Origin of the sequence: Stutzerimonas urumqiensis (genome assembly GCF_003640395.1) — a bacterium.
Taxonomy (GTDB): domain Bacteria; phylum Pseudomonadota; class Gammaproteobacteria; order Pseudomonadales; family Pseudomonadaceae; genus Stutzerimonas; species Stutzerimonas urumqiensis.
In genome coordinates, this window is the sequence record NZ_RBZQ01000005.1 from 282,134 (window position 1) to 338,916 (window position 56,783).

Annotated in this window: 51 protein-coding genes (2 of these 51 running past the window's edge); 23 read left to right on the plus strand and 28 right to left on the minus strand. The window is 67.9% G+C overall.

From position 1 onward, the window contains the following. The 3 genes in view from D7325_RS12110 to D7325_RS12120 are tightly spaced (at most 46 nt apart) and all read right to left on the minus strand, a layout consistent with a single transcriptional unit that may run on beyond the window. Window positions 1-123 carry the 5' end (the start) of a hypothetical protein gene (locus D7325_RS12110; protein ID WP_120995985.1) on the minus strand. The gene continues 264 nt to the left of window position 1, outside the view, so only the first 123 of its 387 coding nucleotides appear in the window; the start codon lies at window positions 121-123; its stop codon lies off the left edge, out of view. 44 nt (window positions 124-167) lie between these two features. Continuing rightward, window positions 168-386, minus strand: coding sequence for a hypothetical protein (locus D7325_RS12115; RefSeq protein WP_120995987.1), 219 nt, complete (start codon window positions 384-386; stop codon window positions 168-170). Between the two features lie 46 nt (window positions 387-432). After that, on the minus strand, window positions 433-1,026 hold the full coding sequence (locus tag D7325_RS12120) for a type III secretion protein (RefSeq protein WP_120995989.1): 594 nt from the start codon (window positions 1,024-1,026) through the stop codon (window positions 433-435). A 249-nt stretch (window positions 1,027-1,275) separates the two neighbouring features. Between D7325_RS12120 and D7325_RS12125 the strand changes: the two genes are divergently transcribed. Beyond that, window positions 1,276-2,064: a tetratricopeptide repeat protein gene (locus D7325_RS12125; protein WP_162988041.1), complete on the plus strand. Its 789-nt coding sequence runs from the start codon at window positions 1,276-1,278 to the stop codon at window positions 2,062-2,064. 33 nt (window positions 2,065-2,097) lie between these two features. On the opposite strand, the gene D7325_RS12130 is transcribed toward D7325_RS12125, so the two are convergent. From D7325_RS12130 to D7325_RS19090, 7 genes are all read right to left on the minus strand, one after another. Next, complete coding sequence (locus tag D7325_RS12130) at window positions 2,098-2,496, minus strand: hypothetical protein (RefSeq protein WP_120995993.1); 399 nt, start codon at window positions 2,494-2,496, stop codon at window positions 2,098-2,100. Then, the gene (locus D7325_RS12135) at window positions 2,486-3,796 is read right to left on the minus strand and encodes a type II and III secretion system protein family protein (protein WP_120996146.1); all 1,311 of its coding nucleotides are present in this window, start codon (window positions 3,794-3,796) and stop codon (window positions 2,486-2,488) included. The genes D7325_RS12130 and D7325_RS12135 overlap by 11 nt, the downstream gene beginning before the upstream one ends. Window positions 3,797-3,834: 38 nt before the next feature. Further along, window positions 3,835-5,967: a type III secretion system export apparatus subunit SctV gene (gene sctV, locus D7325_RS12140; protein ID WP_120995995.1), complete on the minus strand. Its 2,133-nt coding sequence runs from the start codon at window positions 5,965-5,967 to the stop codon at window positions 3,835-3,837. Further along, the gene (locus D7325_RS12145; RefSeq protein ID WP_120995997.1) at window positions 5,964-6,293 is read right to left on the minus strand and encodes a type III secretion protein; all 330 of its coding nucleotides are present in this window, start codon (window positions 6,291-6,293) and stop codon (window positions 5,964-5,966) included. Before D7325_RS12145 ends, sctV begins: the two co-directional genes overlap by 4 nt. After that, window positions 6,290-6,673 carry a hypothetical protein gene (locus D7325_RS12150; RefSeq protein ID WP_120995999.1) on the minus strand — a complete coding sequence of 128 codons (384 nt, stop codon included), beginning with the start codon at window positions 6,671-6,673 and terminating at the stop codon, window positions 6,290-6,292. Before D7325_RS12150 ends, D7325_RS12145 begins: the two co-directional genes overlap by 4 nt. A gap of 25 nt (window positions 6,674-6,698) precedes the next feature. Then, on the minus strand, window positions 6,699-7,589 hold the full coding sequence (locus D7325_RS12155; RefSeq protein WP_120996001.1) for a SctD/MshK family protein: 891 nt from the start codon (window positions 7,587-7,589) through the stop codon (window positions 6,699-6,701). A 109-nt stretch (window positions 7,590-7,698) separates the two neighbouring features. Further along, window positions 7,699-7,860: a hypothetical protein gene (locus D7325_RS19090; protein ID WP_162988042.1), complete on the minus strand. Its 162-nt coding sequence runs from the start codon at window positions 7,858-7,860 to the stop codon at window positions 7,699-7,701. Window positions 7,861-8,127: 267 nt separating this feature from the next. Between D7325_RS19090 and chrA the strand changes: the two genes are divergently transcribed. The 5 genes from chrA (at window position 8,128) to D7325_RS12180 (ending at window position 12,390) form a co-directional block, all read left to right on the plus strand. Further along, window positions 8,128-9,348, plus strand: a complete 1,221-nt coding sequence (chrA, locus tag D7325_RS12160; RefSeq protein WP_120996003.1) for a chromate efflux transporter — start codon at window positions 8,128-8,130, stop codon at window positions 9,346-9,348. An 80-nt stretch (window positions 9,349-9,428) separates the two neighbouring features. Continuing rightward, window positions 9,429-9,653 (plus strand): hypothetical protein, encoded by a 225-nt coding sequence (locus tag D7325_RS12165; RefSeq protein ID WP_120996005.1) that lies wholly within the window; start codon window positions 9,429-9,431, stop codon window positions 9,651-9,653. 128 nt (window positions 9,654-9,781) lie between these two features. Next, on the plus strand, window positions 9,782-10,852 hold the full coding sequence (locus D7325_RS12170; protein ID WP_120996007.1) for a zinc-binding metallopeptidase family protein: 1,071 nt from the start codon (window positions 9,782-9,784) through the stop codon (window positions 10,850-10,852). Window positions 10,853-11,041: 189 nt separating this feature from the next. After that, window positions 11,042-11,779, plus strand: a complete 738-nt coding sequence (locus D7325_RS12175) for an SDR family oxidoreductase (protein WP_120996009.1) — start codon at window positions 11,042-11,044, stop codon at window positions 11,777-11,779. Window positions 11,780-11,880: 101 nt separating this feature from the next. Beyond that, window positions 11,881-12,390: a nuclear transport factor 2 family protein gene (locus D7325_RS12180; protein WP_120996011.1), complete on the plus strand. Its 510-nt coding sequence runs from the start codon at window positions 11,881-11,883 to the stop codon at window positions 12,388-12,390. Window positions 12,391-12,526: 136 nt separating this feature from the next. Here D7325_RS12180 and rlmE read toward each other — a convergent pair whose 3' ends face one another. Beyond that, entirely contained in the window at window positions 12,527-13,147 is a 621-nt protein-coding gene (gene rlmE / locus D7325_RS12185) for a 23S rRNA (uridine(2552)-2'-O)-methyltransferase RlmE (RefSeq protein WP_120996013.1), read from the minus strand. 257 nt (window positions 13,148-13,404) lie between these two features. Between rlmE and D7325_RS12190 the strand changes: the two genes are divergently transcribed. Further along, window positions 13,405-15,045: an NAD(P)/FAD-dependent oxidoreductase gene (locus D7325_RS12190; protein ID WP_120996015.1), complete on the plus strand. Its 1,641-nt coding sequence runs from the start codon at window positions 13,405-13,407 to the stop codon at window positions 15,043-15,045. Then, a complete protein-coding gene (locus D7325_RS12195; RefSeq protein WP_120996017.1) occupies window positions 15,045-15,791 on the plus strand; it encodes a TrmH family RNA methyltransferase in 747 nt (248 codons plus the stop codon). Before D7325_RS12190 ends, D7325_RS12195 begins: the two co-directional genes overlap by 1 nt. A gap of 155 nt (window positions 15,792-15,946) precedes the next feature. Here the strand turns inward: D7325_RS12195 and D7325_RS12200 are convergent, their stop codons facing one another. The 10 genes from D7325_RS12200 to D7325_RS12245 all read right to left on the minus strand — a co-directional run bounded on the left by D7325_RS12200 (window position 15,947) and on the right by D7325_RS12245 (window position 25,973). Next, the gene (locus D7325_RS12200; RefSeq protein ID WP_120996019.1) at window positions 15,947-16,960 is read right to left on the minus strand and encodes a TerC family protein; all 1,014 of its coding nucleotides are present in this window, start codon (window positions 16,958-16,960) and stop codon (window positions 15,947-15,949) included. Between the two features lie 188 nt (window positions 16,961-17,148). After that, entirely contained in the window at window positions 17,149-18,078 is a 930-nt protein-coding gene (locus tag D7325_RS12205) for a 2-hydroxyacid dehydrogenase (RefSeq protein ID WP_120996021.1), read from the minus strand. 242 nt (window positions 18,079-18,320) lie between these two features. Then, window positions 18,321-19,091, minus strand: coding sequence for a class II aldolase/adducin family protein (locus D7325_RS12210; protein WP_120996023.1), 771 nt, complete (start codon window positions 19,089-19,091; stop codon window positions 18,321-18,323). Window positions 19,092-19,132: 41 nt separating this feature from the next. Further along, window positions 19,133-20,821: a long-chain fatty acid--CoA ligase gene (locus tag D7325_RS12215; protein ID WP_120996025.1), complete on the minus strand. Its 1,689-nt coding sequence runs from the start codon at window positions 20,819-20,821 to the stop codon at window positions 19,133-19,135. 12 nt (window positions 20,822-20,833) lie between these two features. Further along, window positions 20,834-21,616, minus strand: coding sequence for a 5'/3'-nucleotidase SurE (surE, locus tag D7325_RS12220; protein ID WP_120996027.1), 783 nt, complete (start codon window positions 21,614-21,616; stop codon window positions 20,834-20,836). After that, complete coding sequence (locus D7325_RS12225; RefSeq protein ID WP_120996029.1) at window positions 21,613-22,680, minus strand: phosphotransferase; 1,068 nt, start codon at window positions 22,678-22,680, stop codon at window positions 21,613-21,615. The genes surE and D7325_RS12225 overlap by 4 nt, the downstream gene beginning before the upstream one ends. A gap of 10 nt (window positions 22,681-22,690) precedes the next feature. Continuing rightward, window positions 22,691-23,458, minus strand: a complete 768-nt coding sequence (locus D7325_RS12230; protein WP_120996031.1) for an SDR family NAD(P)-dependent oxidoreductase — start codon at window positions 23,456-23,458, stop codon at window positions 22,691-22,693. Between the two features lie 33 nt (window positions 23,459-23,491). After that, window positions 23,492-24,697 (minus strand): acyl-CoA dehydrogenase family protein, encoded by a 1,206-nt coding sequence (locus tag D7325_RS12235; protein ID WP_120996033.1) that lies wholly within the window; start codon window positions 24,695-24,697, stop codon window positions 23,492-23,494. An 11-nt stretch (window positions 24,698-24,708) separates the two neighbouring features. Next, on the minus strand, window positions 24,709-25,179 hold the full coding sequence (locus tag D7325_RS12240) for a PaaI family thioesterase (RefSeq protein ID WP_120996035.1): 471 nt from the start codon (window positions 25,177-25,179) through the stop codon (window positions 24,709-24,711). Window positions 25,180-25,187: 8 nt separating this feature from the next. Further along, the gene (locus D7325_RS12245; RefSeq protein WP_120996037.1) at window positions 25,188-25,973 is read right to left on the minus strand and encodes an SDR family NAD(P)-dependent oxidoreductase; all 786 of its coding nucleotides are present in this window, start codon (window positions 25,971-25,973) and stop codon (window positions 25,188-25,190) included. A gap of 382 nt (window positions 25,974-26,355) precedes the next feature. On the opposite strand from D7325_RS12245, the gene dctP reads away from it, so the two are divergent. The 11 genes from dctP to wrbA all read left to right on the plus strand — a co-directional run bounded on the left by dctP (window position 26,356) and on the right by wrbA (window position 38,842). Continuing rightward, window positions 26,356-27,396 carry a TRAP transporter substrate-binding protein DctP gene (gene dctP / locus D7325_RS12250; protein ID WP_120996039.1) on the plus strand — a complete coding sequence of 347 codons (1,041 nt, stop codon included), beginning with the start codon at window positions 26,356-26,358 and terminating at the stop codon, window positions 27,394-27,396. Between the two features lie 73 nt (window positions 27,397-27,469). Next, a complete protein-coding gene (locus D7325_RS12255) occupies window positions 27,470-28,009 on the plus strand; it encodes a TRAP transporter small permease subunit (protein WP_120996041.1) in 540 nt (179 codons plus the stop codon). Further along, on the plus strand, window positions 28,006-29,316 hold the full coding sequence (locus D7325_RS12260; protein ID WP_120996043.1) for a TRAP transporter large permease: 1,311 nt from the start codon (window positions 28,006-28,008) through the stop codon (window positions 29,314-29,316). Before D7325_RS12255 ends, D7325_RS12260 begins: the two co-directional genes overlap by 4 nt. Window positions 29,317-29,358: 42 nt before the next feature. After that, window positions 29,359-30,129: an enoyl-CoA hydratase/isomerase family protein gene (locus tag D7325_RS12265; protein WP_120996045.1), complete on the plus strand. Its 771-nt coding sequence runs from the start codon at window positions 29,359-29,361 to the stop codon at window positions 30,127-30,129. A 138-nt stretch (window positions 30,130-30,267) separates the two neighbouring features. Then, on the plus strand, window positions 30,268-31,431 hold the full coding sequence (locus tag D7325_RS12270; RefSeq protein ID WP_120996047.1) for an isovaleryl-CoA dehydrogenase: 1,164 nt from the start codon (window positions 30,268-30,270) through the stop codon (window positions 31,429-31,431). 147 nt (window positions 31,432-31,578) lie between these two features. Further along, window positions 31,579-33,186 carry a carboxyl transferase domain-containing protein gene (locus D7325_RS12275; RefSeq protein WP_120996049.1) on the plus strand — a complete coding sequence of 536 codons (1,608 nt, stop codon included), beginning with the start codon at window positions 31,579-31,581 and terminating at the stop codon, window positions 33,184-33,186. A 162-nt stretch (window positions 33,187-33,348) separates the two neighbouring features. After that, window positions 33,349-34,149: a gamma-carboxygeranoyl-CoA hydratase gene (locus D7325_RS12280; RefSeq protein WP_120996051.1), complete on the plus strand. Its 801-nt coding sequence runs from the start codon at window positions 33,349-33,351 to the stop codon at window positions 34,147-34,149. A 226-nt stretch (window positions 34,150-34,375) separates the two neighbouring features. Next, window positions 34,376-36,442, plus strand: a complete 2,067-nt coding sequence (locus D7325_RS12285; RefSeq protein WP_120996053.1) for an acetyl/propionyl/methylcrotonyl-CoA carboxylase subunit alpha — start codon at window positions 34,376-34,378, stop codon at window positions 36,440-36,442. Window positions 36,443-36,690: 248 nt separating this feature from the next. Continuing rightward, a complete protein-coding gene (locus D7325_RS12290) occupies window positions 36,691-37,611 on the plus strand; it encodes a hydroxymethylglutaryl-CoA lyase (RefSeq protein ID WP_120996055.1) in 921 nt (306 codons plus the stop codon). 88 nt (window positions 37,612-37,699) lie between these two features. Then, complete coding sequence (locus D7325_RS12295; protein ID WP_120996057.1) at window positions 37,700-38,128, plus strand: MerR family transcriptional regulator; 429 nt, start codon at window positions 37,700-37,702, stop codon at window positions 38,126-38,128. Window positions 38,129-38,242: 114 nt separating this feature from the next. After that, window positions 38,243-38,842, plus strand: coding sequence for an NAD(P)H:quinone oxidoreductase (wrbA, locus tag D7325_RS12300; RefSeq protein ID WP_120996059.1), 600 nt, complete (start codon window positions 38,243-38,245; stop codon window positions 38,840-38,842). A 66-nt stretch (window positions 38,843-38,908) separates the two neighbouring features. Here wrbA and D7325_RS12305 read toward each other — a convergent pair whose 3' ends face one another. The 4 genes from D7325_RS12305 to D7325_RS12320 all read right to left on the minus strand — a co-directional run bounded on the left by D7325_RS12305 (window position 38,909) and on the right by D7325_RS12320 (window position 43,264). Beyond that, entirely contained in the window at window positions 38,909-40,147 is a 1,239-nt protein-coding gene (locus tag D7325_RS12305; RefSeq protein WP_120996061.1) for a nucleoside permease, read from the minus strand. A gap of 53 nt (window positions 40,148-40,200) precedes the next feature. Further along, window positions 40,201-41,283 (minus strand): sugar phosphate isomerase/epimerase family protein, encoded by a 1,083-nt coding sequence (locus D7325_RS12310; protein ID WP_120996063.1) that lies wholly within the window; start codon window positions 41,281-41,283, stop codon window positions 40,201-40,203. A gap of 21 nt (window positions 41,284-41,304) precedes the next feature. After that, on the minus strand, window positions 41,305-42,486 hold the full coding sequence (locus D7325_RS12315) for a Gfo/Idh/MocA family protein (RefSeq protein ID WP_120996065.1): 1,182 nt from the start codon (window positions 42,484-42,486) through the stop codon (window positions 41,305-41,307). A gap of 181 nt (window positions 42,487-42,667) precedes the next feature. Then, window positions 42,668-43,264: an NAD(P)H-dependent oxidoreductase gene (locus tag D7325_RS12320; RefSeq protein WP_120996067.1), complete on the minus strand. Its 597-nt coding sequence runs from the start codon at window positions 43,262-43,264 to the stop codon at window positions 42,668-42,670. A 118-nt stretch (window positions 43,265-43,382) separates the two neighbouring features. Between D7325_RS12320 and D7325_RS12325 the strand changes: the two genes are divergently transcribed. Then, window positions 43,383-44,414: a LacI family DNA-binding transcriptional regulator gene (locus D7325_RS12325; protein ID WP_120996069.1), complete on the plus strand. Its 1,032-nt coding sequence runs from the start codon at window positions 43,383-43,385 to the stop codon at window positions 44,412-44,414. Here the strand turns inward: D7325_RS12325 and D7325_RS12330 are convergent. The 3 genes from D7325_RS12330 to pap form a co-directional block, all read right to left on the minus strand. Further along, a complete protein-coding gene (locus D7325_RS12330; protein ID WP_120996071.1) occupies window positions 44,388-45,269 on the minus strand; it encodes an EamA family transporter in 882 nt (293 codons plus the stop codon). The two genes, D7325_RS12325 and D7325_RS12330, sit on opposite strands and share 27 nt — an antisense overlap. Before the next feature lie 2,117 nt (window positions 45,270-47,386). Next, on the minus strand, window positions 47,387-48,571 hold the full coding sequence (locus tag D7325_RS12345; RefSeq protein ID WP_120996075.1) for a thiolase family protein: 1,185 nt from the start codon (window positions 48,569-48,571) through the stop codon (window positions 47,387-47,389). A gap of 105 nt (window positions 48,572-48,676) precedes the next feature. After that, window positions 48,677-50,161: a polyphosphate:AMP phosphotransferase gene (gene pap / locus D7325_RS12350; RefSeq protein ID WP_120996077.1), complete on the minus strand. Its 1,485-nt coding sequence runs from the start codon at window positions 50,159-50,161 to the stop codon at window positions 48,677-48,679. A gap of 76 nt (window positions 50,162-50,237) precedes the next feature. Between pap and mnmC the strand changes: the two genes are divergently transcribed. The 3 genes from mnmC to D7325_RS12365 form a co-directional block, all read left to right on the plus strand. Beyond that, window positions 50,238-52,241 carry a bifunctional tRNA (5-methylaminomethyl-2-thiouridine)(34)-methyltransferase MnmC2/FAD-dependent 5-carboxymethylaminomethyl-2-thiouridine(34) oxidoreductase MnmC1 gene (gene mnmC / locus D7325_RS12355; protein WP_120996079.1) on the plus strand — a complete coding sequence of 668 codons (2,004 nt, stop codon included), beginning with the start codon at window positions 50,238-50,240 and terminating at the stop codon, window positions 52,239-52,241. Window positions 52,242-52,331: 90 nt separating this feature from the next. Continuing rightward, entirely contained in the window at window positions 52,332-56,462 is a 4,131-nt protein-coding gene (locus D7325_RS12360) for a CheR family methyltransferase (protein WP_120996081.1), read from the plus strand. Then, a protein-coding gene (locus tag D7325_RS12365) for a sulfite exporter TauE/SafE family protein (RefSeq protein WP_120996083.1) crosses the window boundary here: on the plus strand, window positions 56,462-56,783 show its 5' portion. 431 nt of this gene lie beyond the right edge of the window; only the first 322 of its 753 coding nucleotides appear in the window; the start codon lies at window positions 56,462-56,464; the stop codon falls past the right edge of the window. Before D7325_RS12360 ends, D7325_RS12365 begins: the two co-directional genes overlap by 1 nt.

Consider the following 56,783-nt stretch of genomic DNA (forward strand, 5'->3'; position numbering starts at 1 on the left):
CAGTTGCGCGGGGCTGGCTCCCTGCCCCGCGACTTGGGCCTGACCGGCCAGGTGCTCGAACAGGTTCTGCGACGCCAGCTCCGGGCCGGACGGCAGGGTGGCGGTGGAAATCGTCGGCGTCATGGTGCCCCTCGTGCGCTGCGGTCAGTCCAGGTGGGTGCGGACGGTCACTCGTCCGACATGGCTTCGTTGAGGATCTCGGTGGCGCGCGGCATGAGGATCATCTGCCCGCCGATCTGGATGGCGCCGACGATCAGCATCTCGTTGAAGTCGGCCTCCGACAGCTCGTTCTGCGCGTTCTCGATGGCCTCGTCGAAGGTCCGCTCATTGGCGGCGGCGCTGGAGCCGCCGGTGACGACGCTGGTGTCTACGGGATTGATGGACATGCAAAGGTCTCCTGCGTGGATGTGCCGGATGGCACGGGCGTCGGTGTCAGCTGCGGTCGCTGGCCACCTCGGTGTCGGCGCCGCCGCGAAACACGCGCACGCCGAGGCTGGGTGCAGCGCCGCCGCGCGGGCGCAGGCTGTCGAGGCGGCGTTGCACGTGGCCGATGTAGCCGGGCGGGCCGGAGACGGCGAGCAGGGCCTGGCGTGCGTCCAGCCGGGCGGCGATGCCCGCGCCCGGGCCGAGCGAGTCGAGCAGCCGATCGAGGGCTTGAGCGTCGTAGCGGCGGACATCGAAGCTGCGGGTGGCGACGTCCCTGGCGGCGTCGACCACCACGGCGTCGCCGTCGAGGTACCAGGACAGGCCGGCGGCGGCGGCCACGCGATCGAGAAAGGCGCGCGCATCGGCGGCCTGGATGTCGCCACGCACGCGGCCACGCACCTGATCGGAAAGGATGACGGGCACGCCGAGGTTGCGGCCGAACTCGCCGAGCACGCCGCGCACGTCCTGATCGAGCACGCGGTAGCGGTAGGGCTCGGCAAACCAGTCCGGGCTGGCGAGCGCAGGCAGCGGCAGGCCGATCGCCAGCGCGAGGCACGCGCATCGGCATAGGGCGCAGAGGTCCGGGCGAAGCAGGTTCATGTTCGTTCCATGCGGCTAGCGGCCGGACCTGGGCCCGGCATTCACACTGTCCTGTATGGCGCGACTGCACGACCGCATTCCAGCGACCGAACGCGGGAACCGCCGTGACGGTTCCTGGCAATGGCCCGAGTATCGCCAAGGCAGATGACGTTCAGGTTGCAGCGCGGCGTGTCGTCGCCAGGCGGATGTCACGGCGCTGTCATGCGGCTCTGGCCCAATCGTGCGCTGCACCCGATGCAGGAGATGTCCGTGCCCGAGTTCGCCCCGCTGCGCCTGTCCGCCACCCTCCTCTGCCTGACCCTGACCGCCTGCGCCAGCCAGTCGACCGCGCCCCTCGGCGACCATGACCGGCTCATGGCGCTGGCCGAGCAGGTACGCCGCGGCGGCGACCCGGCCTCCGCGGCCGCGCTGTACGAACGCGCCGTGCAGCAGGGCGACGACAGCCCGGACCTGCTGCGCGCGCTGGGCGAAACCCGGCTCGCGGCCGGCGATGCGGCGGGTGCCGCCGAGGCGTTTCGCGACCTGTTGCGGCAGGACGACGAAGACCCGCAGGCGCTGCTCGGGCTGGGGACCGCAGAGTTGCAGCTCGGCCGCTTCGACCGCGCCGTCCGGACGCTTGAGCAGGCCGCGCCGGCACTGGGTACCGCGCAGGCCTACAACCGGCTCGGCACGGCGCAGGTGCTGGCCGGTCGCTTCGGCGACGCCCAGGCGGCCTATGGCACGGCGATCGACCAGGCGCCGGGCGATCTCGACATTCGCAGCAACCTGGCGCTGGCACTGGCGTTGAACGACCAGGCCGACGAGGCACAGCGAGCGATCGCCGCGGTCGCGCGCTCGCCGCTGGCCGAGCCGCACCATCTGCGCCAGCAGATGCTGGTCCTGACCCTGATCGGCGACGAAGCCGGCGCGGCGCAGGCATTGGCCGGGCTGCCCGAGCAGGATCGTCTGGCCCTGCTCGCCGAAGCCCGTTCGATTCGCCAGCTCGACGATCCGGCCGCGCGCGCGCGGGCCATCGGGCTGCTGACCGGCGCCCGCTGAGCCGCCTGCGATCAGCCAGCGGCGCGCTCGGGGTCAGGGCACGCCGGCCGTGCCGGTCTGCGCTTCCAGCCGGCGCTGGCGTTCCTGCCCGGCCTCGGCATCGCCACGCAGGTAGCGCTCGGCGGCCTGCGCCACCGGCGCGGCGAAGGCAGCGCCGGTCTGCCGGCCGTGACGCAAGTCGGCCGGGTGCTCGACCATTCGCTGCAGGTTCAGCGCGTTGGCACAGCCGGGCGGTAGGCGCTCGGGTTCGGCGTCCTCCACCGCGAGCGCCAGGCAGGCATCGGGAAAGGGTCGCGCCTGGTCGCGCAGGTCGCTGCTGAAATCCGCCGAGTAGCGCGGCGAATCCAGCTCGGTGGCGCATCCCGACACGAGCGCGGCCAGCCCCAGCCAGGCGACGATCGGCAGCAGCGCCCGGTGCGTATCAATCGACATGGAATCCGAACTCCGTACGACGGGTGAGGCCCTGGCCGCCGGCCAGTTGCCAGGCAGGATTGGCGCTGGCCGGATCGAGCGGCGTGGCCAGCTCGCGCTCGCCGCTCGGCTCGACCAGGTAAGGCGTGATGAGGATCACCAGCTCCGTCTCGCTCTGCTGGAACCGCTTGGAGCGGAACAGCGCGCCGAGCACCGGCAGGTCGCCGAGCAGCGGCAGGCGATCCATGTCCTGCGTGTTGTCGCGCTGGAACAGCCCGGCGATGGCGAAGGTCTGGCCGCTACCGACTTCCACCTGCGTATCGGCGCGGCGGATGCGGAAGGTCGGCACCGTCAGGCCGGCGATTTCCACCGTGCTGCTGCCCGACAGGCTGCTGACCTCGGGCCGCACGCGCAGGCCGATGCGATCGCCGGGCAGAAGCGTGGGGGTGAACGTCAGCGACACGCCGTAGGGCTTGTACTCGATGCCGACCAGCTCGTTGCCGACCGGCACCGGCACGGGGATCTCGCCGCCCGCGAGGAAGCTCGCGGTCTGGCCGGTCATGGCGGTGATGTTCGGCTCGGCGAGGATTTCCAGCAGGCCGTTGCTCTGCAACGCATCGAGCAGCACGTCGACGCTGCCGCTGCCGGAGCTGAAGCCGCCGCCGATGAGGTTGGTCGCGCCTTCGGCCGCGGCGCCCGCCAGCGGTCCACCGGTGACGAGACCGAAGGTGAAGTTGCCGGCATTGACCAGCGCGTTCCAGTTCACGCCGTAGCTGAGCAGCTGCTGCCGCGAGACTTCGGCGAAGCGCACGCGGATGTTCACCTGCGGCGCGCCTTCGTAGGTCGCGAGGTTCAAGGCGGGCTGGCCCTCGGCAGCCTGGCTGTCGAGCGTGCCCTGGACGGCGAGCGCCGACGCCACCGAGTCGGTGCTGCCGCTGGCCAGGGCACGCCGGCCAGCCAGATCGACCCTGACCGTGCCGGCCTCGGGCCGCACCTCGAGGCGAACGCGCCCGCGGTCCTGCTGTTCGGCGCCGAGCGCGATCAGGTCCGTCGCGCCTAGCGACTTGGCATAGACGTAGGCGACTCCGTCGGAGACGACCCGCACGTCCGCGATCGCAGGATCAGCGACGAACAAGGATTCCACACGGCCCGGAAAGCGCAGCACCCGCCCTTCCCCCGGCGCCAGCCCGATGCGCTGGTCGCTGCCGGGATCGAGCGTGACCGGCCGTGCCTGCGCGGCGAGCGGCAGCAGGCCGGCCAGCAGGCAGAAACAGGTGACCAGCCACAGGCCGTGGCGAATCACACGGCTGCCGTTATCCATCGAAGGGTCGTGCATGAGCGCTCCTTGCAAAGGGTGAATCAGGATGCCGCGGCCGTGGCGGTACGCTCCGGCAGCGGCTTGTAGCCGCGCGGCAGCTCCACCGGCGCCAGCGGCTGGACGGAAAATTCGCGGGTCAGGTCCTGGTAGCTGAGCACCGCCACGTCGAGGCCGTGCCGCACCAGCAGCTGCCGCAGGTAGCGGCGGATGTCCGGCGAGGTCATCACCACCGGTTCGAGGCTGCCGGAGAGCCCGTCCAGGTGGCCTTGCAGCTGGGACAAGACACCGCGCGACAGGCTTTCGGGCAGCACCTGACGGTCGCTCCGGCGCAGGATCTGTCTGATGGCTTCTTCCAGCGGACGGGTCAGCGTGTAGGCGGCGATCACCCGATTGCCATCGGCGTATCGGTGGCAGATGTGGCGCGCCAGCGCGGCGCGCACATGCTCGCTGAGCACATGGATTTCCAGGTCGCGCCCGCCCCATTCGACCAGCGCTTCGAGCAGCACCCGCAGGTTGCGCAGGCTGATGCCTTCGTCCAGCAGTCGGCGCAGCACTTCGGAAGTGCGCTGCAGCGACACGGCGCGCTGGGCCTCCTTCACCAGTTCGGGATAGTCGGCCTCCATCCGCGCCAGCAGCTGCCGGGTCTCCTGGATGCCGACGAACTCGGCGGCATAGCGCCGCAAGGTCTGCGCGAGGTAGTCGCCGAGCGCCTCGTCGAGGCTGCGGAAGGCGACGCCCGCCTCGGTCATCGCGCCACGCGCCGCGGCATCCGCCCACAGCGCTTCGCGGCGACCCGCCAGGGGCGGCAGGCGCAGCGGTTCGACGTCGGCCAGGGCCAGGGTGATCTCGTCGTCGAGGATCTGCAGGCCGCCGGGCACCACGCTCGTCTCGGCGACCGGCACGCCGTCGACATCGACACCGACCCGCCCCTCGCCCGCACGCGGATCGCACCGGACGCCGACCCGCGGCAGTTCGATGCCCAACTCCTCCATCACCCGCTCGCGGGCCTGCTCGGCCTGCGCCCGCACGGTCGCGAGCGGCATGCCCTGCTCGACCGTCGGCCCCAGCCACAGGGTGACGCGGCAGGCGGTGTCGCCGAGTTCCAGCGGCGTGGGCCCGCCCGGTTCGAGCGCGACCGGCGCGGTGTCGCTGGCCAACCCCGCCGCGGGTGTCGAATCGGCCAGCACCGGCTCCGGCCGTTCGCGCCGCACCTGCCGATAGGCGCAGCCGCCAAGCAGCACCGACAGCACGAGGAACACCGGCGCCGGAAAACTCGGCACGAAGGCGACCGCCAGCAGGATCGCCGACGTCAGCCCGAGCGCCTTGGGGTTGGCGCCCATCTGCCCGACGATTTCGCTGCCCAGGTCGCGCTCGTCGTCGGATGCCACCCGCGTCACGACCGTGCCGGCCGCCACGGCGATCAGCAGCGCCGGTATCTGCGCAATCAGGCCGTCGCCCACGGTCAGCAGCGAATAGGTATGCAGCGCCTCGCCGAAGGGCATGCCGCGGTCGAGCATGCCGATGGCCCAGCCGCCGAACAGGTTGACGCAGAGGATGACCAGCCCGGCGATGGCATCGCCCTTGACGAACTTCATCGCGCCGTCCATCGCGCCGTACAGCTGGCTTTCCCGCTCGAGCCGCGAGCGGCGCAGACGGGCTTCCTGCTGGTCGATGTCGCCGTTGCGCAGGTCGTTGTCGATGCTCATCTGCTTGCCCGGCATCGCATCGAGCGTGAAACGGGCCGCGACTTCGGCGACGCGCTCCGAGCCCTTGGTGATCACCAGAAACTGCGCCACGGTGATGATCAGGAAGACCACCAGGCCGATCACCACCTCGCCGGCGATGACGAACTCGCCGAACGCCTGGACGATCTCGCCGGCATCCCCTTCGAGCAGGATCAGCCGCGTGGTGGTGATCGACAGCGCCAGGCGAAACAGCGTGCTCAGCAGGATCACCGGCGGCAGGGCCGAGAAGTCGACCGAACGCGACAGGTAGAACGCCACCACCAGCACCAGCAGGCTGAAGGCGATGTTGACGCCGATGAGCAGGTCCACCAGCCAGGTCGGCAGCGGAATGACCATCATGGTGACGGCCAGCAGCATGAAGGCGGCGATCACCACGTCGCTGCGCCCGGCGGCGAGCTGCGCCAGGCGATTGAGCGGAGCCAGGGTCATTCGGTCCTCCAGGCGAGGTAGCGGTGGAAGCAGTCGCGGGCCTGGTCATGCTCGCCGAGCAGCCAGAAGGCCCGGCTGCGCAGCAGTTGATGGTCGGCACGCTCGCCTTCCAGCCCGGCGAGCTGATCGACCGCGAGCAGCGCCCGGCGCCCGTCGCCGACGGCCAGAAAGCCACCGACCAGGGTCCGCAGGATCGGCGCATGGGCCGGTGCCAGCCGCGCGGCGAGCAGCAACATGGCGAGCCCGCGATGGGGCTGGCCGGCGCGGGCATAGAGGTCGCCACGCACCTGCAGCCAGAGCGCCGCTTCGTGGTCGAGCACGCTCACGAGGCCTGCTCCTGCGCCAGCAATTCGAGCAGCGCCTGCTGTTGGTCGCACTCTTCGAGCAGCATGCGCTCGAGCATGACGAGGGTTTCCGGGTCGGCATCCAGTGCCGGCAACACGGCGTCGAGCAGGTGCTGGAGGATGTCCAGCGAGCGGTGCTCTCCGAGCAGGCCCGGATCGTCGATCAAGGGCAGCGTGGCGCGTTCCAGCGCACTGAGCTGCGCACGGGAAGGTCGATCGCGACGGGCGCGCAGCAGCCGTTCGAAGCTGTCGCCGGCCGTGCCGTTGACCACCGGCGCAAAACGTCGAACGGCGTCTGCGGAGCTCGCCGAGGAGACCTCGGCGCCGGCCGAACGGCCGAGGCGGTGCGGGTCGATTCTCAACGGAGGGTACTCAGCGGACGTGCGTTCATAACGTCAGCGCGTACTCGGCGCCATCGCGGCGCAGCAGGAGCCGGTCCGCCTCGATCGCCGACAGTACCCAGCCGTCGGCCATTGCCGCGCCGGGATAGAGCCGCTCGCCATGCTCGCCGATGACATAGGGGTTGGGCCCACTCCAGATCGCCTGCACCCGTACGCGCGGCGCTGGCGGGCGCTCTCGCTCGGTGACGGCCGCGTGCAGCAGGTGAGTGTCGCCGTGGCTCCGGTCGAACCAGCGCTGGACGTCGCGCCAGCGGGTCATGGCCTCGGCGTCCAGCGTGCCGGTGATCTGCACGTAACTGCCGTCGGCGTCGAGTCGCAGCGACTCGAGCCCGGCATCGGCGAGCCGCGCCCGCAGCGCATCGAGCGGTTCGGTAGGCGCCGGGAGGGTCGCGGCCGCCGCCGGCATCGCCTCGGGCATCGGCGCCGGTCGCGACGAGGCGCCGCTCATGGCGAGAAAGGGATAAAGGCACAAGGCCACGCCCGCCAGGCTGCCGGCGGCCCAGGCGGCGCGGCGGTCGAGCCAGGCTCGCAGCGGCGTCGCGACGGGCTGGGTCGGGCGCAGGTCGAGCGCCACCTCGCCGACGGCCAGCCGCGCCGGCAACCGTGCCAGGCAGCCGGTGCCCTGGGCCAGTGCGGTGCCATCGACCAGCACCGCGCCGCCGATCGCCTCGATGCGCACCCGGCCGCCGCGCTCGGGGCTCAGCACGAAGTGCTCGGGCGCGATGGCCGCGTCGCTGAGTACCACGTCGCAGGCCAGGTCGCTGCCAATGCGACAGGCGCGCCGGTCGAGGTCGAAGGAGGCGCCGGCATGCGCGCCGGCTACCACCAGCGCACGCGAAGCCGTCGGCGTCAGGGTCGCGAAGAGCTGAGCATTCATCGGATTCGAGCCCCGTGGCGGTGTTCACGCCGCACGCCGGAGCGGTGCCGCGCGAAACAGGAATTCGGTGAAAACGTCGGGCGACGCCGAAACGCCGCCCGAGCGCGAATCAGTTCTGAGGACGCTGCTTGGTCGCGTCGAGCTCAGTCTTCTTCTCGGTGGTGATCTCGGTGATCTTGGCCGACTTTTCGATCGCGGCGTCGAAAGCGGCTTCCATCTTGGCGATTGCAGCGTCGGCGGACGTGGTGCTGCTGGGGGCTACAGAACTCATATCGATGTCTCCTTGGAGGGGGATAAAGGACATGCGCAAACCGCCACTGCTCGGCTGCAACCTGCACAACGCCAACGAGCGGTGACCTGGCCGGCGTGCCGGTGGCCGTCGTTCGTTGCAGGGTCAGGTTGCAGAGCGAACGTGACGGTTTAATGGCGGGATAGAGCCCTGTAGACGGTTTCCCGGCGAACGGTAGGCTTGCCATGCCGGTGCCATCCAGGCGTCACAGAACTGACTTATGCTCAGGCCATCCCTCGGAGATCAGCCATGCCTTCGACCACCGCACCCGGTCACGACGAAAACCCCAACGGGCCTTCACTGGGGGCGTTGTTCCTGATCTTCCTGCGGCTGGGCTGCACCTCGTTCGGCGGGCCGGTGGCGCACCTGGGTTATTTTCGCGACGAGTTCGTCGTGCGGCGCCGGTGGCTGGGCGAGCGCGCCTATGCCGATCTGGTCGCGCTGTGCCAGTTCCTCCCAGGCCCGGCGAGCAGTCAGGTGGGCATGGCGATCGGCCTGTCGCGCGGCGGCTACGCCGGACTGGCGCTGGCCTGGTGCGGGTTCACCCTGCCGTCGGCGGTCGCGCTCATCCTGTTCGCGCTGGGCGTGGCGCACTGGGGCGATGCGCTGCCCGCGGGCCTGCTCGATGGGCTGAAGATCGCCGCCGTGGCGGTCGTTGCCCAAGCCGTGTGGGGCATGGGCCGCAGCCTCTGCCCCGATCCGTTGCGCATCGCCCTGATGATCGGCGCGGCCGCGCTGGTGTCGCTGTGGTCGACCGCGCTGGCACAGGTCGCGGTCATCCTGCTCGGCGGGCTGGTCGGGCTGTGGCGCCTGCGGCCGGATGCGGATGCCGCGCACCAAGCGCTGCCGGTGACCGTCTCGCGTCGCACGGGGCTGATCTGGCTCGCGCTGTTCGCTGCGCTGCTGGTCGGCCTGCCGCTGCTGGCGGAGGTCATGAGCGGGCGGACGATCGAGCTGATCGCCGCGTTCTACCGCGCCGGCGCGCTGGTGTTCGGCGGCGGTCATGTGGTGCTGCCGCTGCTGCAGGCCGAGGTGGTGCCGACCGGCTGGGTCGGGAACGCGACCTTCCTCGCCGGCTATGGCGCGGCGCAGGCGGTGCCGGGCCCGCTATTCACCTTCTCGGCCTTCCTCGGCGCCTCGCTGAACGGGCAGCCGAGCGGCTGGCTGGGCGGCTCGATCGCGCTGCTGGCGATCTTCGCGCCGTCCTTTTTGCTCATCGTCGGCGCCCTGCCCTTCTGGGAAGGCCTGCGCCGCAGCCGACGCACCCGGGCCGCGCTGATGGGCATCAATGCCGCCGTGGTCGGGCTGCTGCTCGCCGCGCTCTACGACCCGGTCTGGACGTCGGCCATCGACGGTCCGGCGGCGTTCATGCTGGCGGTCGCGGCGTTCTTCGCACTCGTCACCTGGCGCCTGCCGCCCTGGCTGGTGGTGCTCGGCTGCGCACTGCTCGGCGTCCTCCTGCAACCATGAACTCATCCGCACGATGGATGTGATTCAGCGCACAGGCTGATAAGCTCCGCGCCCTCACGAACACGGATGTTCAGGTGCTTATGGATAACACAGACAAACGCCGCTACCACGCGTTGCGCGCACATATCGACGGGCTGCTGAATGACGGCGCGTCCTTCGTCAAACGCGACCCCACCCTGCTCTGCCACCGCGAAAAGCTCTATCGCGTGACGCTGGGCATGTTGGTAGACGAGTTCCACGAGGTCGAACACCTGGACCTCGCCCACCTCCCCGCGCCGCCCGTGCCGCTGCTCGACGAGCAGTGACAATACCGAGCTTCGGGCCGGCCTGAACCGATTCGGCCCGGTCCGACCGTTTGCCCTCTCCTCTCTTGCGACGCACCTGTGCGGCCTCGACGGGTCACACCTTGAGTCGTCATTCGAGAGGAGGCCCCATGACGGTCGAGCAACAGCTGCAACTACTCGAGGAACTGCTACTGGCCCGAGGCCCCGCGGGGCAGGAAGACGAAGTGCGTGCCATCTGTCATCGCGAGCTGTCGGGTTGTTGCGACGAGGTCTGGCAGGACCCGGCCGGCAACCTGATCGGCGTGATCAAAGCGACCCAGGTGCCGCGCGCCGAGGCCGAGCAGCATGCGATACGCATCATGGCGCACCAGGATGAGATCGCGATGGTGGTCAAGCGTATCGACGATGATGGCCGCCTGCGTGTCGTGGCGCTGGGCGGCGCCTACCCGGTCAACTTCGGCATGTGCCCGGTCGACATCCTCGGCGAGTCGCAGGTGCTGTCCGGCGCGCTGTCCTTCGGCACCATGCACGGCACCACCGAGACCTCGCAGTCAAAGGATGTCCTGCAGGGCGACGTGCAGTGGAACGACGTGCATGTGATCACACGCTACAGCAAGGCGGAGCTTGGCGAACTCGGCGTGCGGGCCGGCACGCGGGTGGTGCTGAGTCGGCACTGGCGCAAGCCCTTGCGCATCCGCGACTGCATCGCCGCGCACTTCCTGGACGACCGCGCGCCGATCGTCACGGCGCTCACGGCGGCGCGAATGCTGTGCGATTGCCGCGAATCGCTCACCGCCGACGTCATGTTCGTGTTCACCACGAACGAGGAGGAAACCAACTCCGGCGCCCAATACGCGGCGCGCACGCTGCCCGGCACCCTGTGCATCGCGCTGGAAGTCGGTCCCATCGCCGCCGAATACGACACCCGATTGTCGGTCGATCCGATCGTGCTGACGGGGGATGAAAAGGGCTTCTACTCACGGCATGTGTCGGAAGGCCTGCTCAAGGCGGCGGCGCGCTGCGGCTATTGCCCGCAGCCCGCGCTGATGCCCGGCTTCGCCTCCGACGCCAGCGCCGTGCTCGGCTCGGGCTCCTCGCCAACCGCCGGCTGTCTGGCCATCCCGACCGAGAACACCCACGGCTATGAAGTGATCATGCAGCACGGCATGGAGGCCTGCGCGCGCACCCTGGTGGAGTACCTGAGGTCGCCGGGTGGCTAGGGTGAGTCCTGGCGTCGCTGCCGATGGCGATTGGCGAGTGCGATGTTCTCGTCCTCGCCGCCCTGACCCACCAGGCGGCTCGGTAGAAATAGGCAGGCGCATGGCAGGAATCGGCTAACGACCGACGACCTCCCGGTCTCACTCTGGCTTCACCGCCTCACCGAGGCACATCCAGAGAGGAGAACAGCCATGCACACCATCGAAGGCAAAGTCGTCGCGATTACCGGTGCCAGCAGTGGGATCGGTGAAGCAACCGCCCGGCTGCTCGCCAGCCGCGGCGCCACGGTCGTCCTGGGCGCTCGTCGTACCGAACGGCTCGAGCAGATCGCCGGCGACATCCGCGCAGCCGGTGGCACCGCCGAATTCCGCGCGCTGGACGTCACCGATCGAAGCGATGTCCAGGCGTTCGTCGACTTCGCGGCCAGCCGACACGGTCGCCTCGACGTGCTCGTCAATAACGCTGGCGTGATGCCCCTTTCCAAGCTCGAGGCGCTCAAGGTCGACGAGTGGGACCGCATGATCGACGTCAACATCCGCGGCGTGCTGCACGGAATCGCCGCGGCACTGCCGCTGATGCAGCGCCAGCGTGCCGGTCAGATCATCAACATGGCGTCGATCGGCGCCTACGCCGTGAGCCCCACCGCCGCCGTCTACTGCGCGACCAAGTTCGCCGTCCGGGCCATCTCCGAAGGGCTGCGCCAGGAAGTCGGTGGCGACATCCGCGTCACCGTCGTCTCGCCCGGCGTCACCGAATCGGAGCTGGCCGACAGCATCTCCGACGAAGGCGGACGCGCGGAAATGCAGGCGTTCCGCAAGATCGCCATCCCCGCCGATGCGATCGCCCGCGCGGTTGCCTACGCCGTCGAACAGCCGGCGGACGTGGACGTGAGCGAACTGATCGTTCGGCCGACGGCCAGCCCCTACTGACGCGCACGCACCGTCCGATTCACACCTCACCGATTCGCGCATCGCCCGGTTCGTCACGTCGCGGGCCGACCGGGCGTCGCCCCCCTGAAAGGAGTGCTGCGATGACCATTCAACGCTACGTGTTCGCCCTGTTCACCCTGCTGGCGCCGCTCGGCGTGTCCGCCGCACAGGCAGGTACGCCCCCGGAAGCCGAAGCGGCGACCGAACGCAACCGCCAGTTCATCGCGCAGGCCTTCGCCGACTGGGCGGCGGGAGAGGGTTCGTTCTTCGATGACGTCCTGACCGAGGATGCGGTCTGGATCATCAAGGGGTCCGGCCCCTCCGCCGGCGTCTACAGGGGGCGCGACGACTTCATGGAACGCGCCATCAAACCCTTCGCCGACCGCATGGCGACCTTCGTCCAGCCGACGGTCCGGGACATCTGGGCCGACGGCGAGCATGTGATCGTCCACTGGGATGGCGCCGGAACGGCCGCCGACGGCGCGCCCTACCGCAACAGCTACGTGTGGATTCTGCGAATGGACGACGGAAAGGCCGCCGAGGTGATCGCCTTCCTCGACCTGCCCGAATATGAAGATGTACTCCAGCGCGTTCCAGCCCCCAGGACATGACCTGTTGCACGGCGAAGGGCCAGGCGCATTGGGCTTGCAGGGTTCACTGAGGGTGGTCGTCCAATCGACGTCATGGAACGACTCATGCTGGGAACAAGGCAACCACGCCGGGCCGAAATACCTCGGCGTGGGCGCCCTAGCCTTTGAACCCTTTGGCGACCAGATAAACCTCTCTGGACCGCGGCCGCGAGGCCTCGGGTTTGCGTATCACGACTTTTTCGAATGAACCGCGAACATCCTTGAGGAAGGCGTCCGAGCCTTCGCCCTGGAAGACCTTGACCACGTAGTTGCCGCCGGGCTTGAGCACCTGACGAACCATGTCCAGGGTGAGTTCGACCAGGTGCATCGAGGCGGCCTGGTCAGCGGCTGCGACCCCGCTGATATTGGGCGCGATGTCGGACACGATCAGATCGGGCTGCCTGCCGCCGAGCATGCCGAGGATCTGATTGAAGACCGCGTCCTGGGTGAAGTCGCCCTGAACGAAATCCACATTGTCGAGCGCGCCCATCGGCAGGATGTCGGTAGCCAGCACCCGCCCCGTTTCGCCGACGATACCGCCGGCCACCTGCGACCAGCCTCCCGGGGCCGAGCCCAGATCCATGACCAGCATGCCGGGGCGTATCAGCTTGTCCTTCTCGTTCAGCTCGATCAGCTTGTAGCTGGAACGCGAGCGCAGGCCATCTTTCTGGGCGCGTTTGACGAAAGGATCGTTGACGTGTTCATCCAGCCACCGGCGGCTGCTTTTGGATCGTTTCATGGGAAAGCCAACCACGGGGCATCAAGGTGAAGAGCGACCTGCGCGCCGGAGCGAAGCGCCCAGGCCGCAAAGTGGCGGCGATTATAAGCCGATATCGCGGCGCCGCGGGGCTGCGAGCCACCCCGCGCGCGCCACCGACGCCTGACGGACACCCATCGGAGAAGACCTGACAGCAGCAAGCCGCCACGCGTACACTCCGCGCCCTGCTTCACCTTCCGTTTCTTCCTCTGCCGGGGTCACCGGCCAGGACTACCGCCATGATTCGCCTCAACGAGCTGTCCCTGCCCCTCGATCATTCCGCCGACGAACTGCGCGCGGCCATCGTCGAGCGGCTCGGCATCAGCGACGCCGACCTGCTGAACTTCACCGTGTTCAAGCGCAGCTACGATGCGCGCAAGAAGAACAGCGTCATCCTGTTCATCTACATCATTGACCTGGAAGCCCGGCACGAAGCGGCGATCCTGGCGCGCCTCGCCAACGACCGCAACGTGCGCCCTGCCCCGGATACCGGCTATTACCCGGTCGGGCAGGCGCCAGCCGGCCTGAATGAACGACCGCTGGTGGTGGGCTTCGGCCCCTGCGGCCTGTTCGCGGCGCTGCTGCTCGCGCAGATGGGCTTCAAGCCCATCGTGCTGGAGCGCGGCCGGGACGTGCGCCGCCGCACCAAGGACACCTGGGCGCTATGGCGCAAGAAGGCCCTTACGCCCGAGTCCAACGTGCAATTCGGCGAGGGCGGCGCCGGGCTGTTCTCCGACGGCAAGCTCTACAGCCAGATCAAGGACCCGAAGTTCTACGCCCGCAAGGTGATGCACGAGTTCGTACGCGCCGGCGCGCCGGAAGAGATCATGTACGTGAGCAAGCCGCACATCGGCACCTTCCGCCTGACCGGCGTGGTGGCCGCGATGCGCGAGGAAATCATCGCCCTCGGCGGCGAGGTGCGTTTCGAGAGCAAGGTCACCGACCTCGTGATCGACGACGGCCAGCTCGAAGGCGTGGTGCTGGCCAGCGGCGAGACGCTTCGCAGCCGCCATGTCGTGCTCGCGCTGGGCCACAGTTCCCGCGACACCTTCCGCATGCTGCATCGCCAGGGCGTGTTCATCGAGGCCAAGCCCTTTGCCGTGGGCTTCCGGATCGAACACCCGCAAGGGATGATCGATCAGGCCCGCCTCGGCAAATATGCCGGCCACCCGGAGCTTGGCGCCGCCGACTACAAGCTGGTGCATCACGCCAGCAACGGCCGCGCCGTCTACAGCTTCTGCATGTGCCCCGGCGGCACCGTGGTGGCGGCCACCTCCGAGCCTGGGCGCGTTGTGACCAATGGCATGAGCCAGTACTCGCGCAACGAGCGCAATGCCAATGCCGGCATCGTCGTGGGCATCAACCCGGAGCAGGATTTCCCGGGCGGCCCGCTGGCCGGCGTGGAGTTGCAGGAGCGCCTGGAATCGCACGCTTACGCACTGGGTGGCAGCGACTACTGCGCGCCTGCGCAGCTGGTCGGTGACTTCATCCGCGGCGTGCCGTCGACCGCGTTCGGCGAGGTGGAGCCGTCCTACAAGCCGGGTGTGCGCCTGGGCGATCTGGCGCCTTCGCTGCCCGAGTATGCGATCGAAGCCATCCGCGAAGCACTGCCCGCTTTCGGCAAGCAGATTCGCGGTTTCGATCGCGATGACGCGGTACTCACCGGGATCGAAACCCGCACGTCGTCTCCGGTGCGCATCACCCGTGACCCGGAAACGTTGCAAAGCCTGAACCTGCGCGGCTTGTACCCGGCTGGCGAAGGCGCCGGCTATGCGGGCGGCATCCTCTCGGCGGGTGTCGATGGAATCAAGGTCGCCGAGGCGCTGGCGCGATCCCTACTGGACACAACGGGTGGCCAGCCCCGCCAAGCGGCAAGCTGATGAAAATCGACGAGGTCAAAAAACTCCACCTGAAAAAGTACCGGGCCGAGTTCGGTTGCTTTCTCGTGGAGGGCGAGCACCTGGTTCTCGAACTGCAGAAAGCCGCGCTGCATCACCCGCATCTGCAGCGCAGCGAACTGTACGTCACCGCCGCCTACGAGCACTGGCAGAGCCCGTTCCGGACGCACCTGATCAGCGAACGCCAGATGGCGCAGATCGCCGACACCAAGACCCCGCAAGGCATCGTTGCGCGGGTGCCGATGCCAACCACAGCCGCGCCGGTTTCGGCGTCCGGCGACGAGCGCGCCATCTACCTGCATGAAGTCCAGGACCCGGGCAATCTCGGCACCATCCTGCGCACGCTGGCCTGGTTCGGCAGTTTCCGCTGCCTGCTCAGCCCCGGCAGCGTCGACCCGTACAACCCCAAGGTCGTGCGCGCCAGCATGGGAGCGATCTTCCATACGCCCCTTGAGCTGGATGTCGGGCTCGATGCGTTGCGTGCGCGCTTCGAGCGAATCGCCTGCCTGGACATGCAGGGCGAACCGATCCAATCGGCGGGCTTCGGCAGCTTCGACTGCTACCTGTTCGGCAACGAAGCCCGTGGCGTGCCGCGCGAGCGATTGACCGACCTCGATGCGCAGCCGTTCACCATCCACGGCTGCGGCACCATCGAGTCGCTGAACCTCGCGGCGACGGTCAACATGTGCGCCTATGAGTTGAGCCGATCACGCATCCGCAGCGCGTAGGCGGGCACGATCGGAGCCGACGCAACCTGTTGACCGGAACGACCCTTGACGGTGCGCCCTATCGCAACAGACATGCGTGGATGACGGAAAGCCGCCGAGGGGAGCGCTGTAGCTGCCTCGCTCAGCGCTCCCCGACAGGCGCCATCCGGCTTCGCTCAGGCCCGCTCGTCTGTCTCGCTGGCGGTGCGGGTGAGCGGCGGATCGTTGCGTGTCTTCCACAGCGACAGCAGCACACCGCCCGCCAGCAGGCCGACCGTGACGCTCAGGGAGATCACCGGCGGGGTCTTGCCGATGATGCCCACCAGGAAAATCTTGCAGCCGATGAACACCAGCACCAGCGCCAGGGCGTACTTGAGGTAGGCGAAGCGGTGGATCATCGCCGCCAGCGCGAAGTACAGCGCACGCAGGCCAAGGATCGCGAAGATGTTCGAGGTGTAGACGATGAACGGGTCCTGGGTGATGGCGAAGATCGCCGGCACGCTGTCGACCGCGAAGACCAGGTCCGCGCATTCGATCAGCACCAGCGCCAGGAACAGCGGCGTCGCCCAAAGTACCGTTCGCCCGCTGGCATCGGGCTCGCGCACGAAGAAGCGGCCCTCGTGCAGGCGGTCGGTGACGCGCATGTGACGGCGCAGCAACCGGATCAGCGGATTGCTGGCCAGGTCCGGGTGATCGTCCACCTTGCTGAACAGCATCTTCACGCCGGTCAGCAGCAGGAAGACGCCGAACACGTAGAGAATCCAGCTGAACTCGGCGATCAGCGCGGCACCCAAGCCGATCATGATCGCGCGCAGCACGATCACGCCGAGGATGCCCCAGAACAGCACCTCGTGCTGGTACTTACGCGGGATGGCGAGGAAGCTGAAGATCATCGCCATGAGAAACACGTTGTCCATGGACAACGACTTCTCGATCAGAAAGCCGGTGTAGAAATCCATACCGGCATCGCCGCCCTTGATGTGCCACACCCACAAGCCGAACAGCAGGCCGGCGGTGATGTAGCCCGCTGACAGCAGCAAGCTTTCCTTGACGCCGATTTCGCGATGCTCGCGGTGCAGCACGCCGAGGTCGAAGACCAAGAGCGCGATGACGATGCCGATGAAGATCAGCCACAACCAGGTAGCGGTGCCGAGAAACTCGGCCATGAAGAACGGTTCCAGGGTGCTCATGAGCCCCTCCTTCGTCGAAGTTGTACAAACTGCGACTCCGACATGGCAGCACTCGGCTGTCAGAGGGGCCCGGCGTCACGGCGCCAATCTAGCAGGCGCCGTGCGGCGCTCAAGCCGTCCGGCTTTGCAAATTATTTCCATCCCGGCAAGCGTCGCGTTCGCCGGCTGACCGCGCCCCCGTGACCGGCTCAGTACCCCCGCTGCACATCCACCACGCCACTCACCGGCGCTCCGGCTTCGAGCGCGCCGATCTTCGTGCAGATCTGCTCGACCGTCGCATCGCGCAGGGTGCGGGCCGAAATGTGCGGGGTGATGGTGATGCCCGGGGTGCGCCAGAACGGGTGGTCGGCGGGGAGCGGTTCCTGGCGGAAGACGTCGAGCACGGCCCGGGTGACCTGGCCCTCGGCGAGCGCGCGGATGAGGTCGTCGTCGACCAGGTGTTCGCCGCGACCGACGTTGATCACCACGGCATTCGGTTGCAGGCGGCTGAGCAGGCGGTAGTCGATGAGATCGCGCGTGTCATCGGTCAGCGGAAGCGTGTTGATGAGCACCCGCGTGGCGGACAGGAAGGTGTCGAGCCCGGCCTGTCCGGCATGGCTCTGCACGCCGTCGAGCGCATGCTCGCTGCGCGCCCAGCCATGCACCGGGTAGTCCAGCGCGGCGAGGGTCCGCGCGACCCGCTTGCCGATATGGCCAAGCCCGAGCACGCCGACGGGCCATTCGCTGCGCTTGATCGGCCGATGGATCTTCCAGCGCTGCTCGGCCTGCTGCTGGCGGTAGAGGTCCATGTCGCGACTGGCGCCAACCACGTGATAGGCGACGTACTCGGCCATCTGCACGGACATGCCGGCGTCTTCCAGCCGCACCACCGGGATGTCGCGTGGCAGGTTCGGCAGTCGCAGCAGGCCGTCGATCCCCGCGCCCAGGTTGAACACCGCACGCAGCGAGCGCTCCTGTTCGAAGAGCGCCTCGGAAGGCTGCCAGACCAGCGCGTAGTCGGCGCCGGTTGGCGGCAGGCCGGCTTGCCAGACGATGATTTCGGCATCGGGCAGTTGCGCGGCGATCAGGTCGGTCCAGCGTTCGGGTTGCGGGTCGTAGGCCGCGAACAGGATTTTCATGCGGTGTCCTTGTGGGTTCGGCTGGGCATTGGGGCGTTAGCGGGGGTTCAGCGGGTTGGGTGCAATCCTTGTTGATCTGGCGGGGGGCGGTTCGCCCGCAAGCGGGCTCCTACGGGTTGGTGCAATTCTTGTCGATCTGGCGGGGGCGGCTCGCCCGCAAGCGGGCTCCTACGGGGCGGGGGCGATTCGTCTCGAGGCGGCAGGGGCGCGGCGCAGGCGGTGGGCCTGAGACCGCGCATCCGTCAGACGGCGTAGACCTGCCCTTCGCTTTCGAGCAGCCGCAGCAGGGCTGGCCAGGTGAGTTTTGCGGCTTTGCCGAGTTCCTGCGATTGCTGGCGGGTGGTTTCGATGGCGGCGGCCGAGGGTGTCCAAGTCGGGCCGCAGGCCTGGGCGCGTACCTGGATTTCGCAGGCCTTCATCAGGAAGTACAGGTAGGTGAACGCCTCGGGCACGTCGCGGCCGAGGGTGAGTACGCCGTGGTTGCGCAGCATCATCATCGACTTGTTGCCGAGGTCGCGCGTGAGTCGCTCGCGCTCGCCGAGGTCCAGCGCCACGCCTTCGTAGTCGTGGTAGCTCAGGTGATCCAGGCACAGCATGGCGGTCTGGCTCAGCGGCAGCAGGCCGTCCCGGTGCGCGGACACGGCGACGCCGTCGGCGGCGTGCAGGTGCATCACCGCGCCGGCATCCTCGCGGTTCATGTGCACCGCGCTGTGGATGGTGAAGCCGGCCGGGTTGACCCGATGCAGGCTGCCGCTCTGGACGATGTTGCCGTCCTGGTCGATCTTCACCAGCGAAGACGCCGTGATCTCGCGGAACAGCAGCCCGTAGGGGTTGATCAGGAAGTGATGGTCACCACCCGGTACGCGCGCCGAGAGGTGGGTGAACACCAGATCGTCCCAGCCGAAGTGGGCGACCAGTCGGTACGCGGCGGCGAGGTCCTTGCGCACCTGCCACTCGGCTTCGCGTTGCTCGATGCGGCCTGAATCCTGGCCGGTGATGCTGGACGTTTGCATGGGTCTCTCCCCTTGGCGTGGCGGCTCGGTGGTGTGGCGGCTCAGACTGTCGCCGCGTCGGTCGTCTGGGCACAGCGGGCGTTCTCTTCTTCCTGCAGAGCACGCCACATCAGCTTGCCGGTCGAGGAACGCGGCAGCGCGCTACGGAACTCGACGCACACCGGCGCCTTGTAGGCCGCCATCTCGGCGCGGCACCAGTCGATGATGTCCTGCTCGCTGACACGCCCGACCTCCGCTTCGCGCAGCACCACGCAGGCCTTGACCGTTTCGCCGCGCTTGGGGTCGGGGGTCGAGATCACGCAGCACTCCTGAATCGCCGGATGCCGGTACATGAGGCTTTCCACCTCCGATGGCCAGACCTTGAAGCCCGAGGCGTTGATCATGCGTTTGACCCGGTCGACCATGAAGAAGTAGCCCTCTTCGTCGTAACAGCCTAGATCGCCGGTGCGGAAGAAGCGCTTTCCATCCAGCTCGATGAAGGCCTTGGCGGTTTCCTCGGGCCGGTTCCAGTAGCCCTGGAAGACTTGCGGGCCGTGGCTGACGATCTCGCCCACCTCGTTCGGGCCGAGTTCGCGCAGCGTCTCGGGGTCGACGACGCGGCTGTCGACGTCGAACACCGGAATGCCCAGGCACTGGGCCTTGGGCTTGTCGAGCGGGTTGATGTGCGTGGCCGCGATGGTCTCGGACAGGCCGTAGCCCTCGATGTACGGCAAGCCGGTCAGACGCCGCAGCTTCTCTTCCACGGCCCTGGGCATCGCCGCCCCGCCACCGCCGATGTTGCGCAGGCTGGACAGGTCGTAGCGCTCGACGTCCGGGTCGGAGAGGAAGTCGATCGCCATCGTGGCGATGTTGATCCACGAGGTGATGCGGTAGCGCTCGATCAGCCGTGCCGCGACCTCGCGGTTCCAGCGGGTCATGATCACCGCGGTGGCGCCCTGGTAGATCGGGCCGCTCATGGCGCCCTGCATGCCGGTCACGTGGAAGTACGGCAACGTGGCCAGCACCACCGCCTCGCTCGACATCTGCGTCCAGGCCGCGCGGTGGACGATGGTCGCCATCGCCGAGTAATGGGTGTGCACGCAGCCCTTGGGCGCGCCGGTGGTGCCGGAGCTGTAGGGGAACACGCAGTGATCGTCCGGCCCGGCCGTGTGCGGGCCTGGCGCATGGCCGGCGGCGAGCGCGTCGGACCAGGCGATGCCGCCGGCGAAACCGGGCGACTGGCTGGCCAGCTGCACCTCGGCCGGCAACGCCAGGTCGGTGGGTTCGCGCACGTACTCGCCATAGTTGGCGACGATCACCTGGCGCAGCGCCTCGTGACCGACCAGCGGCGCGATCTGCTCGATCAGCTCCTGGCCGCACAGGCACACGGCAGCGCCGGTATCGGCCAGGTAATGCTCGAGTTCGGCGGTGTGATTCATCGGGTTGACCGGGACCACCACCGCATCGGCCCGCAGGATGGCGTAGTAGCCGATGGTGAATTGCGGCGCGTTCTGCATGTACAGCAGCACGCGGTCGCCCTTGGCCACGCCGAGGTGTTGGAGGTAGCCGGCCAGCGCTTCGACTTCGGCGAGCAGGTCGCGGTAACGGATCTCGCTGCCGTAGTAGACGATCGCCGTCTTGTCCGGGTAGCGCCGGGCGGCGATTTCCAGGTTGGCGAACAGGCTGGTGCGCGGCACCGCCAGCGAGCGGGGCAAGTACGCGGGCCAGACGGCGTGGTGACGAGTGAACATGCGTAAGTCCTCTTAGTCCGCCGCGAGGAGCGTCGCCAGGTCGGTTTCCTGGCCGGGCTCGAGCCAGCAGCGGGCGTCTCTCATGGGGGTGATGGCAATGCGCTTTTCGCGCAGCGCGGTGATGTCGGCATCCGGCGCGGTGATGTGCGCCGACGCGCGTTCGAACCCCAGCCACCAGTACGGCAGACCACGGGCGTCTTCGCCAGCGACCAGCCGCGCACGGCGGATCGAGCCCTCGGCGGTGCGCACGGCGCGCACGTGGCTGATCTCGTCGGCGCCGCAGGCCGGGAAATTCACGTTCCAGCAGCCGCCTTCCGGGCTGTGCGCCCAGAGGCGGCGGATGATCGGCTCGGCGTAGGTGTCGACCGGCGACCAGTCGATGCGCGCGCGGTCGGTGAACGCCTGGCTCAGCGCGACGGTCGGCAGCCCCAGCAGGGCCGCGCTCATCACCGCGCCGACCGTGCCGGAGTACGGCACCGAATCGCCGATGTTGGCGCCGGCATTGATGCCCGAGAGAACCAGATCCGGCGGGCTCGCCTCCAGCCACTGGGCCATCGCGAACATCACGCAGTCCGACGGCGTGCCGGACACCGCATAGCGCCGCACGCCGTGTTCGAACACCCGCAGCGGGGCATGCAGCGAAATGCTCTGGCCGGTGCCGCTCTGGTCGTGCTCCGGCGCGACCACCCACACCTCCTCGGCCAGCGCCGCCGCGATGCGTTCGAGCCGCGCCAGCCCCGGCGCGGCGATGCCGTCGTCATTGGTGACCAGCACCCGGCGAAACAAGGCGGTCATCGCGCGCCCTCCGCGCCCTGCTGGGCGATGCGCCAGCCCGTCTCCGCGAGCACGCCGGCGCGCTGGCCGACCTCCAGGGCATCGGCATTGCTGGCGTTGCCTTGCAGCGCGCGGGCATAGACGCCTTGCACGATGGCCGCCAGCCGGAACAGCGAAAACGCGACGAACACGTGCCAGTCCTCCAGCCCGGCGCGGCCGGTCTGCTGGCAGTAGCGTTCGAGCAGCTCGGATTCGGACGGAATGCCTTCGGCGGCGAGATCGATGCCGATCAATCCGCGCATGCCTTCGTACTCGGCGGGCAGGTGATACGGCAGGCAGTAATAGGCGAGGTCCGACAGCGGATGGCCGAGCGTCGACAGCTCCCAATCGAGGATCGCCCGTACCTGCGGCCTGTCGTTGGCGAGGATCAGGTTGCCCAGCCGGAAATCGCCGTGGGCGATCGCGGTTTCGTCATGGGCCGGCACGTGGTCGGGCAGCCATCGCATCAACGCCTCCATCGCCGGCAGGTCACCGGTGCGCGAGGCCTCGTACTGGCCGCTCCAGCGTTTGACCTGGCGGGCGACGTAGCCCTGCGACTTGCCGTAGTCGCCCAGCCCGATGGCGGCTGGATCGACGCGATGGAGCGCGGCCAGCGTGTCGATGGCGGCGACGTGAATCGCCCGCCGTTCTTCGCGTGCCGCCGGTTGCAGCGCCGGATGCGAGAGCACCCGGCCCTCGACGTAATCCATCACATAGAACGGCGTGCCGATCAGGCCCGCGTCTTCGCAGAGTACGCGGGCGATCGGCACCGGCAGCTCGGTGTGCTCGCCGAGCGCGCGGATCACCCGGTACTCGCGCTCGACCATGTGCGCCGACGGCAGGATCTTGCCCGGCGGCTTCTTGCGCAGCACGTAGCGACGGCCGCCGGTTTCCAGCAGGAAGGTCGGGTTGGACTGGCCGCCCTGGAACTGGCGCACGACGAGCGGCGCCTGCATGTCGGGCAGATGGTCGCGCAGGTAGCAGGCCAGCGCCGCCTCGTCGAAGCGGTGCGCCGGCAAAACATCGATCAGCTCGACCTGGCTCATGCGGCCGTCCTCAGCATGCGGTTTCCCCTCCGTCGGCGACGATCACCTGGCCGGTGATGTAGGCGCTGGCCGGCGCGGCGAGGAAGACGGCGAGCCCGGCGATGTCGATCGGCTCGCCAATGCGGCGCAGCGGGGTCTTTTCCGCGGCACGCTTGACCCGCTCGGGGTCGTCCAGCAGCGCCTTGGCGAAATCGGTGCGCACCAGACCGGGCGCGATGGCGTTGACGCGAATGCCCTTCGGCCCCCACTCGGCAGCGAGATTGCGCGCCAGCGCGGCCTCGGCGGCCTTCGACACGCCGTAGGTGCCGATGGTGGTGTTGCCGCGCAGCCCGGCGATGCTCGAGAGCATGATCACCGCGCCCTCGCCGCGCTCGGCCATCTGCGGCAGCACCAGGTTGGCGAGCCAGAAGGTGCCCTTGACGTTGGTGCCCATGATCTTGTCCCAGGCCTCGTCGGTCATCTCACTGGTCGGGCCGTAGACCGGGTTGGTGGCGGCGTTGCAGACCAGCACGTCGATGCGGCCCCAGGTCTCCAGCGTGGTCTGGACCAGCCGTTCGAGGTCTTCCTTGCGGCCGACGTGGCAGGGCACGGCGATGGCCTCGAAGCCCGCGGCCCTCAGTTCGCCAGCCACCTGCTCGCAGGCGTCGGCCTTGCGGCTGGAGATCACGACCTTGGCGCCGCACCTGGCCATTTCTTCGGCGATGGCGCGGCCGATGCCCTTGGTCGAGCCGGTGATGAGGGCGACCTTGCCGGTCAGGTCGAACAGGGGATTGTTCACGGAAGGCTTCCTTCTTGTCGTCGGGTTCGAGGATCAGCGCGGGTAGCGGGCCAGTTCCAGCTTGGCGATGGCGTCCAGGTGCACTTCGTCCGGGCCGTCGGCCAGGCGCAGGGTGCGCACCTTGGCCCAGGCGGCCGCGAGGAAGCTGTCCTGCGACACGCCCTTGGCGCCGTGCGCCTGGATCGCGCGGTCGAGCACGCGCAGTGCCATTTCCGGCGCGGCGGCCTTGATCATGGCGATTTCCTGGCGGGCCACCTTGTTGCCGACGGTGTCCATCATGTGCGCGGCCTTGAGCGTGAGCAGGCGCGTCTGCTCGATCTCGATGCGCGAACGGGCGATGTCCTTGCGAATGGAGTCGAACTTGGCCAGCGGCCGGCCGAACGCCTCGCGGCTCTGCACGCGCTCGCACATCTCCTTCAGCGCCCGCTCGGCGACGCCGATGGTGCGCATGCAGTGATGGATGCGGCCCGGACCGAGGCGCCCCTGGGCGATCTCGAAGCCGCGCCCCTCGCCAAGCAGCATGTTGCTCGCCGGCACCTGGACGTTGTCGTAGAGGATTTCGGCGTGGCCGTGCGGGGCGTGGTCGTAGCCGAACACCTCGAGCGCGCGAACGATCTTCACACCGGGGGTATCGAGCGGCACCAGGATCATCGATTGCTGACGGTGGCGCTCGGCGGTCGGGTCGGTCTTGCCCATGACGATGGCGATCTTGCAGGCGGTGGTCATGGCCCCGCTCGACCACCACTTGCGGCCGTTGATCACGTACTCGTCGCCTTCGCGGCGAATCTCGCAGGCGATGTTGGTGGCATCCGACGAGGCCACGTCCGGTTCGGTCATGGAGAAGCAGGAGCGGATCTCGCCATCCAGCAGCGGCTTGAGCCAGCGCTCCTGCTGCTCGGGCGTGCCGTAGCGCGCCAGCACCTCCATGTTGCCTGTGTCCGGCGCCGAGCAGTTGAACACTTCCGGCGCGTACGAGGAGCGCCCCATGACTTCGCACAGGTGGGCGTACTCGACGTTCGACAGGCCGGCGCCGAACTCGCTCTCCGGCAGGAACAGGTTCCACAGGCCCTGCGCGCGCGCCTTGGCCTTCAGTTCGGCGAGGATCGGCGGCTGCTCCCAACGGTTGGCCGCCTCGGCGATCTGCCGCTTGAAGACAGGCTCGTTCGGGTAGATGTGCGCGTCCATGAACGCGGTGAGCCGCGTGTGCAGGTCCTTGGCCGTTCCGGTCAGTTCGAACATCGCTTGATTCCTTATTGTCGTGAGTCGTCGTGCGGCACCAGCGGCACGCCTTCCGGCGCCTCGCTGCCCGAGCGCAGACGAAAGGTGGCCTCGCCGATGGCGAGCAAGTGGCCGTGCTGATCGCGGATTTCGCCGGAGCTGTTGAAGATGCGGCTGCCACCCGCACGCCGCGTGCCGGTGGCGCGGATCACGCCGCTGCCGCACTGGCCGGTGAAGGTGGTCGTGAGGGTCAGGGTCATGGCCTTGCGGATGCGGGTCGGGTCCGGGCAGTAGGTGCCGGCCTGGGCGAGTACCACGTCGAGCAGCGAGCACAGCACGCCGCCGTGCACCGAGCCGCCGAGGTTGAGGTGGCAGGCCTCGAGCGACAGTTCCAGCACCGCCTCGCCGTCACGCCAGGCCACCTGGCGGTAGCCGAGCACGCGGTGGAAGCCCGGCAAATCGCGGTCCAGCAGGCTGCGCGGGGTTTCGACGGAATCGGTCATGGCGCCTCCTAGACCTTCATGCCGGGCAGGTTCAGCGACGCGGTGTTGCCGCCATCGACCGGCAATGCCTGCCCGGTGATGAAGCTGGCGTCGTCGCTGGCGAGAAAGGCGATCGCCGCGGCGACCTCTTCCGGCCGGCCATAGCGGCGCAGCTCGCAGCGCGAACCGAGCTTGTGGCCCTTGCCCTGCTCGCGCGCGGCCTCGAACACCCGGCGGGTCATGCCGGTTTCGACGAGACCGGGGCACACGGCGTTGACGCGCACGTTCCACTCGCCCAGGTCGCAGGCGCAGGTCATGGTCAGGTTGATCAGCGCGGCCTTGGAGGCGCTGTAGGCGTTGCCGCCGGCGCCCGAGCGAAGGCCGGCGACCGACGCCGTGTTGACGATCGCGCCCTGCCGGCGAGCCTTCATCGACGGGGCGACATGCTTGCTGAGCAGCATCGGGCCGATCAGGTTGACGTCGAGCAGGCGCGCCCACTCGTCGCGGTCCTGCTGGTCGATCGGCGGATAGCCGCTGCCAGAGATCCCGGCGTTGTTGCACAGGACATCGATCTGCCCGAAGCGCTCCATCACCCGCTCGACCAGCGACTGCACTTGATCTTCCTGCGAGACATCCAGCGGGGCGCTCATGACATCCGTACCGGCCGGCAACTGGGCGACGGTCTCGGCAAGCCCTTCGGCGGCCCAGTCGACCAGCACCAGCCGGGCACCTTCGGCGGCCAGCCGCGCCGCGGTCGCACGACCGATGCCGCCGCCCGCTCCGGTGACGATCGCGACACGACCCGTGAATCGCATGCCTGCTTCCTCGCGAATTCTTGTTTCGAAAGAAACTCGCACGCATCCCGATCAAGGTCAAAGCGAAAAACAGTTTCATTCTGGCGAGTGATGGCGCGTTATTTTCCGCTTCTGCGAAACATCGGCCGATCGCACGATGGCGAAATGACCGATCGGTCAGCCTCAGTCGCTTGTTTCAGCGGCCTGCGCCGGGCGCCAATCGCATGGCAACGGCGGTAACAATTGCGATGATTTGAAAAATGAAATGGCTGTGATAGGTTTTCGCTTGCCCGCAAAAGTTAGTTTTGCTCTGCGAAACAACCGCGACGGGACGATCATGAAAAGCAGCCGATCGGCGCCACCGCCACGCCGGCCCACGACAAATACAAGAAGAGGAAGCGACATGAAGCTCAAGCCCCTGTTCAAGAAGCTGCTGCTCCCGGCCAGCGTGGCCGCGCTGGCCGCCTCCGCCCTGCTGCCCCAGTGGGCCGCCGCGCAGGAGGTCACCAAGTGGCGCGTGCAGTCGCACTGGCCGAGCGCCAGCAGCTCCTATGAAGACAGCCTCGTCCGCCTGAAGAACGAAATCGAGCGCCGCACCGACGGCCGCCTGCAATTGCAGCTGTTCGAAGCCGGCGCGCTGTTCAAACCGCAGGAAACCTTCAACGCGGTCAGCCGCGGCATCATCCAGATGGGCACCATCTCCCCCGGCTACGCGCAGGACAAGATCAGCCTCGCCGGCATCGCCTCGGGCTTGCCCTTCGCCTTCCAGAACGTGTGGGAGACCGCCTACTTCCACAAGCACATGGGCTTCGAGGACATGCTCCGCGAAGAGGCGGCGCAGCATGGCGTCTACTGGTCGACCGACAAGGTCTACCCGACCGAGATGGTCGTGAAGAACCCGATCAACAGCTGGGAAGACTTCACCAAGCTGAAGATTCGCTCCTCCGGCGCACTGCAGAAGTTCCTCGACGAGGCCGGCGCTTCCACCACCTACCTGCCAGGCGGCGAGCTCTACCCGGCGCTGGATACCGGCGTGGTCGACGGCGCGCACTGGGGCGCGGCGCAGGGCGCGGCGAGCATGAGCTTCTACGAAGTAGCGAAGTACCACGTCAAACCGGCACTGAACATCGCCGGCACCGACGTGATCATCGTCAGCCAGAAGGCGCTGGACAAGCTCTCCGAGCGCGACCAGGAGATCGTCAAGCAGGTGCTGGACGAGCAGTTCTGGTACCGCACCAACGAGTACCTGTACCAGGAGCAGATCGCCTTGCAGAAGGCCATCAAGGAGCAGGGCGTGCAGGTCAACGTGCTGCCCGAGGACGTGCAGGCGCGCCTTCGTGAAGTCGCGAAGAAAACCTGGGAAGAAGAAGGCAAGCGCAGCGAAAAGGCTGCCGAAGCGCTGGAAAAACTCAAGACCTTCCTCGCCGACCTCGGCTACCTGTAACCCCGCCCGACCGGCCGGCCCGCCTCGCGCGCGGCCGGCACGCTTCGCTCAATCCTTGCTCGTGGGGCCCGTCATGCGCCTGATCCATGCCTACATCAACGGCATCACCCGGCTGAACGAATTCATCGGCCGCTGGGTGGCCTACCTGGTCTTCCTCATCTTCGGGCTGCTGCTGTTCGAAGTGTTCATGCGCTACCTGTTTTCCAACCCCACGTCGTGGACCAACGAGCTGGGCCAGATGCTGTTCGGCGCCTACGTGGTGCTCTCTGGCGGTTACGTGCTGGCGCACCGCGACCATGTGAACGTCGACCTGCTGTATGCCTCCTTCGGCCCGCGCGCGCGCGCGTGGATCGACATCTTCACCTCGAGCATGTTCTTTCTGTTCATGGCGGCACTGCTGTACTTCGGCAGCTCCATGGCCTGGGAATCGATCCAGGGCATGGAAACCTCCTACTCCGCCTGGAACCCGCCGATCTGGCCGATCAAGGCGATGATTCCGCTGGGCGCCGCGCTGCTGTTCCTGCAGGGTGTCGCCAAGCTGCTGCAAGACATCCTCATCGCCCTCGGCCTCGAACAAGGCACTGACGCCACGCACGCGGAGGATGCGCAATGAGCATCGAAGTCACGACGCTGCTGTTCTTCCTCACGCTGGTCTTTTTTCTCGTCCTCGGCCTGCCGCTGGCCTTCGTGCTGGGCGGGGTATCGGTGCTGTTCCTGTATTTCACCTGGGGCGTGGACGCCTTCTACATGGTCGCCTCGCAGATGTGGGGCACGATGGAGAGCTTCACCCTCGTCGCCATTCCGCTGTTCGTGTTCATGGCCATGTTGCTGGAGCGAACCGGCGTGGCGCGCGACCTCTATCGGATGATGCACCTGTGGTGCGGCGGCATGCGCGGCGGGCTGGCCATCGGCACGCTGGGCATCTGCGCGGTGTTCGGCGCCATGGTCGGCATCAGCGGCGCGGCCGTGGTGGCGATGGGCACCATCGCGCTGCCGGCGATGCTCGAACGCGGCTACGACAAGCGCATGGTCCTGGGCTGCATCAACACCGGCGGCGGCTGGGGCATCCTGATTCCGCCGAGCATCATGATGATTCTCTACGCCATGATCAGCGGCCAGTCGGTCGGCAAGATGTTCGCCGCCGGTGTGTTGCCGGGCATCCTGCTGGTCTGCCTTACGGTCACCTACGTGCTGGTGCGCTGCTACCTGCAACCGCACCTGGCCCCTGCCCTGCCGAAGGAAGAGCGCGGCAGCTGGGGCGACAAGCTGCGCGCGGTGCGGGCCGTGCTGCTGCCGATTGGCATCGTGGTGATGGTGCTCGGCTCGATCATCGGCGGCGTCACCACGCCGACCGAGGCCGCCGCGATGGGCGTGCTCGGCGCGCTGATCTCCGCGGCGGTGTACCGCAAGCTCGACTGGCCGGTGCTTCAGGAAGCCGCCATCCGCACCTTCAAGCTGACCGGCATGATCGCCTGGATCCTGTTCGCGGCCCACGCCTTCAGCGCGGCCTACCAGGGCATGGGGGCGCAGTCGCTGATCGAAGGGCTGATGATGGACCTGCCCGGCGGTCGCTGGGCGATCGTGATCTTCATGATGGCCATCGTCTTCGTCATGGGCATGCTGCTCGACCCGGTCGGCATCATGCTGATCACCCTGCCGGTGTTCCTGCCGATCATCGCCTCGCTCGGCTTCGATCCCATCTGGTTCGGCGTGCTGTTCGTGATCAACATGGAAATCGGCTACATGACGCCGCCCTTCGGGTTCAACCTCTTCTACCTCAAGGGCATCGTGCCGCCGAGCATCAGCATGAAGGACATCTACTGGTCGGTGATTCCCTTCGTGATCGTCAACATCGTCGGCATGGGCATCATCATGGTCTTCCCCGAGATCGCAACCTACCTGCCCGACACGCTGTTCTGACGCACCGGCCGGCGGCTCCGCCCGCCGGCCACGGAGCCCGCCATGCCGACCATCGACACCCTGCTGCACCAGCGCCACGAGCGGACGCTGGTGCTGTCGTTGCACCAGCCCGCGCGGCGCAACGCCCTCTCCGCGGCGATCAAGCACGACCTGCATCAGGCGCTGCTCGACGCCCGCGACGACCCAGGCCTCGATGCGATCGTCCTGCGCGGCGAAGGCGGGACCTTCTGCTCAGGCGGCGACCTCACCGCCATGCAGCTCGCCGACCGCGCCGAGGGCGTCGAACGCATGCGTGCCAACGCCGAGCTGATCCGCCTGATGCTGGAATTCCCCAAGCCGATTCTCGCCGCCGTCGAAGGCTGGGCCGCCGGTGCGGGGCTCTCGCTCGCCCTGGCCTGCGACAGCCTGATCGCGGCCGACGATGCCCGCTTCAAGGCCGGTTTCGGCCGTGTCGGGCTGATCGGCGACCTCGGGCTGCTGCACACCCTGCCGGCGCGCGTCGGCGTGGCCGCGGCGCGGCAGATCGTGCTGTACAACGAACCGCTCGGCGTCGACGAGGCGCATCGCATCGGGCTGGTCGATCGCATCGTCCCGGCCGGCACCACGCTGGGCGCGGCGCTCGAGCGCTGTCGCACGCTGCGCTCGCACGCCCCGCTGGCGCTGGCCGCAACCAAGCAGCTGCTGGCCCGCGGCGTGACGGCGCTGCTCGAAGAAGAATGCCAGCGCCAGGCCGACCTGTTCCTCAGCAGCGACCACGCCGAAGGCAAGCGCGCCTTTCACGACAAGCGCGAGCCCCGTTTCCAGGGCCGTTGAGCGCCTCGCCTGCGACCGGCGTTGACAGGCTTTCGTCACCAGGTTTACGTTAACGTAAAGGTTGCGACCTGCCAGCGTCGCACCCGGCCGCCACCAACGGCGACCGCCCGAACAACGACAAGATCAGAAGGCGCCTCCATGAGCTACCCCAGCCTCAACTTCGGCCTCGGTGAAACCCTCGACATGCTGCGCGAGCAGACCCAGGCGTTCGTCGCCGCCCAGCTCGCACCGCGTGCCGCCGAGATCGACCGCGACAACCAGTTCCCGATGGACATGTGGCGCCAGTTCGGCGAAATGGGCCTGCTCGGCATCACCGTCGACGAGCAATACGGCGGCGCCGGCCTCGGCTACCTCGCCCATGTAGTCGCGATGGAGGAAATCAGCCGCGGCTCGGGCTCGGTGGGCCTGTCCTATGGCGCGCACTCGAACCTGTGCGTCAACCAGATCAACCGCAACGGCACCGCCGAGCAGAAGGCCCGCTACCTGCCCAAGCTGATCAGCGGCGAACACATCGGCGCACTGGCGATGAGCGAGCCGAACGCCGGGTCGGACGTCGTCTCGATGAAGCTGCGCGCCGACAAGCGCGGCGACCGCTACGTGCTCAACGGCAGCAAGACCTGGATCACCAACGGGCCGGATGCCAACACCTACGTCATCTACGCCAAGACCGAGCCGGAGAAAGGCGCCCACGGCATCACCGCCTTCATCGTCGAGCGGGAGTGGAAAGGCTTCAGCCGCGGCAACAAGTTCGACAAGCTCGGCATGCGCGGCTCGAACACCTGCGAGCTGTTCTTCGATGACGTCGAAGTCCCCGAAGAAAACGTGCTGGGCCAGGTGAACGGCGGCGTCCGCGTGCTGATGAGCGGCCTGGACTACGAGCGCGTGGTGCTGTCCGGCGGCCCGGTCGGCCTGATGCAGGCGTGCATGGACGTCATCGTGCCCTACATCCACGACCGCAAGCAGTTCGGCCAGAGCATCGGCGAGTTCCAGCTCATCCAGGGCAAGGTCGCCGACCTCTACACCCAGCTCAACGCCAGCCGCGCCTACCTCTATGCGGTCGCCCAGGCCTGCGACCGCGGCGAGACGACCCGCAAGGACGCCGCCGGCGTGATCCTCTACACGGCCGAAAAGGCGACGCAGATGGCGCTCGAGGCGATCCAGATTCTCGGTGGCAACGGCTATATCAACGAATTCCCCACCGGACGGCTGCTGCGTGACGCCAAGCTCTACGAGATCGGCGCCGGCACCAGCGAAATCCGCCGGATGCTGATCGGCCGCGAGCTATTCAACGAAACGAAATAGCGAACGTAGGGTGGGCTTCAGCCCACCGCATTGGCGGACGTGCGCCGGTGGGCTGAAGCCCAACCCTACAGAGCGCTCGTCCCGGCGTAGGGTGGAAAACGGCCAACGGCCTTTTCCACGAAGGCACATACAGGTGGAAACCGCGCAATGGCCATCCTCAACACCCAGCTCAACCCCCGCTCGCTCGACTACGCCGTCAACCGCGACGCGATGCAGGCGCAGGTCGACGATCTGCATGCACTGCTGGCGCGAATCCGCGAAGGCGGCGGCGAAAAAGCCCAGCAGCGCCATACCGCGCGCGGCAAGCTGCTGCCACGCGAGCGCATCGACACGCTGCTCGACAGCGGCTCGCCCTTCCTCGAGGTCGGCGCGCTGGCGGCGTACGAGGTGTATGGCGAGGACGTGCCAGCCGCCGGACTGATCGCCGGCATCGGCCGCGTCGAAGGCGTCGAATGCATGATCATCGCCAACGACGCCACGGTGAAAGGCGGCAGCTATTACCCGCTCACCGTGAAGAAACACCTGCGCGCCCAGGCCATCGCCCGCGAGAACCGGTTGCCCTGCATCTATCTGGTGGATTCGGGCGGCGCCAACCTGCCGCGCCAGGACGAGGTCTTCCCGGATCGCGAGCACTTCGGTCGCATCTTCTTCAACCAGGCGACCATGAGCGCCGCCGGCATCGCGCAGATCGCCGTGGTCATGGGCTCCTGCACGGCGGGCGGCGCCTACGTGCCGGCGATGGCCGACGAAACCATCATGGTGCGCAACCAGGCGACCATCTTTCTGGCCGGGCCGCCGCTGGTGAAGGCCGCCACCGGCGAGGTGGTCACGGCCGAAGAGCTGGGCGGCGCCGACGTGCACTGCAAGACCAGCGGCGTGGCCGATCACTACGCCGAAAACGACGAGCACGCCCTCGCCCTCGCCCGCCGCTGCGTGGCCAATCTCAACTGGCGCAAATGCGGTGAGCTGCAACGCCTGGCGCCCCGGCCGCCGCGTTACCCGGCCGACGAGCTGTACGGCGTGATCCCGGCCGACGCCAAGCAGCCCTTCGATGTGCGCGAGGTGATCGCCCGGCTGGTCGACGATTCGGCCTTCGACGAGTTCAAGGCGCTGTACGGCACCACGCTGGTCTGCGGCTTCGCCCACCTGCACGGCTACCCGATCGCCATCCTCGCCAACAACGGCATCCTGTTTGCCGAAGCGGCGCAGAAAGGCGCCCATTTCGTCGAACTGGCCTGCCAGCGCGGCATTCCGCTGCTGTTCCTGCAGAACATCACCGGTTTCATGGTCGGGCAGAAATACGAGGCCGGCGGCATCGCCAAGCATGGCGCCAAGCTGGTCACGGCGGTGGCCTGCGCCCAGGTGCCCAAGTTCACGGTCGTCATCGGCGGCAGCTTCGGCGCGGGCAACTACGGCATGTGCGGCCGCGCCTACGATCCGCGCTTCCTGTGGATGTGGCCCAACGCGCGCATCGGCGTGATGGGCGCGCAGCAAGCGGCCGGCGTGCTGGTGCAGGTCAAGCGCGAGCAGGCCGAACGGGCCGGCGAGGCCTTTTCCGACGAGGACGAAAGCCGCCTGCGGCAGCCCATCGTCGAGCAGTACGAGCGCCAGGCCCACCCGTACTACGCCAGTGCCCGGCTGTGGGACGACGGCGTGATCGACCCCGCGCAAACCCGCGACGTACTGGCGCTGGCGCTCTCGGCCAGCCTCAACGCGCCGATCGAGCCGACCCGCTTCGGCGTGTTCAGGATGTGACCATGCGATCGCCAATCCGACGGTTCGCCGCGTTCGCTTGCCAGCGCCACGTCGCGCCTGTAGCGCGGCCTCCAGGCTTCCGTCCTTCAGCAGGCACCGGCGTGCTGGCGATCTCGGCGCCTCGCTCGTACCAACGCTCGCCCCGCGGCACAGGAGTGTTCGATGACTGATTTCACCACCCTCCAACTGGATAAGGACCCGCGCGGCTTCGCCACGCTCTGGCTGAACCGCCCGGAGAAGAACAACGCCTTCAACGCCGAGATGATCCGCGAGCTGATCCTGGCGATGGATGCGTTGCAGGCCGACCCGTCGCTGCGGTTCGTCATCCTTCGCGGCCGTGGGCGGCATTTCTCCGCCGGCGCCGACCTCGCCTGGATGCAGCAAGCGGCGGCGCTGGACTTCGCGGCGAACCTGCAGGACGCCCGCGAGCTGGCCGAGCTGATGCACGCGCTCTACCACCTCAAGCTGCCGACACTGGCGGTCGTGCAGGGCGCCGCATTCGGCGGTGCGCTGGGCCTGATCGCCTGCTGCGACATGGCGATCGGCGCGTCCGATGCGCAGTTTTCGCTGTCGGAGGTTCGCCTCGGGCTGATCCCGGCGGTGATCAGCCCGTTCGTGGTCCAGGCGATCGGCGAGCGGGCCGCGCGGCGTTATGCGCTGACCGCGGAACGCTTCGACGGCGAGCGTGCCCGCGCGCTGGGTCTGCTGGCCGAAGCCTATGCCGCCGACGTGCTGGAGGACGCACTCGCCGGCTGGGTCGACACGCTGCTGCTCAGCGGTCCCAAGGCGATGCAGGCCACCAAGGACCTGTTCCGCGAGGTCGGCAGCGGCGCCCTCACGCCCGCCCTGCGCCGCTATACCGAGGGTGCCATCGCCCGCGTCCGCGTGAGCCCCGAAGGTCAGGAAGGCCTGCGCGCCTTCCTCGACAAGCGCAAGCCCGGCTGGCAGGAGGGCGACGCATGAACAGGCCTGCAGCATGCCAGCGCTCTCCCGCAGCGCGCCCCGTGCCAACGCCCGCAACCACGAAGGGAAGCAGCCCGCGCGCAGCACGGAGCCACGCCCCCGTCGACATTGCCCGTCGCCGCCATCTGGAACACGGCACGACGACTCCACCCGAACGCCATCGCGTCTACGCCGAGACAGCCGGGGCCACGCCCCTTCCCGATGCCTTCCTGAAGGAGCACGCCGCATGATCACCACCCTGCTGGTTGCCAACCGTGGCGAGATCGCCTGCCGTGTGATGCGTACCGCCAAGGTGCTGGGGCTGACCACCGTGGCCGTGCACAGCGCGATCGACCGCAACGCCCGGCATGTCCGCGAGGCGGATCTGGCCGTCGATCTCGGCGGTGCCAAGCCGGCGGACAGTTACCTGCGGATCGACCGCATCATTGCCGCCGCCGAGGCGAGCGGCGCGCAGGCGATCCATCCCGGGTACGGCTTTCTGTCCGAGAACGCCGGGTTCGCCCGCGCCGTCGAGCAGGCCGGGCTGATCTTCCTCGGCCCACCGGCATCGGCCATCGAGGCGATGGGCAGCAAGTCCGCCGCCAAGGCCCTGATGGAAGCCGCCGGCGTGCCGCTGGTCCCCGGCTACCACGGCGAAGCGCAGGACATCGACACCTTCCGCGCGGCGGCCGAGCGCATCGGCTATCCGGTGCTGCTCAAGGCGGCGGCCGGCGGCGGCGGCAAGGGCATGAAGGTGGTCGAGCGCGAAGCCGACCTCGCCGAAGCGCTGGCCTCGGCGCAGCGCGAGGCGCAATCGGCCTTCGGCGACCCGCGCATGCTGGTCGAGAAGTACGTGCTCAAACCGCGCCATGTCGAGATCCAGGTCTTCGCCGATCGCCACGGGCATTGCCTCTACCTCAACGAGCGGGACTGCTCCATCCAGCGCCGTCACCAGAAGGTCGTCGAGGAAGCGCCGGCGCCGGGGCTTTCGGCCGATCGGCGACGGGCGATGGGCGAAGCGGCGGTCAAGGCCGCGCAGGCGATCGGCTACGTCGGCGCCGGCACCGTCGAGTTCCTGCTGGACGAGCGCGGCGACTTCTTCTTCATGGAGATGAACACGCGCTTGCAGGTCGAGCACCCAGTGACCGAGGCGATCACCGGGCTCGACCTCGTGGCCTGGCAGATTCGGGTCGCGCGCGGAGAAGCCCTGCCGATCACGCAGGAGCAGGTGCCGCTGATCGGCCATGCGATCGAAGTCCGGCTGTATGCCGAAGACCCGGACAACGGCTTCCTGCCGGCGACCGGCACCTTGCAGCTATATCGCGAGGCGGCGCCCGGACCGGGCCGGCGCACGGACAGTGGCGTGTGCGAAGGCGATGCGGTGTCGCCCTTCTACGATCCGATGCTCGCCAAGCTGGTGGCCTGGGGCGACAACCGCGAAGAGGCCCGACTGCGGCTGCTGTCGATGCTCGACGAGACCGCCGTAGGCGGCGTGCGAACCAACCTGGCCTTCCTGCGGCGCGTGCTGGCGCACCCCGCCTTCGCCGCGGCGGAGCTGGATACGGGCTTCATTCCGCGCCACGAGCAGGACCTGCTGCCGCCCGCCGCCGACCTGCCCGAGGCCTTCTGGCAGCTGGCCGCCGAGCGCTTTCTGGCCACCGAACCCGCGCGCATCCGGCCAGACGACCCACAGGCCCCGTGGCAACGCCGCGACGGCTTGCGGCTCGGTATGCCGGCGCACACCCGTCTGCACCTCAGCTGCAACGGGACCTCGCGGGTGGTGACGCTTTCGCCGCGAGGAGCCGGTATGGCTGGGGACTCGTGCCCACCGGATCGCGAGCAAGCTCGCTCCTACAAAAGCGCTGATGCGCCGGCGTTGGATCAGGGCGATGGCGACGTTGGCCACACCGCTGCACCAGGGCCGGACACCGCGCCCTGTAGGAGCCAGCTTGCTGGCGATCAACCCACCGGCGACACCGTCCGGCGCCCGCTGAACGCCATCCGCCAGGGCGACACCCTGCACGTGCAATGGCACGGCGAATGGCTGGCGGTGACCGCCTTCGACCCGATCGCCGAGGTCGAGGCCAGCCACAGCCATCAGGGCGGGCTGACCGCGCCCATGAACGGCTGCATCGTTCGCGTGCTGGTGGAGGTCGGCCAGCAGGTCGAGGCGGGCGCCGCGCTGGTCGTGCTCGAGGCGATGAAGATGGAACACAGCATCCGCGCCCCGCAGGCCGGTGTCGTCAAGGCCGTCTATGGGCGTGACGGCGACATGGTGAGCGAGGGCACGGCGCTGGTGGAACTGGAGGCCTGACAGGCCGCCATGCACGCCAGCCCAGCCGTCGATGGAAACCGGTGCAGCGGCCTCCACCGCCCGAGGCAAGCGGTGGTCGAGGCCGCGCATCGTCCACCTGAGCGGCATGACCGACCGGAGCCATCCGATGAAGCATTTCCATGCAGCCCTGAACGCCCACCCAACCCTGGGGTGGAAGACACGCCCAGCGCTTTTCCACCGACACGTCGCCGCCCCGGCGACTCACCCCTGATCACGGAATCCGCCCGATGAACACCGACACCACCCCGCTCCCATCCCACGTCCGCCTCGTCGAAGTCGGCCCGCGCGACGGCTTGCAGAACGAGAAACAGCCGATCTCCGTCGAGGACAAGGTGCGGCTGATCGAGGCGCTGGCCGCCGCGGGCGTGCGTCATGTCGAAGCCGGCAGCTTCGTCTCGCCCAAGTGGGTGCCGCAGATGGCCGGTTCGGCCGAAGTGTTCGCACGGATCGAACGGCGGCCGGGCGTCGTCTACAGCGCGCTGACGCCGAACCTCAAGGGCCTGGAAGCAGCGTTGGAAGCCGGCGTTCAGGAGGTCGCGGTGTTCGCCGCGGCGTCCGAGGCGTTCTCGCAGAAGAACATCAATTGCTCGATTGCCGAGAGCCTCGCGCGGTTCGAGCCGGTCATGGCAGCGGCGCAGCAGCAGGGCGTGCGGGTGCGCGGCTACATCTCCTGCGTGCTGGGCTGCCCGTACGATGGCGAGATCGACCCCGCGCGCGTCGCCTCGGTGGCGCGCGCGCTGGATGCCATGGGCTGCTACGAGGTCTCGCTCGGCGACACCATCGGCACCGGCACGCCCGGCAAGACGCGCGCGCTGATCGATCGCGTCGCCCGCGAGGTCCCGCGCGAGCGCCTGGCCGGGCACTATCACGACACCTACGGGCAGGCGCTGGCCAACGTCTACGCGAGCCTGCTGGAGGGTGTCGCGGTATTCGACGCCTCGGTCGCCGGCCTGGGCGGCTGCCCCTACGCCAAGGGGGCGACCGGCAATGTCGCGAGCGAAGACGTCCTCTACCTGCTGCAAGGCCTGGGCATCGAAACCGGTATCGACCTGCCTGCGCTGGCCAGCGCCGGGCAGAGGATCAGCGACCTGCTCGGCCGGCCCAACGGCTCGCGCGTGGGCCGTGCACTGCTCGCGACGAAGCAGTAGCCTTGCCGCCCGCCGCGGTTCCTACCGCCCGTCTCCTGATAGTCGTTTCCTACCGCCCGTTTCTGAAGCCCGTTCGAGAGCAGCCGACATGCCGACGCCCACGCAGACCTACAGCATTTCCGATCTCGCCCAGGAGCTGGATGTCACCACGCGCACCATTCGCTTCTACGAGGAACAGGGCATGCTCGCCCCGACCCGGCGCGGGCAGGAGCGCATCTACACGCCCAAGGATCGCGTCGTGCTCAAGCTCATCCTGCGCGGCAAGCGGCTGGGCTTTTCGCTGGCTGAGTGCAAGTCGCTGATCGGGCTCTACGACCCGCGCGCCGGCAACCGCAAGCAGCTCCAGCACATGCTCGACATGATCGCCGAGCGCCGTCTGCAACTCGAACAGCAGCTGCTCGACATCCGCCAGATGCAGCTCGAACTGGACACCGCCGAAGAGCGCTGCCGCGCCGCGCTCGACGAAACCAACGCCCGCCCCGAGACGCTGCCGGCTGCCACCGACGCAACGGATTGATCGGCTCACTCGAACGCTTTGGTCGAAATCCTCGTGCCATCGACCGGAACGCCTGTGCGACGGTGACGCTCCAACCCGCAACGCCGCCCAGCGGCACGCACCGAGGAGATGCACATGGCTAAGGTTCTGGTTCTGTACTACTCGTCCTATGGACATATCGAGAAGATGGCCGAGGCCGTCGCCGAAGGCGCCCGCCGCACCGGCGCCACCGTCGACATCAAACGCGTGCCCGAAACAGTGCCCGAAGAGATCGCCCGCAACGCGCACTTCAAGCTCGATCAGGCGGCGCCGATCGCGCAGGTCGCTGACCTCGAGCAGTACGACGCCATCGTCATCGGCACCGGCACGCGCTTCGGACGCATCAGCAGCCAGATGGCGGCCTTCCTCGACCAGGCCGGCGGGCTCTGGGCGCGCGGCGCGCTGAACGGCAAGGTGGGCGGCGCCTTCACCTCGACCGCCAGCCAGCACGGCGGGCAGGAAACCACCCTGTTCTCGATCATCACCAACCTGCTGCACTTCGGCATGACCATCGTCGGCCTGCCCTACAGCTTCCAGGGTCAGATGGGCGTGAAGGAAGTGGTCGGCGGCGCGCCCTATGGCGCCACGACGCTCGCCGACAACGATGGCTCGCGCCAGCCGAGCGAAACCGAGCTGGAGGGTGCGCGGTTCCAGGGCGAGTTGATCGCCAAGACGGCGAACAAGCTGTTCGACTGATCCGCCAGGGCGCCTGCGCCCGCCTGTGCGCGGCGCCCTTTTCTCCGCCTGTTCGACCGTGCCGGATCAGGTGAGCTTGGCCTCGGCCGGCAGCTTCACCTCGCGCGGGTTCTTGAAGGCGAGCAGGAACGCCACCAGCACACCGAGCGCGAACACCGCCGGGAACAGCCAGATGCCCTGCCAGTCATGGCCGGTCGCCGTGGCGAAGTGATCGGTGACCCGCCCCGCCACCCAGAAGCCGATCAGCATCCCGACGCCGTAGGTCGCCAGCGTGATCAGCCCCTGCGCCGAGCCCTTGAAGGTCTCGCCAGCCTTGGCATCGGTGTAGATCTGTCCCGACACGAAGAAAAAGTCGTAGCAGATGCCATGCAGGGCGATGCCGACGATGAGCATGAACAGCAGCTCGCCGCCGTTGCCGTAGGCGAACAGCGCATAGCGAATCGCCCAGGCGAGCATGCCCAGCAACAGCGTCTTCTTGATGCCGAAGCGCCGGATGAACAGCGGCAGCGCCAGCATGAAGAGCACCTCGGACACCTGTCCCAGCGTCATCATGCCGGTCGGGTTCTCCACGCCGATCTCCGCCAGGAAGGGGTTGGCGTTCTGGTAGTAGAAGGCCAGCGGAATGCAGATCAGCACCGAGGCGAAAAAGAAGATCGCGAAGCTGCGGTCTTTCAAGAGCGCCAGCGCATCCAGCCCGAGCAGGGTCTTGAGCCCGCCCGATCCACGCTGCGCCAGCGGTGGCGTGCGCGGCAGGCTGAAGCTGTACAACCCGAGCAGCGCCGAGGCGATCGCGCACATCAGGAAGGTGTTGCGCAGCGCTCCCTCGGCGATGGCGGCCTGCGAATCCCAGCCGAACAGGAAGCTGATCACCAGCCCGGCGACGATCCAGCCCACCGTGCCCCAGACGCGGATGCGCGAGAACTCCAGCGCCGGATCGCGCATCTGCCGGAACGCCACGGCGTTCACCAGCGCCAGCGTCGGCATGTAGACGATCATGTAGCCGAGCACGTAGGGGTAGAACGCTGCGAAGTCCTCGGCACGGTAGAGCTGGTACAGCAACACCGCGCCGACCAGGTGGAGGATCGCCAGGATGCGTTCGGCATTGAAGTAGCGATCGGCGATCAGGCCGATGACGAACGGCGCCAGGATGGCTCCCCACGACTGGGTCGCGAAGGCCATGCCGATCTCGCTGCCGGAGGCGCCCAGCGTGGCGCCGAGAAAGGTGCCCAGGGTGACGAACCAGCCGCCCCAGATGAAGAACTCGAGGAACATCATCAGGCTCAGTCGCGCGTTGAGTGTGCTCATGGTCTTGTCCTTGTTGTTTGCACGGTTGTTTGCACGGTGGCCGCCAGTCCTGCTCAGCGGCCCGGATCATCCAGCCCCAGCAGTCGCCGGTTGCGCTCGGGGCTGGCGGCGGTGCCGGCAAAATCATCGAACGCACGCGTGGCCGGCTGGATCAGGTGACGCTCGATGAACGGCGCCCCTTCGGCGGCGCCCTGTGCCCCGTCCTTCAGGCAGCACTCCCACTCCAGCACCGCCCAGCCGTCGAAGCCGTACTGGGTCAGCTTGCTGAAGATCTGGCCGAAATCGATCTGCCCGTCACCCAGCGAACGAAAGCGCCCGGCGCGCTCGGCCCAGCCCTGATAGCCGCCATAGACGCCGGAGCGCGCATCCGGCCGGAACTCGGCGTCCTTCACATGGAACATGCGAATGCGCCCGTGGTAACGGTCGATGAAGCCCAGGTAATCGAGCTGCTGGAGCAGCAGGTGGCTCGGGTCGTACAGGATGTTGGCGCGCGGATGGTCATCGACCACCTCGAGAAAGCGCTCGAACGAGGCGCCGTCGTGCAGGTCCTCGCCGGGGTGAATTTCGAAGCAGAGGTCCACGCCCGCCTCGTCGAAGGCATCGAGAATCGGCCGCCAGCGGCGCGCCAGTTCGGCGAAGCCTTCCTCCACCAACCCCTGCGGCCGCTGCGGCCAGGGGTAGACGTAGGGCCAGAGCAGCGCGCCGGAGAAGGTCGCATGGGCGCGCAATCCCAAGCGCTGGCTGGCCCTCGCCGCCAGCTTCAACTGCTCGATCGCCCATTCGGTCCGCGCCCTGGGTCGTCCGCGCAGCGCGGCGGGGGCGAAGTCATCGAACAGCCCGTCGAACGCCGGGTGCACCGCCACCAGCTGGCCTTGCAGGTGCGTCGACAGCTCGCTGATCTCGACGCCCGCTTCGGCGCACTGACCCTTGAGTTCATCGCAATAGGTCTGGCTCTCGGCCGCGCGCGCCAGGTCCAGGCATTGCGTGCCGAGCGTCGGCACCTGGATGCCGCGGTAGCCGAGCGAAGCCGCCCAGCGGGCGATGTTCGGCAGCGTGTCGAAGGGCGCCTCGTCGCCGAGGAACTGCGCGAGGAACAGGCCCGGGCCCTGGATACGGCGTGGTGAAGGTCGCTGCATGGTCACTCCTTTCTCGTGCGATCAGTCCGGGGGCTGCGTGCCATCGACGACCAGCGGCGTCCACTTCCGGTCGACGCGGTCGTTCTCGAGGATGGTTTCGATGAAGGCCATCGCCCGCAGGCCGGCGTCGATGCCCGGCACGCCGGGTGCGTCGTGACCCGTCGCGCCCGAGCGGACGGCCCGCGCGAAGTCGACGTACAGGTTCGCCAGCGCCTCGAGGTAACCCTCCGGGTGGCCCGCCGGCAGCCGCAGCCGACGGCGCGCCGCGTCGCACAGCCCGTGCCGGTCGACGCCGGCGCGCAGCACGCGCATGGGCTCGCCGAGCGGACGGTGGATCAGGCTGTTCGGCTCCTCCTGCCGCCATTCGAGCCCGCCCTCGTCGCCGTACAGGCGCAGCTTCAGGGCGTTTTCCTCGCCGGCACACACCTGGCTGGCGACGAGCAACCCGCTGGCGCCGCCATCCGTGCGGAACAGCACCGCGCCGTCATCGTCGAGCTGCCGACCGGCGACGTGGGTGCCGAGGCTGGCGCACACCCGCTCGAGCCGTTGCCCGCTGACGAACTCGGCCAAGGTGAAGGCATGCACGCCGATGTCTCCCATGCAGCCGCTCGGCCCCGCCTGCTCCGGCGCGCCGCGCCAGCTCGCCTGCTTGTTGCCTTCGGCGGCGAGGTCCTGGCTGAGCCAGCCCTGCGGGTACTCGACCCACAGCTTGCGCAGGCGCCCGATCGCACCGGCGCGGACCATCTCGCGCGCCTGCCAGACCATCGGATAGCCCTGGTAGCTGTGGGCCAGGCCATACAGGCGATCGGTGCCGGCCAGGGTTTTCGCCAGGCCGCGTACTTCGGCCAGCGACAGGGCCGCCGGCTTCTCGCTGAACACGTGAAAGCCGGCCGCCAGCGCGGCCTCGGCAATCGGCGCATGCAGGTGGTTGGGCGTGACGATGGCCAGCACCTCCATCCGCTGCCCGGCGGGCAACGCCCGCTCGCCCTCGATCAAGGCCTGCCAGGAGGCATAGGTCCGCGACGGGTCGAGGTGCAGCGCCTCGCCCGTCCTCAGGTTGTTCTGCCCATCGCGGCTGAAGGCGCCGCAGACCAGTTCGAGATGGCCATCGAGCGCGGCGGCCTGGCGGTGGACCTGCCCGATGAAGGCGCCCTCCCCGCCACCGATCATGCCCAGCCGTACGCGCTTGCCTATCTCTGCCATCGTGCGTTGCCTCTGCCTTTCATCTCTTCATCTCTTTCGATTCGTCATGTCGTCTGCCGCCTGCTTGAAGCGAACCGGCTCATACTGCCGCAATGTAACCGGTTACATTGCCATGCAATCTAGCAGCGCATCCGACGGTGTCAAATCAGCAGAACGGTATCGGCGCGGGCGGTAACGGCGATCAAACCGGCCAGCGCCGCAGCTGTGCCTCGACCCGGCGGGCAAAGCGCTCCACCTGTGCCGAACCCAACCGCTCGCTGCGGTAGAGCGAACACAGGCGCAGGCGACAGCGCGGCGCGCAGGTGCCGAGGATGGCCGTGCCCAGCACGCGCCTGACGGGCTGGCGCAGCAGCAGCCGGTCGACCCACCAGGGCGAGCCGAGGGTGGTCACGACCAGCACCTGACGCAGGCCATGCAACCGCGGACGGATCGGGCCGTAGTCGTCGGCATGGTCGTAGGCGACGCCCGGCGCCCAGACGCGATCGAACCACCCCTTGAGCATGGCCGGAAAGCCAAACCACCAGGTCGGGAACACCAGCACGATCGCCTCGGCGGCGAGCAGTCGCTCGACCTGATCGGCGATCGCGTCGATCGGGAAGCCACCCGCGTAGTAAGCGCCCCGCTCGGCCGGGCTCAAGGCCGGATCGAAGCGCTCGGCGTACAGGTCTTCGGTCGCCACCTCGTGCCCAGCCGCATGCAGCGTCTCCACCACCCGATCGCGCAGCGAGGCGCACAGGCTGTTCGGCAAGGGGTGGGCGGTCACGACAAGGCAGCGCATGGAGCGTTTCTCCGTTCGGTAATCAGCGGCGCGGGCGCAACCTTAGTCGCTGCGCCGACGCTGGGGTACTCTAGCCGCCGCCCCGCCAACCTGCGGCCGGGCTCGATGACGAGGGGTTATGCCGAACATTCGCAAGGTCGCCGAACTCGCGGGCGTGTCCGTGGCGACCGTCTCGCGCACCTTGAAGACGCCGGAAGTCGTATCGCCCGAGACGCGCGACCGCGTGCTGGCGGCCGTCGAGCGGGCGGGCTATCGACCCAACCTGATGGCCGTGCAGTTTCGTTCTCGTCGCACGCGCAACCTGGTGGTGCTGGTGCCGGTCATTGCCAACGTGTTCTTCGCGCGCGTGATCAGCGGTATCCAGGAGGCCGCCCAGGCCTTCGATTACCGCGTGCTGCTGTGCGACACCCTCGGCCGCGAAGAGGTCGAGACCGCCTACGCCGAGCTCGTCCATGCGCACCAGGCCGACGGCGTGATCCAGCTGCGCGCGTTCAACCCGTTCGAGAAGGCCTGCGCCGACGGCCAGGCCCCGCCGCCGATGGTCAATGCCTGCGAAGTGCTCGATGCGCCGCCCTGCCCCACCGTGCGCCTCGACAACCGCGCCGCCGCGCGCGCCATGACCGAGCACCTGCTCGCACTCGGCCATCGCCGCATCGGGCTGATCAAGGGGCCGCAGGGCAGCCCGCTGACGCGCGAACGCATCGCCGGCTACGAAGACGCGATGCAGGCGGCCGGCATCGCACCCGACCCGGCGCTGCTGTGCCGCGGCAACTTCACGCTCCAGGCCGGCTACCAGGCGGCCGGCGACCTGCTCGCGCTGCCGGATCGACCGACCGCGATCTTCTGCGAAAACGACGAAATGGCGATCGGCGCGATCCAGCGCATCCGCCAGGCCGGTTTGCGGGTGCCGCAAGACCTCTCGGTGGCGGGCTTCGACGACATCCCCTTCGCCGCCTACTGCGAGCCGCCGCTGACCACCATCGCCCAGCCCGCGGAGGAATTCGGTCGTCGCGCGGTGGGCATGCTCGTCGCCCTCTTCGAAGACCGGACGCTGCCCGAGCCGCATGTGGTACTGCCCTACGACCTGATCGTGCGCGGCAGCACCGCCCCCGCCCCGACCGGCTCAGGCCAGCCGCAACCGACCCCATAGCCAGCCGCCGTAGAGGTTCACCAGCAGGCCGAGCATCACCAGCGCCGCGCCGGCATATTGCAGCGGGCCAAGCCGCTCGCCGAGCAGGACCGACGACGCGCTGATGCCCACCACGGGCACCAGCAGCGAGAACGGCGCCACCTGGTTGGCCGGATAGCGCGACAGCAAGCGGCTCCAGAGCCCGTAGCCGAGCAGCGTCGCGACGAACGCCAGGTACACCAGCGCCAGGATCGAATCGAGCGAAATGCTGCGCAGCGAGGCCGCGATGAGCACCGGGCCTTCCAGGCCGAGCGACAGCAGCAGGAACGGAATCGGCGGCACCAGGCTGCCCCAGACGACCAGCCCCACCAAGTTGACCTTGCCGATCCGACGGGTGATCACGTTGCCCATCGCCCACATCGAGGCCGCGCACAACGTGAAGAAGAAGCCGGCCAGCGTCATCGCATGGTCGCCGCTCTGCGCCGCGATCAACGCCAGCCCGCACGCCGCGACCAATAGACCGACCAGGTGCGCCGGCTGGAAGCGCTCGCCGAGCATCGGCACCGCAAACAGCAGCGTGAAGAAGGCCTGCGCTTGCAGCACCAGCGACGCCAGACCAGCCGGCATGCCGACCGACATGGCATAGAACAGGAAGGCGAACTGGCCGACCGAAATCGTCATGCCGTAGGCCAGCAACCAACGCCACGGCACCGCCGGGCGACGCACGAAGAACACCGCCGGCAGCGCCGCCAGGGTAAAGCGCAGCGCACCGAGCAGCATTGGCGGCAGACCATCGAGCCCGACCTTGATGACGACGAAGTTCAGGCCCCAGGCGACGATCACCACCAGGGCCAGCGCGAGATCCTTCGGTGTCACGGGGATGCCTCCCTCCTGTGGCTGGACGTGCCATTAGGCACCTGCGGTGGGGGCGTCATGCGATACAGCGGTGGGGAAATTTGGCCGTACAGCGGGGGGATGAGTCGGTAGATGCCCTGTTTCCCTTCGCCGGGCGCCCAACTACACGTCGGACGTTTCGTACACCGCACTTTCTCGGCCCGCCCTCCAGATTGCGCCTGGCACGACGTCTGTAGGAGCCCGCTTGCGGGCATGCTCTTGCTTTTGTTTCCTCGGCGTCTCGCGCAGGTGTTTCGGGCGCAGCACTTTCCTCGGGCCGAACTACAGGTTGCGCCTTGCGCGGAGCCTGTAGGAGCCCGCTTGCGGGCGATGCTCTTGCTTTTGTTTTCACGGCGTCTCGCGCAGGCGTTTCGGGCGCAGCACTTTCCTCGGCCCGGACGACAGGTTGCGCCTTGCACGGCGCCTCACTTTTCTTTGCCGCGCGGCAAAGAAAAGTAAGCAAAAGAAAACGCGCCCCGTCATCCGGGTCTGACTGCTGCGCAGCCAGACTGCCCTCACTCCGGCGCCGCTCCGGGGGCGCGTCCCGACGGGACATCCTTGTCCCGCCGCGCCTCGCTCTGCGTCCTGCCTCGCGTCCCCCTGCGCAACGCCTGCGTTCGGCCGGATGAAAGGGGGTTGGTTCGAGTGGTCTGGGAGTGAGGTGCAAGTGAATCAAAAGCCTGAGCACGCGCCGGTTGGGCACAACATGGGGCAGCCAGGTAAAGGGTTCACCGCCGTGCAAGCGGTGGCTGACGGTTCGGTGATTGCTGCATCACCGCCAATTTGAAATCTGTACTGAATGATCTTCTGGTCATGTAAACACCGTGTGGCTGGGCGAAGCTTAGCGCCCTATCGGGGTGTCCAGAATCATTGAGCCACAACAAACCTGTCGTCCGGGCCGAGGAAAGCGCAGCGTTCGAAACTCCAGATCACTAAGCCAAAAAGCAAGAGCATCGCCCGCAAGCGGGCTCCTACAAAAAACATTTTGCGCCGTGCAAGACAACAGAACGCCGCCGATGCCAAACCGGTGCATTGCTTCGTGAATGCGCCCTACGGTTGTCTCGTGTTCGAGACCACAACAGCTTTGCTTCCTGCTTTGCCTTTCTGCCTTGCTTCTCTCGCTTTACACACCAAAACCATCAGCCCACACCACTCGCCCCATCAGAAGGCCGAGCGCAGGTGTCGTGGAGGGGGTCGAGCGGCAGGGATGCCGCGAGAGCCGCGAGGGCCATGGATGGCCCTTCGTGGCGTGCCCCTGGAACGGCACCGGAGCGAGGGAACCCCGGCGAAGCCGGGGCCGGATGCAGGGGTCGCCTTCTCTTTGGTTACTTTCTCTTGGCGAGACAAGAGAAAGTGACGCGCCGTGCAGGGCGCAAGCTGTAGGCCGGGCCGAGGAAAGCGCGGCGCCTAAAACCCCAGACCCGCAAAGCCAAAAGACAAAAGCTTCGCCCGCAAGCGGGCTCCTACAAAAACATTTCGCGCCATGCAAGGCACAACAGAACGCCGCCGATGCGAATCGGTGCATTGCTTCGCGAATGCACCCTACGGTTGCCTTCCGCTCGAGACCACAACAGCTCGGTTTCTGCTTTTCTGCTTTTCTGCTTCGCTTTCCGGCTTTTCCCAACCAGAACCATCAGGCCACACCCCTCGCCCCGTCAGCAGGCCGAGCGCAGGTGTCGTGGAGGGGGTTGAGCGGCAGGGATGCCGCGAGAGCCGCGAGGGCCATGGATGGCCCTTCGTGGCGTGCCCCTGGAGCGGCACCGGAGCGAGGGGACCCCGGCGAAGCCGGGGCCGGATGCAGGGGTCGCCTTCTCTTTGGTTACTTTCTCTTGGCGAGACAAGAGAAAGTGACGCGCCGTGCAGGGCGCAACCTGTCGTCCGGGCCGAGGAAAGTGCGGCGTTCGAAAGGCCCGATCGTGAAGCCAAAAGACAAAAGCTTCGCCCGCAAGCGGGCTCCTACAGTTCCTCCAAAGCCTCAGCGCCGTGCAGGGTGCAGCCTGCGTCCGGGCCAAGAAACGCTGATCGCTCCAGCCCCAACCAAAACCCAAAAAGCAAAAAGCAAAAAGCCCACCGAAGTGGGCTCTTCTCAACGGAATCGATCAGCGATACGCCTCGAACAACCCCGCCGCGCCCATCCCGCCGCCCACGCACATGGTCACGACACCGTAGCGTAGGTTGCGGCGCTGCAGTTCGCGGACTAGGTGGCCGGCGGTGCGTGAGCCGGTCATGCCGAACGGGTGGCCGATCGAGATCGAGCCGCCGTTGACGTTGTACTTCTCGTTGTCGATGCCGAGCGTGTCGCGGCAGTACAGGCACTGCGACGCGAAGGCTTCGTTCAGCTCCCACAGGTCGATGTCGGCGACACTCAGGCCGCGGGCCTGGAGCAGGCGCGGCACGGCGAATACCGGGCCGATGCCCATCTCCTCGGGCTCGCAGCCGGCCACGGTGAAGCCGCGGAAGAACGCCTTGGGGGTGAGGCCCAGCTCGAGCGCCTTCTCCAGGCTCATCACCAGCGTCATCGAGGCGCCGTCGGACAGTTGCGAGGCGTTGCCGGCGGTCACCGAGCCGTCTTCCGAGAACGCAGGCTTGAGGCCGGCGAGGCTTTCGAGGGTGGTGTCCGGGCGATTGCAGTCGTCGCGGTCGACCACGCCTTCGAGGATTTTCTTCTCGCCGGTGGCCTTGTCTTCGACCAGGTAGCGCACGTTCATCGGCACGATTTCGTCGGCGAACAGGCCTTCGGCCTGTGCCCGCGCGGTGCGCTGCTGGCTCTGCACGGAATACTGGTCCTGGTATTCGCGGCTGATGTTGTAGCGGCGGGCGACCAGCTCGGCGGTCTGGCCCATGCTGTGGTAGATGCCGGGGACGCGCTCCTGCAGCACCGGGTTGACGAGGTTTTCGCTGTTGCGGCTCTTGGCGGTGAGGGTGATCGACTCGACCCCGCCGGCGACGATCACGTCGCTGCAGCCCGATGCGATCTGGTTCGCGGCGATGGCGATCGATTGCAGGCCGGACGAGCAGAAGCGGTTGAGCGTCATGCCGGCGGTCTGGATGCCCAGGCGCGACAGCACGGCGACGTTGCGGCCGATGTTGTGGCCTTGCGCGCCTTCGTTGGAGCCCGCACCGACGATGCAGTCCTCGACCAGCGCCGGGTCCAGGTCATTGCGCGACAGCAGCGCATCGACGCAATGGGCCGCCATGTCATCGGGACGGGTCATGTTGAACTTGCCGCGGAAGGACTTGGCCAGGCCGGTCCGTACGCTGTCGACGATTACCACTTCACGCATGGCACACCTCGGTTCTTGTTCGAGTGGACGATGCGTCGATGATAGGCCCGCGAAAATCGGGGCGGCGACGACCATTCAGCGGGGATATGTCAGCCCATGGCAGCGTCATTCGTCGCAGGCGGCCTGGAGCGCGTCGTTCAGCGTGCGCAGGATCTTGACCCGCGCGAAGCGCTTGTCGTTGGCCTCGACCAGCGTCCAGGGCGCGATGGCCGTGCTGGTGCGCGCGACCATGTCGTTCACCGCCAGGTTGTAGTCGCCGAGCCTCTCGCGGTTGCGCCAGTCCTCGTCGGTGATCTTGAAGCGCTTGAGCGGATCGTCCTCGCGCGCCTTGAAGCGCTCGAGCTGCTCGTCCGGGTCGATCGACAGCCAGAACTTGACGACCACGGTGCCGGCCTCGATCAGTTGCTCTTCGAAGTCGTTGATCTCGTCGTAGGCGCGCAGCCATTCGGCCGGCGTGCAGAAGCCCTCGACTCGCTCGACCAGCACGCGGCCGTACCAGGAGCGATCGAAGATGGTGAAGTTGCCGCGCTCGGGCACGTTGCGCCAGAAGCGCCAGAGCCAGGGCTGGGCGCGCTCGTCCTCGCTGGGCGCCGAGACCGGCACGGTCCGGTACATGCGCGGGTCGAGCGCGGCGGTGACGCGGCGAATCGCGCCCCCCTTGCCGGCCGCGTCGTGGCCTTCGAACACCGCCAGAACCGCCCGCTCGCGCAGCGCCTTTTCGCGCATCAGTTGCGACAGCCGGGCCTGCTCTTCCAGCAGCTGCTGCTTGTAGTCGCCCTTGGACAGGCGCTGCGACAGGTCAAGCGTGTCGAGCAGGTTGCGCCCGTCCAGGCTGGCGGCGACGGGCGCGCTGTGCGGCGGCGCGACCTCGCACGGCGCGCCACGCAAGGCGGCCTGGAGGCCATCGAGCAGGATGCGGCCGACGGCCAGGTTGCGGTAGCGCTCGTCCGCGCCCTCGATGACGTACCAGGGCGCATGATCGCGGCTGCTGCGCCGCAGCACGTGTTCGCCGTGGCGGACGAAGCTGTCGTAGGTCTCCGATTGTTGCCAGTCCAGCGGGCTGATGCGCCAGCTGTGCAACGGGTCGTCCTTGAGCGAATCCAGCCGCGCCTGCATCTGCGGCTTGGACAGGTGAAACCAGAACTTGAAGATCAGCACCCCTTCGTCGGTCAGCATCTTTTCCATGCGCAGCGCCCGGTCGACCGCATGCTCCAGGTCGTCGTCGTCGATGCGCTCGTGCAGACGGTCCTGCAGCATCTGGCTGTACCAGTTGCCGAAGAACACGCCCATGCGGCCCTTGGGCGGCAATTTGCGCCAGTAGCGCCACGCCGGCGGATGGGCCTGCTCTTCGTCGGTCAGCACGTCGAAGCTTTCGACGCGGATCAGCCGGGGGTCCATCCACTCGCTGAGCAGCTTGACCGTCTCGCCTTTGCCCGCGCCTTCCACGCCGTTGATCAGCAGCAACACTGGAAAGCGCGCCTGCTCCCTGAGCTGGTGCTGGGCCTCCAGCAGGGCCTGACGCAGGGCGGGTTCCTCGGCCTCGTAGGTGTCCTTGTCGACGGCATGGCCAATCTGAGCGGTTTCGAACATCGGCAACTCCTCACGCGGGTCGGGCGGCTGGGCGGTCGGATAGAATGCCGTTCTTTTCGCAACAGGACCGCTCTGGATGTCCGACCGCCCCGCCCCTTCCGAATTCCAGCCCGCCGCGCTCGACTGGGACGCGCACGGCCAGCCGCAGTCGCGCCGCTACGGCGACGTGTACTTCTCGCGCGCGTCGGGTCTGGAGGAAACGCGCCATGTCTTTCTGGCGCAGAACGACCTCGAACGCCGCTTCGCCGCGCTTGGCGAGCAGGAGCGACTGGTCATCGGCGAGACGGGTTTCGGAACCGGCCTCAACTTTCTCTGCGCCTGGTCGCTGTTCGCCAGTACCGCACCGAGCGGCGCGCGGCTGCATTTCGTCAGCGTCGAGAAACACCCGCTGACCCGCGATGACCTCGCCCGCGCCTTGCGCCTGTGGCCGAGCCTCGCCGAGCAGGCGGCCGCGTTGCTCGGTCAGTACCGTGCGATCCATCCCGGTTTTCAGCGGCTGGTGTTCGACGGCGGCCGGGTGACGCTGACCCTGCTGATCGGCGACGTGCTGGACACGCTGCCGACACTCGATGCCTCCGTCGACGCCTGGTTTCTCGACGGTTTCGCGCCCGCCAAAAACCCCGACATGTGGCAGCCCGCGCTGTTCGCCGAGCTGGCGCGACTGTCCGCGCCGGGCGCCACGCTCGGCACCTTCACCAGCGCCGGGTTCGTCCGCCGAGGGCTGATCGAGGCCGGTTTCGACATGGCACGGGTGCCGGGGTTCGGGCACAAGCGTGAGATCCTCCGAGGGCGCTATATCGGTAGCGCGCAAACACCGGTCGACCCCTGGTATGCCCGTCCGCCGAAGCCCGCCGCCGATCGCCGCGCCCTGGTGATCGGCGCCGGGCTGGCCGGCTGCGCGACCGCTGCGAGCCTGGCCGCCCGTGGCTGGCAGGTGAGTCTGATCGAGCGCCATGCCGAGGTTGCGCAGGAAGGATCGGGCAACCCGCAGGGCGTGCTCTACCTCAAGCTCTCCGCGCACGGGACGGCGCTCTCGCAACTCGTGGTTGCCGGGTTCGGCCATACCCGGCGCCTGCTGGAGCGCCTTCAGCGCGGCGCCGACTGGGATGCCTGCGGTGTGTTGCAGCTGGCCTTCGATGAGCGCGAGCAGGCGCGCCAGGCGCAGCTCGCCGCGGCCTATCCGGCCGATCTGCTGCGCGCGGTCGATCGTGCCGAGGCCCAGGCGCTGGCGGGCGTAGGGCTCGACAGCGGCGGGCTGTTCTTCCCGGACGCCGGCTGGCTGCATCCGCCGGCGCTGTGCCGCTGGCTGGCGAGCCAACCGGGCATCACGCAGGTCACCCACCGCGAGGCGATCAGGCTGCGGCGCATCGATGACGAATGGGAAGCGCAGGGTGACGGCCAGGTGCTCGGCCGCGCGCCGGTCGTGGTGCTGGCCGGTGCAGCGGACATCACGCATTTCGAGCAGACCGCCGGCCTGCCGCTCAAGCGCATTCGCGGGCAGATCACGCAGGTGCCGGCCACCGCGGCCAGCCAGTCGCTGTGCACGGTGCTGTGCGCCGAAGGGTACGTCGCACCGGTACGCGGCACCGAGCATACGCTGGGCGCGAGCTTCGATTTCGCGGCGACCGATCTGTCGCTCCGCGCCGAGGAGCACCGCTCCAATCTCGATCTGCTGGCCGCTATTTCCCCCGACCTGCATGCACGGCTCGAAGTGGCGAATCTGAACGCCGACAGCCTCGAGGGGCGCGCCGCCTATCGTTGCACCACACCCGACTACCTACCGCTGGTCGGCCCGCTGGCCGACGCTTCGGCCTTCGCCGATCGCTACGCCGCGCTGGGCAAGGACGCCCGCCTGCGACCCGACACGCCCTGCCCCTGGCGGCCGGGGCTGTACGTCAACGCCGCGCACGGCTCCCGAGGGCTGATTACCGCACCGCTCGCCGCCGAGCTGGTGGCCGCCTGGATCGAGGACGAACCCTTGCCCTTGCCACGCGCCGTCGCCCAGGCCTGCCACCCCAATCGGTTCCTGCTGCGCCAGGTCGTCCGCGGTACGCCTGCGCCGCAGGCCGGCCCGGCATAGCGGCAATAAGGTCGCGCAATGCACGCTTCCCCCGTATCGTGACGCCTGTACCGAAACCCCGGAGCGCCCGCTCCGCTCGATGAGTCGACTATGAGCAAGCCATCGGAACCTGTCGCCCACCCAATAGACGACCTGCCCCCGCTTCAGATCAGCCACCTGCCGTTTCCAGTGGTGGGCCTCGGGGCATCCGCCGGTGGCTTGCAGGCGCTGATCCGCTTCTTCGTGGCGATCCCCGAGGGCAGCGGCATGGCCTACGTCGTGGTGATGCACCTGTCGCCCGATCACGAGAGCCATGCCGGCGACATCCTGCAGAAGGCCACCGACATGCCGGTCCTCCAGATCGACAAGCCGGTCCCGCTGCAAGCCGACCACGTCTACGTGATCCCGCCGGGCAAGTACCTGACCATGAACGACGGCTACCTGCGCCTGAGCGAGCCGGATCGCCGGCACGGGCGCCAGGTGGCGATCGACCTGTTCTTCCGCACGCTGGCCGATGTCCACCAGCACCACGCGTTCGGCATCGTGCTGTCCGGCGCTGGCGCGGATGGCTCGGTGGGCCTGGTACGCGTGAAGGAACAGGGCGGCGTCACCCTCGTCCAGGATCCGCAGCAGGCCGAATACGATTCGATGCCCAACAGTGCCATCGCCACCGGTCAGATCGATTTCGTCCTGCCGGTTGAAGAGATGCCGGCACGCATCGTTCAGCTCTGGCGCGAAATGCGCCGAACCCGCGTCCCCGGCGATCCCGGCGAGGACGACGACCCGGTGGCCGATTCGAGCCCGACCCGCGCCGACCTGGCCGCCATGCGCGAGATCATCGCCAGCCTGCGCGCCCGCACCGGACACGACTTCAAGCACTACAAGCGCGCCACCATCCTGCGGCGAATGGAGCGCCGCATGCAGGTCAACGGCCAGCCGAACCTCCAGGCCTACCGCGACCTTCTACGCGACCGGCCCGAAGAGACCCAGGCGCTGCTGGGCGACCTGCTGATCGGCGTGACCAACTTCTTCCGCGACCCGGAGGCCTTCGAGGCCCTCGAACGCGAGGTCATCCCGGAGCTGTTCGGCTATGACGGCTCGCCGGCCAACGAGGTCCGCGTGTGGTGCGCCGGCTGCTCGACCGGCGAGGAGGCCTATTCGCTGGCGATGCTGCTCTGCCAGCAGGCGGCCGTGCAGAACAACGGCGCGAAGCTCCAGGTGTTCGCCACCGACATCGACGAGCGCGCGATCAGCACCGCGCGCATTGCGCTGTACCCCGAATCGATCGTCACCGACGTGCCGGGCGACCGCCTGCAGCAGTTCTTCGTCCGTGAGAGCCGCTATTTCCGCGTGCGCAAGGAGGTCCGCGAGAAGGTGCTGTTCGCCCAGCACAGCCTGCTGCGCGACCCGCCGTTCTCGCGTCTGGACCTGATCAGCTGCCGCAACCTGCTGATCTACCTCGACCGCAGCGTGCAGCAGGACATCCTGCGGATGTTCCACTTCGCCTTGCGGCCGGGCGGCTACCTGATGCTCGGCAGTTCCGAATCGGCGGATGCCTGCCCCGATCTCTTCACCCCGGTGGACAAGAAGAATCGCCTGTACCGCGCCCGCATCGGCGCGCTCAGCCGGCACACGCCGATCATGCCGAGCGAAGGCTTCCTGCGGCCGACCGAACCACTACGCAGCCCGCCGGAGGTGCGCCGCCGCGGCTCGTTCGCCGAACTGCATCAGCAGGTCCTGGAGCTGTATGCGCCGCCGAGCATGATCGTCAATCGCGCGCTGGACATCGTCCACATGTCCGACCGCGCCGGCCACTTCCTGCGCTACGCCGGCGGCGAGCCGACGCACAACGTGCTCAAGCTGATCGCACCCGAACTGCGGCTGGAGCTGCGCACCGCGCTGTTCCAGGCGATCCACAGCAAGAGCAGCGTCGAGGCCCGCCGTGCCCAGGTCGAGCGCGACGGCAAGCCGTTGCAGATCAACATGGTGGTGCGGCCCTTCACCGACGAGCAGGGCCAGGACTACATCCTGGTGCTGTTCGACGAGGTGGACTGCACCCTGGCCGAGCCGCAGGAACCGCGCGACCCGCACACCGACCGGCTGATCGCCCAGCTCGAAGACGAGCTGCAGCGCACCAAGGAGCAGTTGCAGGCCACCATCGAGCAGGCCGAGACCTCCACCGAGGAACTCAAGGCCTCCAACGAGGAATTGCAGGCGATCAACGAGGAGCTGCGCTCGGCCACCGAGGAGCTGGAGACAAGCAAGGAAGAGCTGCAGTCGATCAACGAAGAGCTCACCACCGTCAACCACGAGCTCAAGGCCAAGGTCGAAGAAACCAGCAAGATCAACGACGACCTGCAGAACCTCATCGCCTCGACCGACATCGCCACCGTCTTCGTCGACCGCGGCCTGCGCATCAAGTGGTACACGCCGCGCGCGACGGACATCTTCAGCATCATCGCCAGCGACGCCGGCCGCTCGCTGCTCGACATCACCCACCGGCTGGCCTACCCGGAGTTGGCCGACGACGCGGCGAAGGTGTTCGAATCGCTCGGACAGATCGAGCGTGAAGTCCGCAGCCGCGACGGTCGCTGGTACATCGCAAGGCTGCTGCCCTACCGCACCAACGAGGACCGCATCGACGGCGCGGTGCTGACCTTCATCGAGATCACCGCCCGCCGGCAGGCCGAGGAAAAGCTGCGCGAGGAAGAAGAACTGATGCGGCTGGTCGCCGACAGCACCAGCGACTACGCCATCATCACGATGGACACCGAGGGCCTGGTGACCAGCTGGAACCGCGGCGCCGAGCGGATATTCGGCTACACCCAGGCCGAAGTGATCGGCAAGTCGGCCGACCTGATCTTCCTCGAGGAAGACCGCATGGCCGGAGCCGCTGCGCGCGAGCGCGAACGGGCGCTGGCCGACAGTCGTGCCGAGGACGAGCGCTGGCATCGGCGCAAGGACGGCACGCACCTGTATTGCAGCGGCGTGGTCAGCCCGCTGGGCAACGGCGAGGTGCGCGGCTACGTCAAGATCGCCCGCGATCTGACCCAGCGCAAACGGCAGGAGATGGCGCAGGAGACCAAGCTGGAGCGCTCCAAGGCCAGCAGTCTGCGCAAGGATCAGTTCTTCGCCGTGGTCTCGCACGAGCTCAAGCACCCGCTCAACCTCATCCAGCTCAATGCCGAGCTGCTGTCGCGCATCCCGGTCATCCGCGGCTCGGCCTCGATGAACAAGGCCGCGCAAGCCATCCTGCAAGGGGTACGCAGCCAGGCGCAGATCATCGACGACCTGCTCGACGTCAGCCGCGTACGCACCGGCAAGCTCAAGCTCAAGCGCACCGCGGTCGAGCTGGACCAGGTCATCGACGGCATCCTGCGCAGCGTGCGTAGCGACATCGACGAAGCGGGCCTGCACGTGGACTTCATCGGCCCGGCGGAAGGCGGCCCGACCCTCGACGCCGATTCGTGCCGGGTCGAGCAGATTGCCTGGAACCTCATCAACAACGCGGTGAAGTTCACGCCCACCGGCGGCCAGGTGACCATCCGCTGCGAGGTCGACGGTACCTTCGCCCGGCTGGACGTCAGCGACGATGGGCGCGGCATCGACCCTGAATTCCTGCCGCTGATCTTCGACCTGTTCGGCCAGGCTGACGGTCATGCGCTGCGCCACAAGGATGGCCTGGGCATTGGTCTTGCGCTGGTGCGGCAACTGGCCGAGGCGCATGGCGGGCGGGTGCAGGCCTATTCCGAGGGCATCGGCCGGGGCACGCGCTTCAGCGTCTGGCTGCCGCTGCTGGAGGTCGCCCCGGCGAAGGAAACGACACCGGCGGCCGATGCCGAAAGCCTGATCGGGACCTGCATCCTGCTGGTCGACGATTCGCCCGACGTGCGCGAGACCTTGCAGGCGCTACTGGAGCTTGAAGGCGCCACGGTGGTCACCGCCGGCAGCGGTCCCGAAGCGCTCGAACGCCTCGACGCGCAGGGCTTCGACCTGATGCTGTCGGACATCGGCATGCCCGGCATGGACGGTCATCAGCTGATGGAAGCGGTACGCGCACGCCCGCAATTTGCCGATCTGCCGGGCATCGCGCTCACCGGCTACGGCAGCGCGGACGACGTCAAGCGCGCCAGCGAGGCCGGCTTCGACGGTCACCTGGGCAAGCCGGTGTCGTTCGAGGCGCTTGTGGCCAAGGTGCGCGAGGTACTGGCGGCACGACGTCTGGACGAACGGCCCGCCTGATGGACGTGCTGCTGTTCGAGGCGCTGGGCATCGGCCTGGTGCTGGGGCTGCTGCTCGGCATCACCGGCGCCGGCGGTTCGCTGGTGGCGCTGCCCTTGCTGCTCAGCCTGCACCTGCCGCTGCGCGACGCCATCGGCGTCAGCCTCGGTGCGGTGGCGCTGTCGGCGATGGTCGGTGCCATTCCGCGGGCCCGCCAGGGCCAGGTGGCCTGGCGTCCGGTGCTGATCCTGGCCGTCATGGGCCTGCCCGGCACGGCGCTCGGCCAGTGGCTCGGCGGTTACGTGCCCGAGGGCGCGCTGATCGTCGGCTTCTGCGTGCTGG

Excerpts from the sequence above, each read along its gene's own strand:
- D7325_RS12275 (WP_120996049.1), top strand. The coding sequence starts at position 31,579 with ATGGCCATCCTCAACACCCAGCTCAACCCCCGCTCGCTCGACTACGCC.
- D7325_RS19090 (WP_162988042.1), bottom strand. The coding sequence starts at position 7,860 with ATGAGTTCTGTAGCCCCCAGCAGCACCACGTCCGCCGACGCTGCAATC.
- D7325_RS12265 (WP_120996045.1), top strand. The coding sequence starts at position 29,359 with ATGCCGACCATCGACACCCTGCTGCACCAGCGCCACGAGCGGACGCTG.
- D7325_RS12195 (WP_120996017.1), top strand. The coding sequence starts at position 15,045 with ATGAAAATCGACGAGGTCAAAAAACTCCACCTGAAAAAGTACCGGGCC.
- dctP (WP_120996039.1), top strand. The coding sequence starts at position 26,356 with ATGAAGCTCAAGCCCCTGTTCAAGAAGCTGCTGCTCCCGGCCAGCGTG.
- D7325_RS12205 (WP_120996021.1), bottom strand. The coding sequence starts at position 18,078 with ATGAAAATCCTGTTCGCGGCCTACGACCCGCAACCCGAACGCTGGACC.
- surE (WP_120996027.1), bottom strand. The coding sequence starts at position 21,616 with ATGACCGCCTTGTTTCGCCGGGTGCTGGTCACCAATGACGACGGCATC.
- D7325_RS12255 (WP_120996041.1), top strand. The coding sequence starts at position 27,470 with ATGCGCCTGATCCATGCCTACATCAACGGCATCACCCGGCTGAACGAA.
- D7325_RS12130 (WP_120995993.1), bottom strand. The coding sequence starts at position 2,496 with ATGTCGATTGATACGCACCGGGCGCTGCTGCCGATCGTCGCCTGGCTG.
- D7325_RS12175 (WP_120996009.1), top strand. The coding sequence starts at position 11,042 with ATGCACACCATCGAAGGCAAAGTCGTCGCGATTACCGGTGCCAGCAGT.
- mnmC (WP_120996079.1), top strand. The coding sequence starts at position 50,238 with ATGTCCGACCGCCCCGCCCCTTCCGAATTCCAGCCCGCCGCGCTCGAC.
- D7325_RS12180 (WP_120996011.1), top strand. The coding sequence starts at position 11,881 with ATGACCATTCAACGCTACGTGTTCGCCCTGTTCACCCTGCTGGCGCCG.
- pap (WP_120996077.1), bottom strand. The coding sequence starts at position 50,161 with ATGTTCGAAACCGCTCAGATTGGCCATGCCGTCGACAAGGACACCTAC.
- D7325_RS12295 (WP_120996057.1), top strand. The coding sequence starts at position 37,700 with ATGCCGACGCCCACGCAGACCTACAGCATTTCCGATCTCGCCCAGGAG.
- D7325_RS12155 (WP_120996001.1), bottom strand. The coding sequence starts at position 7,589 with ATGAATGCTCAGCTCTTCGCGACCCTGACGCCGACGGCTTCGCGTGCG.
- D7325_RS12240 (WP_120996035.1), bottom strand. The coding sequence starts at position 25,179 with ATGACCGATTCCGTCGAAACCCCGCGCAGCCTGCTGGACCGCGATTTG.
- D7325_RS12315 (WP_120996065.1), bottom strand. The coding sequence starts at position 42,486 with ATGGCAGAGATAGGCAAGCGCGTACGGCTGGGCATGATCGGTGGCGGG.
- D7325_RS12285 (WP_120996053.1), top strand. The coding sequence starts at position 34,376 with ATGATCACCACCCTGCTGGTTGCCAACCGTGGCGAGATCGCCTGCCGT.
- D7325_RS12210 (WP_120996023.1), bottom strand. The coding sequence starts at position 19,091 with ATGCAAACGTCCAGCATCACCGGCCAGGATTCAGGCCGCATCGAGCAA.
- D7325_RS12320 (WP_120996067.1), bottom strand. The coding sequence starts at position 43,264 with ATGCGCTGCCTTGTCGTGACCGCCCACCCCTTGCCGAACAGCCTGTGC.
- D7325_RS12345 (WP_120996075.1), bottom strand. The coding sequence starts at position 48,571 with ATGCGTGAAGTGGTAATCGTCGACAGCGTACGGACCGGCCTGGCCAAG.
- D7325_RS12260 (WP_120996043.1), top strand. The coding sequence starts at position 28,006 with ATGAGCATCGAAGTCACGACGCTGCTGTTCTTCCTCACGCTGGTCTTT.
- chrA (WP_120996003.1), top strand. The coding sequence starts at position 8,128 with ATGCCTTCGACCACCGCACCCGGTCACGACGAAAACCCCAACGGGCCT.
- D7325_RS12360 (WP_120996081.1), top strand. The coding sequence starts at position 52,332 with ATGAGCAAGCCATCGGAACCTGTCGCCCACCCAATAGACGACCTGCCC.
- D7325_RS12190 (WP_120996015.1), top strand. The coding sequence starts at position 13,405 with ATGATTCGCCTCAACGAGCTGTCCCTGCCCCTCGATCATTCCGCCGAC.
- sctV (WP_120995995.1), bottom strand. The coding sequence starts at position 5,967 with ATGACCCTGGCTCCGCTCAATCGCCTGGCGCAGCTCGCCGCCGGGCGC.
- D7325_RS12305 (WP_120996061.1), bottom strand. The coding sequence starts at position 40,147 with ATGAGCACACTCAACGCGCGACTGAGCCTGATGATGTTCCTCGAGTTC.
- wrbA (WP_120996059.1), top strand. The coding sequence starts at position 38,243 with ATGGCTAAGGTTCTGGTTCTGTACTACTCGTCCTATGGACATATCGAG.
- D7325_RS12120 (WP_120995989.1), bottom strand. The coding sequence starts at position 1,026 with ATGAACCTGCTTCGCCCGGACCTCTGCGCCCTATGCCGATGCGCGTGC.
- D7325_RS12270 (WP_120996047.1), top strand. The coding sequence starts at position 30,268 with ATGAGCTACCCCAGCCTCAACTTCGGCCTCGGTGAAACCCTCGACATG.
- D7325_RS12225 (WP_120996029.1), bottom strand. The coding sequence starts at position 22,680 with ATGAGCCAGGTCGAGCTGATCGATGTTTTGCCGGCGCACCGCTTCGAC.
- D7325_RS12245 (WP_120996037.1), bottom strand. The coding sequence starts at position 25,973 with ATGCGATTCACGGGTCGTGTCGCGATCGTCACCGGAGCGGGCGGCGGC.
- D7325_RS12115 (WP_120995987.1), bottom strand. The coding sequence starts at position 386 with ATGTCCATCAATCCCGTAGACACCAGCGTCGTCACCGGCGGCTCCAGC.
- D7325_RS12310 (WP_120996063.1), bottom strand. The coding sequence starts at position 41,283 with ATGCAGCGACCTTCACCACGCCGTATCCAGGGCCCGGGCCTGTTCCTC.
- D7325_RS12215 (WP_120996025.1), bottom strand. The coding sequence starts at position 20,821 with ATGTTCACTCGTCACCACGCCGTCTGGCCCGCGTACTTGCCCCGCTCG.
- D7325_RS12280 (WP_120996051.1), top strand. The coding sequence starts at position 33,349 with ATGACTGATTTCACCACCCTCCAACTGGATAAGGACCCGCGCGGCTTC.
- D7325_RS12135 (WP_120996146.1), bottom strand. The coding sequence starts at position 3,796 with ATGGATAACGGCAGCCGTGTGATTCGCCACGGCCTGTGGCTGGTCACC.
- rlmE (WP_120996013.1), bottom strand. The coding sequence starts at position 13,147 with ATGAAACGATCCAAAAGCAGCCGCCGGTGGCTGGATGAACACGTCAAC.
- D7325_RS12325 (WP_120996069.1), top strand. The coding sequence starts at position 43,383 with ATGCCGAACATTCGCAAGGTCGCCGAACTCGCGGGCGTGTCCGTGGCG.
- D7325_RS12165 (WP_120996005.1), top strand. The coding sequence starts at position 9,429 with ATGGATAACACAGACAAACGCCGCTACCACGCGTTGCGCGCACATATC.
- D7325_RS12200 (WP_120996019.1), bottom strand. The coding sequence starts at position 16,960 with ATGAGCACCCTGGAACCGTTCTTCATGGCCGAGTTTCTCGGCACCGCT.
- D7325_RS12170 (WP_120996007.1), top strand. The coding sequence starts at position 9,782 with ATGACGGTCGAGCAACAGCTGCAACTACTCGAGGAACTGCTACTGGCC.
- D7325_RS12290 (WP_120996055.1), top strand. The coding sequence starts at position 36,691 with ATGAACACCGACACCACCCCGCTCCCATCCCACGTCCGCCTCGTCGAA.
- D7325_RS12235 (WP_120996033.1), bottom strand. The coding sequence starts at position 24,697 with ATGTTCGAACTGACCGGAACGGCCAAGGACCTGCACACGCGGCTCACC.